This is a genomic window from Acinetobacter sp. AOR34_HL, assembly GCF_027854795.1.
GTDB lineage: Bacteria > Pseudomonadota > Gammaproteobacteria > Pseudomonadales > Moraxellaceae > Acinetobacter > Acinetobacter junii.
This window is the reverse complement of sequence record NZ_JAKTID010000067.1, coordinates 1-41,484: the sequence shown is the minus strand read 5'-3', so window position 1 is coordinate 41,484 and position 41,484 is coordinate 1. Positions and strand designations below refer to the sequence as shown.

Below are 41,484 nucleotides of genomic sequence, written 5' to 3'. Positions count from 1 at the left end.
AATTTTACTATTCGCTATGCCTCGTACCATGCTGACAGATCAACACTGGCAAAAGTTGAAAACTATTTTGCGTAATTTATCTATTCATCACAACTCAAATTTACGTAATTTTATTGAAGCTATTCTCTATAGAATTAGAACAGGCTGTCCGTGGCGAGATATTCCTTCCTATTTCGGTCAATCAAACTCTATTTTCAAACGTTTTAATCGTTGGTCAAGCAGCGGTAAGTTGCTTAGATTATTCAAATTATTAGCATCATGCCCCGATATGGAGTGGATTTTTATTGATGGCTCTCACGTACGTGCTCATCAACATTCTGCCGGTATAGCGAATCAATCCATTTCTAAAAGTGTAGGAGGAAACTCCTCAAAAATACATTTGATTGTTGATTCACATGGCAATCCTATTGATTTCATGATTACCGATGGCACTACACATGACATCAAAGTTGCACCTGATTTAATAGCAACATTAGATTTAAAAGAGACAGAAGTGGTATGCGCAGATAAAGGCTATGATTCAGAACCACTGCGTGAGCAGATCAGAAAAACAGGAACAAAAGCGAATATACCAAAGAAAATAAATAGCCAATCGAACAATGATCATATGGACTGGTATTTATATAAAATCAGGCATTTAGTTGAAAATATGTTTTGTAGATTAAAACAATTTAGAGGGATAGCTACTCGATATGACAAGCTCAAAAGAAATTATCAAAGTGCTGTTGCCTTAGCCTGTATATTTTTATGGCTACCTTTATAGGTTTAATTATGAACAGTAAATGTCAACAGACCCTAGTTAAAAACGCAATTTGAGAAAAAATAAAGTACATCTAAATTTGGTTTAGAATTAACCAAAGATATCAAGCACAGTTGTTTAGTAAATAACAAAATAAATGACCTATTAAATGGCTAAAAATGTCAATTTGATAAAATTTTAGGGGTGGAACTCTGAAAGATGAGCGATTAAAAGATATTCATTTTTAATAAATTTGATTTTCTAATCTCATTGTTAAGATTAATTAAATATTATTTAAAACAATGGTTTGTAATGACTTGGACTCGCTATAAGTTCATGTTCAAAGGCATATTTCAAAAAAAAATACCGAAAATTACCCAAGAATATTGGATTAATCTCTTGGCAAAGACTAAGCTGTGCAACATATTGATGAAGTGCTTGAAATCTAGCCTATAAAAAAGCATGGTTTTCAGCGTGCATTCGATGCCAATCCCTGAAAGGAAAATATCATGACATATCAATCAGCTTTAGAGCACGTTCGTGCCGTTAAAGAAAAATTAGGTGGTACTTGGGGTGCGATTCGCCCAGAAGATGCTGCTCGTATGATGGTTCAAAACCGTTTCCACACTGGTTTAGACATCGCTAAATATACAGCTGCTATCATGCGTAAAGATATGGCTGAATATGACGCTGATTCAAGCAAATACACTCAATCATTAGGTTGCTGGCACGGTTTCATCGCGCAACAAAAAATGATTGCGAACAAAAAATACTTCGGTACTACAAGCAAACGTTACATCTACCTTTCTGGTTGGATGGTTGCTGCTCTTCGTTCAGAATTTGGTCCACTTCCTGACCAATCTATGCACGAAAAAACTGCTGTGCCTAAACTAATCGCTGAAATCTATACATTCTTACGTCAAGCTGACGCTAAAGAATTAAATGATTTGTTCCGCGCTTTACAAAAAGCTGAACAAGCTGGTGATTCTGCTAAAGCTGCTGAAATCATTTCACAAATCGACAACTTTGAATCTCACGTTGTGCCAATTATTGCTGACATCGATGCTGGTTTCGGTAACGAAGAAGCAACTTATTTGTTAACTAAACAAATGATCGAAGCTGGTGCTTGTGCAATACAAATCGAAAACCAAGTTTCTGACGCTAAACAATGTGGTCATCAAGCTGGTAAAGTAACTGTTCCACACGAAGACTTCTTAGCTAAAATCAATGCTGTACGTTATGCATTCCTTGAGCTTGGTGTTGACGAAGGTGTTATCGTTGCACGTACTGACTCTGAAGGTGCTGACTTAACTCAAAAGATCCCTGTATCTAAAGAGAAAGGTGATTTAGCTTCTCAATACATCAGCTACTTAGACACTAAAGAAATCGATATTTCTGAAGCTTCTGATGACGAAATCCTTATCAAGCGTGATGGCAAATTACACCGCCCAACTCGTTTAGCTTCTGGTTTATACCAGTTCCGTGAAGGCACTCAACACGACCGCGTTGTGCTTGACTGTGTAACTAGCTTACAAAACGGCGCTGACATGATCTGGATCGAAACTCCAACTCCAGACGTTGCTGGTATTGCTGGTTTCGTAAACGACATCAAAAAACAAGTTCCAAACGCGAAACTTGTTTATAACAACTCTCCATCGTTCAACTGGACTTTAAACTTCCGTCAACAAGCGTATGACCGTTGGGTTGCTGAAGGTAAAGATGTATCTGGTTACGACCGTGCTAAATTAATGAGCGCTGAGTACGATAACTCTGAATTAGCTGCTGATGCTGATGAAAAGATCCGTACTTTCCAAGCTGATGCTGCACGTGAAGCAGGTGTATTCCACCACTTGATCACTCTTCCTACTTACCACACAGCTGCTCTTTCTACTCATGAGCTTGCTAAAGGTTACTTCGGTGAAGAAGGTATGTTGGCTTATGTTGCTGGCGTACAACGTAAAGAAATCCGCGGTGGTATCGCATGTGTTAAACACCAAGCAATGGCTGGTTCTGACATCGGTGATGATCACAAAGAAATCTTTGCTGGTGAGAACGCACTTAAAGCTGGTGATGCTAGCAAAAACACAATGAACCAATTCGGTGGCTAATCGCTTCTGATTGATTCGAAAAAACCCTGCTTATGCAGGGTTTTTTTTATTATGTTTCTAGAAAAAATAATTAAGCAGAAAATCTATTATTCAGCTTCTTTCTTCAATTGATATTTATCAGCTAACTCGCCTGTAATTTCATTACCTTCTAAATCTAAAGCTTTAAGATAACCTTCAGCGACAAAATATTTACGTCCATCACCTGCTTGGTCTAGTTCAATCACTGAAGGGTTTTTGCTATCGAATTGGAAACTACCTTTACTTTCAAAAGGTTTACCATCCCCTTTACCGAGATATGTTTCTTTAATTTCATACGTTTTATCTGAATTTAACTCTAATTTAGTTTCAATACCTTCACAATCAGCACAGGGTAATACACCCTTATAAGTACCATTCCAATCTAAAGCATTTTCTGCAGTATGTGCGTTATCTGTAACTGTAGTTTCTGCTACTACTTCACTTGTGGCAGAAGTCGGTGCTTGTTCTTCAGTTTTTTTATTCTCTATTTTGCTACAAGCTACAAGAAAAATAGATGCAATCGATAGGGCAATAATAGATTTTTTCATTTTTACTAAAACTAATTTAAAAAAACACAAAGGATTAAATTATGAGAGTTATGAAAAAAAGTGTAGGGGATGAGTGTAAGTGTTCTTGAACTTTTGGTAAATCTGATTAAACCATGGTTATGATTTTTATTTAATTTGTTTAGGAAGCTTAATGATGGATAGATAATAATCTGGATTCGCCAAACAGTTATTTGTAGATTTATGATCGAATGAGAAGAAATAAAAAAAGCCCTAATCAAATGACTAGAGCTTTTTTAAATTTTGGAGCGGGAAACGAGACTCGAACTCGCGACCCCAACCTTGGCAAGGTTATGCTCTACCAACTGAGCTATTCCCGCAATATGGACGCATTATAGAGAATTTCATTAAACTGTCAACTCTCTATAATCCTAAGTGTTGAATTAATCAGCACGTCTCCAAATTGTACCTTGGCGAGTGTCTTCTAAAACCACGCCTTGATCGAGTAAAGACTGTCGAATACTATCAGCCTTGGCAAAGTCTTTAGCCTTTTTCGCATCTACACGTTGCTGAATAAAGTCTTCAATTTCAGCATCAGAAAGTGTTAGAGCTTCTTGTCCGATATCTGATTTAAGGAATTCATCTACATCGTGTTGAACTAGACCAAGAATATTTGTGAGCTGACGTAAAGTTGAGTAGAGAACTGTTGCTTGTTCAGCTTGTTCTTCTTTAACTGCGCGATTTAACTCTTTATTAAGTTCAAATAGAACAGCCATTGCTTCAGCCGTGTTGAAATCATCACACATTGCGTTATTAAAGCGTTCAACAAAACTTTGATCTAATGCATCAACAATTTTCTGACCATATGTTTGTTGATAGGCTTTAAATGAATGATAGAAACGACTCAACGCAGTTTTAGCTTCTTTTAAAGCAACATCAGAAAAATTGACTGGACTACGATAATGTGATGAGACAATAAAGTAACGAATCACTTCTGGATGGAATTTTTCCATCACATCTCTAATCGTAAAGAAATTGCCTAGTGATTTAGACATTTTCTCCCCATCGACATTGATGAATCCAACATGCATCCAATAATTTACATATTGTTCGCCTGTTGAAGCTTCACTTTGTGCAATTTCATTTTCATGATGAGGGAACATTAAGTCTGAACCACCACCGTGAATATCAAAATGATTGCCCAGGCAACAAGTCGACATTGCAGAACATTCAATATGCCAACCTGGGCGACCATTACCCCAAGGAGATGCCCAAGCAGGTTCATTTTCCTTTGCATGTTTCCAAAGTACAAAGTCAAAAGGATGTTTCTTTTCAACTTCAACATCTACGCGTTCTGAAGCACCTGCTTGCATATCATCGAGTTTACGGCCAGAAAGTCGACCGTACTTATCGAATTTTGTGACTTCAAAATAGACATCACCATTGCTTGCAGGATAGGCAGCACCTTTATCTACCAAATTGCTGATCATGTTTTGCATTTGATCAATGTATTCAGTCGCTTTCGGAGCTTCATCTGGCGCAGCACAACCTAAATTAGCAGCATCTTCATTCATCGCTTCGATAAATCGTGCAGTAAGTTGTTGGATGCTTTCTCTATTTTCATTAGCACGCGCAATAATTTTATCGTCAATATCAGTAATATTGCGGATATAGCGTACTTTCCAACCTTGACTACGTAAGAAACGGATGATGTAGTCAAATGCAACCATAACTCGAGCGTGTCCGATATGACAGTAATCGTAAACGGTCATACCACAGACATACATGTCGATTTGACCTTCTTTGCGTGGGACAAATTCAACTTTTTTACGTTGCTCAGAGTTATATAAAACAAAAGGTTGCATAAGGGCTTTTAACACTCAACAAAATTAGCGTTACATCATAACGTATGCATCATTTTTCATAAAGTTATCCGCATAAAAAAACATGTTCTAAAGGAATGAACTGATTAAATTATAGGGGTTCTATATTTGTTCATTTTCTAAGAAATCTTATACATTTAGAAACGTCTCTCACAAACAGTTATGCTAGAATCTCCGCAATTCTTTTGATTAAAATCATCTACGCTTATGTAGATTGAACATTATTTTGAGTCAAACTTGCATGTCACAAACGATAAATTTCCAAAAAAGCGCGCTAGAAACGCTGCGCATCGAACAGCAAGCGATTGAAGTTCTTGCAACACAATTAGATGAACGCTTTGATCGTGCATGTGAGATTTTATTGCAATGTTCAGGTCGTGTTGTTGTTACTGGAATGGGTAAATCTGGTCACATTGGACGGAAAATGGCGGCGACCTTTGCTTCAACAGGTACGCCTTCATTTTTTATGCATCCAGGTGAAGCAGGACATGGCGATCTAGGCATGCTGGTGCGTGGTGATGTGCTGATTGCAATCTCAAACTCTGGTAAAAGTGATGAGATTATGATGCTTATGCCTTTGATTAAGCATCTAGGCGTTCCACTGATTACGATTAGTCGTGATGATAAAGGGCCAATGCCACAAAATGCTGATGTACCTTTAACATTAGGTGCCGCTGATGAAGCTTGTCCATTAGGTTTAGCACCTACATCAAGTACGACAGCAACCTTAGTGCTTGGTGATGCATTGGCTGTGGCTTTGTTGGAGGCGCGTGGGTTTACGGCAGATGATTTTGCTCGTTCGCATCCTGCTGGAGCTTTAGGGAAACGTTTACTTTTACATGTAAAACATTTGATGCATACAGGTTCAGAATTACCCAAAGTTAAACCTGATACACCGATGAATAAGGTGTTATACGAAATTTCTGATAAACGTCTTGGTCTTACGACCATTGTTGATGAACAGGATAGATTGCTCGGTATTTTTACTGATGGTGATTTACGTCGTATGATCGATCATCAGCAAGGTTTTGATGTTAATTTACCTGTTGCAGAAGTCATGACTAAAAATCCACTTACGGTTTCTCAGGAAGCTCGCGCAGTAGAAGCATTAGAAAAAATGCATGAGCGTAAAATCAATCAATTTGTAGTTGTCGATGATGCCAATAAAGTTATTGGTGTTATTAGTATGCATGATCTAATTCAGGCAGGAGTAAATTAAGCCATGGCATCTTATGCTTTACAAGAACAAGCACGTCATTTACAAGCACTCGTGCTAGACGTCGATGGAATCTTAAGCGATGGCTTTGTAACATTAACGAATTCGGGTGATGAAATTAAATCATTTGATATTCGTGATGGTTTAGGAATGAAATTGGTTCAACAGGCTGGTATGAAAGTGATCATTATCACGGGACGAAAAAGCCATATAGTTGAAAAACGGATGTCAGATTTAGGCGTTGATTTAGTATTTCAGGGGCGTGAAGATAAAGGTGCAGCATTACGTGAAGCCTGTGCTCAGTTCAATATTCTCCCTGAAGATTGTCTATACATGGGTGATGATTGGCCTGACTTATCTGCATTTGCAATTGCGGGTATGAGTATTACTGTACCGAATGGGCATGAGGAAGTACGTCGTCGTGCTCATCTTGTCACCCAAGCAATGGGTGGGCGTGGTGCTGTACGAGAAGTTTGTGACATGTTGCTTACTTCAAAAGGTGTTTACCAAGAGCTACTTGCAAAATACTTAGCTGTACCACATTAATATAGAATGAACTACCCAAAGGTTAGGTAACCCTGTTTATGGATACCAGAGTTTTATATGTTGTTGCTGTAGTGGTTGCTTCCATTAGCGGTGGCTACTATTACTATAGCGGCAAAGCGAAAAAGCTTGATGTTGAATCGGCTAAAAATATGACGTATTCAGCTCAGGGTGTTCACCTAACCCAAACGGATGAACAAGGTAACTTGTACGTTCGTGCTGAAATCAAGCAATTAGAACAAAATATGCAGTCAAAAACTTCACAGTTGGGTCAACTCAATGCCGTGATGTTTAAACAAGGTAAGCCTGATGCGACTTTTTATGCAAAGCAAGCCAAAGGTTATGACGACAATACTAAAATTGTTTTAATGGGTGATGTTGTCGCAACAAAATTATCAGATCAAGGCAACAAAATGGAGTTTCGTACTGATGAGTTGACTGGGTATCCAAAAACGAGAGAGTTGGAAACACAACATCAAGTTACAGTGCAATCACCAAATTCAGCTTTCGTCAGCCAAGGTCTGAAAGCAAATTTAAACAATGGTCAATATGAGTTTTTCAAAGTTCGAGGAAAGTATGCGCCTAATTCCTAATTCTAAATATCGTTTAGCTTTCCTAAAACATGTTGCGTGTATAGCAGTTGCATTTAGCTCAGTTTCAGCATTTGCCGTACCCTCAGACCGTAATCAACAATTATCATTGGTTGCTGATCGCGCGACTTATAATGATAAAACAGGTATCACAACGTATACGGGTAATGTTGTCATTGAGCAAGGAACGATGAAGCTACAAGCAGATTCTATTGTTGCAACATTAAATAGTAAGAAAGAAATTCAAACCATTACTGCAAAGGGCCAACCAGCGAAGTTTCAGCAGCAAATGGATGTAAATAAGGGCTTAGCAAGAGGCGAAGCTCAAACTATTATTTATAATGCGAACACTGGGATTATTACTTTGTCAGGAAAAGCTTATCTATATCAAGATGGTTCTAGCATCCGTGGTAATACTTTGAAATATAGTATGAATAAAGGTGATGTTGAGGCTCAAGGTTCATCTACCAATCGAGTTCAAATCATTATTCCACCTTCTAGTTCTAAAAGCTTCCCAGGGGCGCGTGATTAATGGAACAATCAGCACAACAACCACAAACTTTGTGTATCAAACACTTAGCAAAGAATTATAGTAAGCGCTGGGTTGTAAAAGATGTTTCTTTTACAATGCAGAGCGGGCAGATTGTGGGTTTGCTGGGGCCTAATGGTGCTGGAAAGACGACGAGCTTTTATATGGTTGTCGGTCTGGTACGTATGGACAAAGGCGAGATTCATTTAGATGATCTCGATTTATCTGATCTTGCGATGCATGAGCGTGCTCGAAAAGGGATTGGCTATCTTCCACAAGAAGCTTCTATTTTTAGAAAGCTCACGATCTCTGAAAACATTATGGCGATCTTGGAAACAAGAAAAGACTTAAATAAGCAACAGCGCCAGCAACGTCTCAATGAATTATTGAATGATTTTAAAATTAGCCATATCAAAGATTCATTAGGGATGAGCGTATCAGGTGGTGAGCGACGCCGTGCGGAAATCGCTCGCGCATTAGCAGCAGATCCTAAGTTTATGTTGCTAGATGAGCCATTTGCAGGTGTCGATCCAATCTCTGTGGGTGATATCAAAGATATTATTCAAACTTTGAAAGAGCGCGGTATTGGCGTATTGATTACTGATCATAATGTTCGAGAGACATTAGCGATATGTGAAAAAGCCTATATTGTGAGTGAGGGTGCAGTCATTGCAGAAGGTACCCCTCAGGAAATTTTAGATAATGAGCAAGTGCGCAAAGTATATTTAGGTGATGATTTTGTGGTTTAAAAATAGCCATTTGAGCAATATGAAAAAGAGCTAAATAGCTCTTTTTCTTTTTATAAATAATAGAAATAATAAATAGATACGTGACTTTTACTGGAATATTTTTCATTCTTCTTTTTTATGTATTTGATTTTAATTTAATAAATCTACGGTCAAAGCTAATAATAGCTAAGTTATAAGCAAAAAAGTGTGATCTATATTACAAAAAACAAACATTTAAGCGATGTGTAAATTGTAGTTTTCGCATGGTGTTTTTATTTTAAAAATGAGTAGAATGAATGGGCTTTTAAATGATAACAATTTGAAAAGAATATGAGCATTAACAACGATTTAAATGTAGATGATGGAACACACAAAACATGTATAGATTTGAAATGGCTATTATGTGTATTTTCGTTTTCCGTACCTGTAGTACATGCAGAAACACCGAGTGAAAAATATCACAGTTTAAAAAATAATATTGCTCAGCTGCTTGCACCGAAAAGCAACCAAGATTTCAAAGTTGCTAACATGCAAAAGCTAAGTAATTTCACGGTGACACCATCGAATAATAATTTACCCGTAGTCGGTAGCGGGCGACCTATGCAGCCTGCGTCTGTACCGATTATACAAAGTCAGCCTCGCGTACTTAAAGATGCTGTACAGATCGCAGTTCAACGTAATCCTGAAATTTCTCAGACTTTAGCAACTCTTGCTGCACAAAATGCAAATATAGATGTTGCTAAAGCTGGTTACTATCCGCAGATTACGGGTGGTATGAATACAGGTGATTTGACACAAAAGAGTTCAAGAGGTCAGCAAGTTCTTGCCTTGAGTGCATCTCAAATGGTCTATGACTTCGGTAAAGTGAAGTCTGGTGTCAATACAGAACAAGCAAGACTTGCTGTGGAACAAGCCAATGTTTTGGTGAAAATTGATGATATCTCACTCGATGTTGCACAAACGATTATTAATATTCAACGTTATAAAAAACTTATTCAAATCGCGAATCAGCAAATAGCAGGTATTAAACGCATACAAGAGATGGCGAATCTAAGGGCTAATGCTGGTATCAGTAGCCAAGCGGACCCGATACAAGCACAGTCTTATTTGCAGTCTGCTCAATCCGCGTTAATCGCTCAACAATCTTTATTGAGCCAAAATCAACAACACTTATACACTTTGCTTGGTTTTGACGTCAGTAAGATTCAGTGGACTATTCCTGAGGATTTGGTGAAACAATCTGATTTATATGCAGAACCTCAATTCAATACAATTCCACAAATGATTGCAGCTCAAGCAGGTATTGCTGTAGCACGTTCACAAAAACAACAAACACAGTTAAGCAGATTTCCTACTTTGTCCGTAAAAGGAGAGTTGACCCAAGCGATCAATGGCAGAAATCCAAATAATGATAAAGAGGGTGGATTTGATAGTGCAATAATGTTGGAGGCAACGAGCCAATTTTATCAAGGTGGAGCAACTTCTTCACAGATTCGAGCAGCAAGTTTTGCTGAGGAAGCTGCTAAAGCTCAAGTAAATGCAGTCTATCTACAAGTTTTGGATCAAATTCGTAATAGTCGAGAACAGATTGAGAACAAACAAAGACAGATGCAAGTCTTAATGAGTCGACAAGCGACTACGGTGAGAACCAAGGAATTGTATCAAGAACAATATAAGTTAGGGACACGTTCACTTGTGGATTTATTGAATGCTGAGCAGGCAATTCATGGTGCAAATTCAGAATTAGAAACAGCACGTTATGATATTTACAGTAACATTGCTCAGTACATCGCAACGACAGGACGTTCACGTCAAGCCTATGGCTTAAATAATATTTCCATTCAGGGGTTTGAAGTTCAGCCATGATGACAAAAATAAACTATCAGCCGTGGTTACAAGCGGTCTTAACAATTGCTAAGCATTATCGAATAGAGCCATCAGAAGAGCGTGTTCGTTTACAATTAGATTGGAATCAAAATCAAAATTTAGATGAAATTTTATTGTTAATGAGCCGACAGGTTGGTTTGAACCTTTGTAAAGTGTCATTTACAGAGGAAATGATCAACCCTTGGCGTTTGCCGATTTTAGTTGAATTTAAAGATGGGCAAGTTGGTGTTGTCGATAAAGCTGACTCAGAAGGAAATGTCAGTGTTCAACTCAGTGGTGATCAAGGCTTATCACAAAAGTTTTCAATAAGTTCACTTAAGCAAGATATAAAAACAGTCTATATCTTACGCCCTGAAAAATCTGTCCCAGACGCTCGTATTGATGAATACATCAAGCCGTATGAAACGAGCTGGTTTTGGTCAATCGTTCTTCAAGATTGGAAGCGATATATAGATATTATGTTTGCCTCTTTAATGGCAAACATTTTGGCATTAGCTACGATTATTTTCTCTATGCAGGTTTATGACCGTGTTGTGCCATCACAATCGATCCCGACGCTTTGGGTGCTTGCGGGTGGGGTGCTAATCGCAGCCATTTTTGAGTTTGTACTTCGAGTTGCTCGTGTTTACCTATCCGATATTATTGGAAAGCGTGCAGATTTAAGAATATCAGACCGTGTTTTTGGTCATGCACTACGAATTAAAAATAGCGAACGTTCTAAATCGACTGGTACTTTTATTTCACAAATTCGTGAGTTAGAAGGTGTTCGTGATTTAGTTACATCGACAACAATGGGTGCGATAGCTGATTTACCTTTTTTCTTCCTGTTTCTGATTATCTTTGCGATTATCGGTGGGAATCTCTTTTGGGTAATGTTGCTTGTTGTTCCTTTAATGATTTTGCCTGGTATTTTGGTACAAAAGAAATTAGCTGAGTTAGCTCAAGAAGGCATGCGAGAGTCATCTATTCGAAATGCGATCCTTGTCGAAGCGGTACAAGGTATTGAAGATATTAAGTTATTACGAGCAGAATCTAGATTCCAAAACCAATGGAATCATATGAATGAGGTGTCTGCGGATATTAGTATGCAACAACGTAAGATCGTTGGTGTATTAACTGCTTGGACACAAAAAATTCAAGGTTTAACCTATGCCGCTGTTGTATTAGTTGGATGTTTTGCCGTGATGGAAGGCGAGATGACAACGGGTGCTTTGGTTGCGTGTTCGATCCTTTCCTCACGAATGCTTGCCCCTATTTCACAAATCACAGGGATTTTAGGACGTTTACAGCAAGCTAAGGTTGCGAAGAAAAGTCTTGATGAATTAATGCAGAAACCTGTTGATCAACCTGATCAAGCGCATCTGGTTCATAAAGAAGTGTTAAATGGGGACTATGAACTTAAAAATGTTATGTTCCAATACACAGAAGAAGATTCTCGTCCAATTCTTGCACTTCGTCATTTGAAAATTAAAGCTGGTGAAAAAATTGCGATTTTAGGTCGTAACGGTGCAGGTAAATCAACATTATTACAATTATTGGCTGGTATGCAATCACCATCAAATGGTTCTGTGCATTTGGATGGTCTCGATATTAGCTTAATCGATCCTGCTGATGTGCGCCGTGATATGGCATTGTTGAATCAGAATGCACATTTATTCTACGGAACAATTCGTGAGAATTTGACCTTAGGTGCGCCTTTAGCAAAAGATGATGACATTTTAAAAGCTTTAAAAGTGACAGGTGCTTTAGGCTTTGTGCAAGAGAAAAAAGAGGGCTTAGATCATTTAGTTTTAGAAGGTGGTGTAGGCTTCTCAGGCGGGCAAAAGCAAGCATTGCTGTTAGCACGATTACTGATTCGCCAACCTAACATTTTATTACTCGATGAACCGACTGCCGCGATTGATGATATTGCCGAAAAACAATTAATTGATCATTTAAAAGGCTGGTTAGGACACAGAACATTAGTCGTCGCAACACATAGACGAGCTGTGCTTGAGTTGGTTGATCGTATCATTGTGATGAACGAAGGTAAGGTTGTAATGGATGGACCACGAGATCAAGTTCTAAATCAATCAGCAGGCCAACAAAAACAAATTAAACAAGGGGAAGATTCATGAGCGAACAACAAGCTAACAACCGTTCTATGAATGTATCCTACAAAGAGCCAGCTTTACCACGTTCAAGTCTTGTGATTTGGATTGTATGTATTGGTTTAGCGATTTTTTTGACTTGGGCTTGGTTATTTAATCTAGAAGAAGTTTCTACAGGAACGGGTAAGGTTATCCCTTCATCTAAAGAGCAAACTATTCAATCTTTAGAAGGTGGTATTCTTACGAAGTTAAATGTGCAAGAGGGTGATATTGTTCAAAAAGGTGAAATCCTTGCGCAACTTGATCAAACACGCTTCGCATCTAATGTCGGTGAATCAAAATCACTTTTAACTTCTGCTCAAGCGACTGCTGCGCGATTACGTGCTGAAGTGAATGGAACTCCTTTAGCATTTCCTGCAGAAGTGCTCAAAGAACCTAAATTAGTCAAAGAAGAGACCGCTCTTTATTATTCTAGACGTGAAAATTTAGAACAATCATTAGCTGGTTACCAACAAGCTTTACAATTAGTTCAACAAGAATTGATGATGACTGAACCACTTGTTGCGAAAGGTGCTGCAAGTGAAGTAGAAGTACTTAGACTCAAGCGTGAAGCCAATGATCTTAGAAATAAGATGAATGACACACGTAATCAATACTATGTAAAAGCCCGAGAAGAGCTATCGAAGGCAAATACTGATATTGAAACGCAACAACAAGTTGTGATGGGACGCAGTGATAGTTTACAACGTGCAATCTTTAAAGCACCTGTGCGTGGTGTGATTAAAGAAATTGATGTAACAACTCTTGGTGGTGTTATTCCGCAAAACGGTAAATTGATGACGATTGTTCCTTTAGAAGACAAACTGTTAATTGAAGCACGTATTTCTCCAAGAGATATTGCTTTCATTCGACCTGGTCAAGAAGCCTTAGTGAAAATCACTGCATATGACTATTCGATCTACGGTGGTTTGACTGGAAAAGTAACAGTAATTTCTCCTGATACGATTCGAGATGAAGTTAAACAAGACCAATTTTACTATCGTGTTTATATCCGCACTGACTCTGACAAGTTATTCAATAAAGCAGGTCATGCGTTTGGTATCACACCAGGTATGGTAGCGACAGTTGATATCCGCACTGGTGAAAAAACAGTTATGGATTATCTACTTAAACCATTTAATAAGGCCAAAGAAGCTTTGCGTGAAAGATAAGCAAGCTAAACTCAAAAAACCTCGCAATTGCGAGGTTTTTTATTTGAACCTTAAGACGTTATACTTTGTTTTTAAATTTGCATTGATGTTTTTATGCCTTTTACCATTGCTCAAACCGTTACCTTTGAAGAAGAAATTAAAAAAAGTCGCTTTCAGGCGATTGCGAGTGTTGTAGAAAATGAGCAACAAGTAAAAAAGTTTTTAGAAGAGACAAAGGACATCTCGACGACACACCAATGCTGGGCATGGAAAATAGGTCATCATGTACGGTTCAATGATGATGGCGAACCTTCAGGTACAGCAGGTCGCCCGATATTAGCAACGATAGAGGGGAATGACTTAACCAATGTTATTGTATTGGTGAATCGTTGGTATGGCGGAGTAAAACTAGGCACTGGTGGTTTAGTCAGGGCGTATGGTGGGTGTGCAGGTCAGTGTCTGCTACTCGCTGAAAAAATAGAATTAATTGAGAAAAAGAAGATTACTTTTAGTTGTGCATTTAATGAATGGGCTATTATTCAATATGAATTACTACAACAGCAAATAGAGTTTCTAGAAAACTATACTGAAACGGGTGTTAGTATTCAGGCACAAGTGCAAATACACCAGATTGAACCGTTAAAGCTCAAGCTTCAAGATATAACGCGTGGTCGCGAGCAGCTTAAACTTATTGAGGATCAAACAGATGATGCATGATCCACTATTAAAATATCGTGAACAGCATAAACATCGATTGAACTATATGCCATGGTTATATTGGTCTTTAAAACCCAAACATAGAGAATGGGCGGAAGCATGGCAAAAAGAATATCAGAACTATTTAATGGAAATGGAAACAGTTGAAATTGGCAACAATTGTTTTATTTCACCTTTAGCACATATCTTTGCTGAGCGAGGACGTAAAATTACTATCGGCGATAATACTTTTATTGCTGCCGATTGTACTTTACATGGACCGTTAGAAATCGGTTCTGAAGTCGCGATCAACCACCATTGCATTCTTGATGGAGGTCGCGCAGGTATTAAGTTGCATGATCAAGTTAGAATTGCGGCATATAGTCATCTGTATGCTTTTGACCATGGCATGGATTTAGATCGACCCATCTATCAGCAAGCAGTTCGCTCACAAGGCATAGAAGTTGGACGTGATGTTTGGTTAGGAGCTCATGTTGGAATTAAGGATGGGATTAAAGTTGGTGATCATGCGGTTATTGGTATGAATAGTATGATTACTAAAGATGTTGAGCCACATGCAATTATGGCTGGAAACCCTGCAAAATTGATTCGTTATCGGAAATAAGAATTAACTAGAAAACTCTCAAGAGATTCTATACATAAATTTAACCAACCTGCTATCTATCTGTGTTAAGTTAAAAATAAGTAGAAGACCTAAGGTATTGAACCTAAAGAGAGGCGATTATGAACCGCGTTATTGCATGTATCGATTCCTCACCCTGTATCGATGCGGTGGCGGAGGCTGCAGTTTGGGTTGCCAAGCAAACTCAAAGAGAATTAGTCCTTTTACAAATCCTAGATTACTATCCCGCCAGTTACCATTTAGGTGAAATTAGTGGCGTAATCGGTTTTGAAAGTAATGCCATGTTACTTAAAGAATTGGCTGAGTTAGAACAAAAGCAAAGCGAATTAGCCTTGGATTATAGTAATAATTTACTGAAACATATCTCTGAATTAATTGAAAAAAATTACGGTTTGACTAGCACCAAAATTCAAGAAAAAGGTGATTTTCTTGAACAGAGTTTTAATATTCTTAAAGAAAATGATGTGGTAATCATCGGGCGAGTCGGGGAACGCGCTGCTGAAAAAAATAAACCAATTGGAAGTAATGTTGAAAACTTTATTCGTGGGGCGAATTGCACGGTAATTACCGTAGGGGAGCATTTTTCACCACCAAAACGTTTTATTTTTGCTTATGAATACTCTCCGACTTGTCAAAAGATGATGGAGAGAATTGCTCAAAGTGATTTATTGAAAAAACTGCAATGCCATTTACTGTATGTTGGTGATCATCCAGAGATGCTGACTGAACCTGAGAAATATCTTAAAAGTGCTGGTTTAGATGTAATACCAATATATCGTTATGGCGATGTAGCACAAAATATTTTGGAATATCAACGCGAACATGACATTCAGCTGATTGTATTAGGTGCATTTAGTCACAGTAAGATTCATCAGTTTTTCTTGGGTAGCATCACAACCACGATATTTAGAAATGCAAATGTACCGCTGCTTGTTGCTAAGTAGTTCATTTTATTCCATATAGTTATCCGCAATTCCTGTGGATAACTATATGGAAAAGCAACCTTAATATACTTAATTTATTGATATTTATAATTAAAAAGTAAAAGTTTATTTTTTAACCTCTATTTGACGATTGCAATTGCAAAGCCATCATGCCCTTTCGATCCAACAGTTTGTAGAGCAGTACACGATAAAAGTTGAGGATGATTCTGGAGCGCAGTAAAAGCTTGGCGGATACCTTCAATACTTGGTTTTTTATTATTTGAATCTAAGATATCACCAGAGCGAATAACATTGTCTAGCACAATGATAGTGCCTGAGCGTGCCAATTTTAAACTGAGTTCAAAATATTCTGGATAACTTTGTTTATCTGCATCAATAAAAATGAAATCAAAAGGTTCACTATTATCATTAATTAATTGATTCATGATATCAACGCCACGACCTTTTTTAAGCTCAATTTGGGTTGGCATATTGGCATAATCAATATTTTCTTGGGCAAGGATCACGTGTGTATCCCGTCCTTCCACAGTAAGCAAATATCCATCAGCAGGCAGTGCTTTCGCCAACCAGATTGTACTATAAGCAGCAAATGTACCGAGTTCGAGCACACGCTTGCATTGATTCATTTGAATCAACATTTGTAGAAACATGCCTTGGTTAGGTGCAACAGCTAGATGATTAGAAAAACCCTGCTGGTCAGTGTTATCTAATGCATGTTGAAGTCTCTCGTCTGTGGGAATGAGATGTGAATTAATATATTCATCAATGTCTGTCCACAACTGTTGCATGGTTGTATTTACCTATAAATTTGATAGCTGCATTTTAAACATTTATCTTCGAAGTGCAATTTGAATGCTGAAGGAATCATGAGTGCTGAAAGTAAAAAGAGATCAAAAGACCTCATTTTTACTCGAGTTTTACAATTTAGAAGTTACAAAGAGATGTATTACGAGTCAAATCAGGACCCCAAGTGCGATAACCTTGAGTATCCAAATGAATTTGACCTGAACTATATAATCCAATACCGAGATCTAGGCTTTGACCATGCTGAATCCAAAATTGGCATAACTTGAATTTTGTTTGTTCAATATATGCATAATCTTGGGGTTGAGGGTATTCAGGTCCAATACGAAAATCAATTGCGGAATTAAATAAGTGCTTTGATGAACTTGCACCACCTGCGCACTGATTCAGTGGGAGATCACGATAAACTGAGGTAACTTCGAAATCAGTAAGAATTTTTGCAGCGATTAAATACTTGAATACTCGTAATGTTGAAAGTGAGTTATTCCATAATTCACGATTTGGAACCATGTATTCTGAACGTCCGCACTTTTGCCAGTCTCTTGCTGTTTTGAGCAATTCAAAACTAGGAATAATATGTGCGACATTATTACGCATTAAGAAATGTTCATATTCGCGTACACGTGCGTAGTTTTCTCCCTGACCTAACCACTGACGATAAGATGCAGGTTCTGTTTTTGTAGGGATTGGACGATTAAAAGCTACTTGTTCTTCAGGAATATATATTCTTTTGCTTGGACTAACTTTCTTTGGAGACGTGGCACAACCAACCATCATCACAGGGATGACAAATAATGAAAACAGACCCTGTAATTTATTTCGCATCATAAAAAAGCAATTCACATTTAGTATAGTGCCTATTTTAATGCAAAATAGGGGGCTAAAAATGGCACAATTGCAAAGAAATGTGTGATTCAGGTATAAAAAAGACCAGTAAAACTGGCCTTTTTGAAAATTACTTTTCTAAATACTGAAGCTTGTTTGGTTTGCCGTTCCATTCCTCACGATCAGCAGGTTGTTCACCGATTTGAGTAATGTTATTGCCAGCCCATTTTTCAGATAATTCAGCATTTAATTCAATAAACACTTCTTGACCTTCAGGTAACTCATCTTCAGAGAAAATTGCATTTGCAGGGCATTCTGGTTCGCAAAGTGCACAGTCGATACATTCGTCAGGATTGATGACTAAGAAGTTAGGACCTTCATAGAAACAATCTACAGGACAAACTTCAACACAATCTTGATACTTACATTTGATACAATTTTCTGTGACAACAAAGGTCATGGCGGCAGCTACCTAAAAAATATGGTTTTCATTTTCAATAGCGTATTTTAGGCAAAAAATGCAGATAGAAACAATTCCTTTTATTGATATTTATTATTCGTATCAATGAAAAGGGCTGATTTATATGAGTTTTGTTGATAATAACTCTCAATAACCTGAATCTATTTGCACTTCATCCTACGATAAAAGACGCATTTTCAAACTTAATTAGAAATTAAAATTTGCTAGGTTCTAACTTTAATATAGTAGAGAACCTAACATAGGGTTAATTTTCAATAGTATCTGAGCTTTTAGATAAAGCTTTGAGTTGATAAAGATGTTCCAAAGCTTGGCGTGGGGTAAGGTCATCTAAGTCCAGTTGCTTTAAAAGATCTAAAGCAGGTGATTGCATTTTTACTTTAATCACTTTTTCAACAACTTTAGTTTCTATTTCATGTTCAACTGTACTAAACAGATCATTTTGCACAGAGTTTTGTAAATGCTGATGTTGCTGTTTTTCCAGTATTTTCAAACGTTTTTGTGCATCTTTGATCACATTAGCAGGGATACCAGCCAATTTTGCAACTTGTAAACCATGACTTTGACTTGCAGGTCCATGCTGTACTTTATGCAATAGGATTAAATTACCATTTAACTCTTGTGCGGTGACGTGATAGTTGTCAATTCCAGCTTCGCTACCCAATTCTGTTAATTCAAAATAATGTGTTGCAAAAAGACATAAACACTTAATACGTTTGGTTAAATCGAGTACACATGCCCATGCTAGAGATAAGCCATCATATGTACTGGTTCCACGTCCGACTTCATCCATCAATACTAAAGACTGACTTGTTGCATGATGTAGAATTTGAGAAGTTTCAGTCATCTCAACCATGAATGTTGATTTGCCTGTAGAGAGGTCATCAGCTGAGCCGATACGAGTGAATATGCGATCGATAGAACCGAGCTTTGCTGATTTCGCTGGGACAAAACAACCACAATAAGCGAGCAAGCTAATTAAAGCTGTTTGTCTCATAAACGTGGATTTACCACCCATATTGGGACCAGTGATGATCGCCATACGATGTTGATGATCAAGGAATGTATCATTCGGAGTGAATGGAGCTTTGTTTAAAGACTCAACCACTGGATGTCGACCCGCCTGAATCTTGATACAAGTTTCTGGTGTATATTCAGGTCTTGCCCAATTATTTAATCTTGCCTGATGTGCAAAATTCGCTAAAACATCGATATGAGCAATTGCAGCACTCATCATCTGTAATTGAGCAATATTTTGGCGTAATTCATCCAATAAAGATTCAAACAGTAGTTTTTCACGAGCGAGCGCACGAGATTCACTCGAAAGCACTTTATCTTCAAAGCTTTTAAGTTCAGGTGTGATATATCTTTCAGCATTTTTAAGTGTCTGACGACGAATATAATCGGCAGGGGCTTGCTCAGCTTGAGCTCGTGTTAATTCAATATAGTATCCGCTGACACGATTGTAGCCAATTTTCAGCGTATTGATGCCAGTTCGCTGACGCTCTTTGATTTCTAAATCTATTAAAAATTGACCCGCATGATCACGTATTTTGCGTAATTCATCCAATTCATCATCATATCCCTCTGCAATTACATTTCCATCGCGTAAAAGTACAGGAGGGTTTTCAACAATTGCTGCAATAAGATGTTGGTGTAGACTTTTGAAATCACCAAGTTGCTGATCAAGCTCAATTAATAGTTTGGATTTTTGAGTGTTGAGGACAGGCGCTAAAGCATGTCGTAAAAAAGGAATTTGAGCACAGGCTTGGCGAAGTTGAACTAAATCACGTGGTCGAGCACTACCCAAAGCTACTCGACTGAGTACACGCTCAATATCGCCGATTTCTTTCAAAACTAAGCGAACAGGTGATTCGTGATAACCTTTCAATAATTGCTCGATTGCATCCAAACGAGCATCGAGTATTGCTGTATCTCGAATGGGCTGCATGAGTGTGCGACTCAGTAAGCGACCACCCATCGCAGTTTGACAATCATTGATTAATTGGAATAAAGATGTTCCATGCTCAAATAACGGTTCGATGATTTCAAGGTTACGACGTGTAATTGGGTCTAAAGCAATGAAATCTGTACTCTGTTCGATCTGTATAGAACGGATGTGAGGTAGGGCTGTTTTTTGTGTTTCTTTAGCATAATGAATAAGCGCAGCCGCAGCAGCCTTTGCTAGAGGAATTGGATCTAACCCAAAGCCTGATAAGGTGGAAACAGCAAACTGGTCACATAACGTCTTTTGAGCATTATTTTGATTAAAATCTACATTCGGTCTTTTAGTAATTGGACAATCTAGATTTTTCTTAATATGTTCGATGATGTTTTGATCGACTAAATCCTCATCAATCAAAATTTCACTTGGCATCAAGCGAGCAAGTTCTATTGGCAATTGCTCTGGTTTATATGTCTGTTGTTGAACTTTAAAAATACCTGCACTCAAGTCAAGTAATGCAAAACCAATTTGATTTTGTTGTATACACAGAGCAACTAAATTTGAGGATTGATAACTTGATAAAAGCGCATCGTCAGTTAAGGTACCAGGTGTCAAAACTCGGACTACTTTACGTTCGACAGGTCCTTTACCTGTAACTTCACCAACTTGTTCACAAATTGCAACGGTACGACCTGACTTTACTAAACGTGCTAAATATCCTTCAGCGGAATGGTAGGGAACACCTGCCATTGGAATTGGTTCACCATTTGTTTTGCCTCGATGGGTTAGCGTGATACCAAGTAATTTTGCAGCTAAGTGGGCATCCTCAAAAAAGAGTTCGTAAAAGTCACCCATACGATAGAACAAAAGCGCATGTGGATATTCCATCTTGACTTTGAGGTATTGCTGCATCATCGGCGTGTGAGATGAGAGATCAGCCATAACTGAGTCACTGTTCATGCGTTGTAAGTCCTTAAATTGAAAATATATTACTAAATAAAGTTTTACCATTACTGTCTAAAATTGATCGAAATCAAGAAATCTTAACTTTCGATATCAAAATCACTAAATTACAAAATACAGTTTTGGTGTAAACCCTTTTTCGACAGCCATCTTAACAAATTGAGCTTGATTGACAAAAAGGATTCCTAAAATGAATGAGGAAATTAGCAACAAAAGAGTAAGTTAGTTTTTTTATTTTATTTGTTACTCCTAAGCCTTCATTGAGGAAGGTAGGGTTTTATTTAATGATTTAAGTGCTAAGTCTCATGTTTGCACGCAGAATTTACAGAAGAACTAAAAAAGTATCTTAACCCAGTATTAGTCATGCTTGTCGAGTAGATCAGTGTCTTAAATCCTTAATTATTATATATTCGAAAATTATCAGTATTTTTTAATAGATGTAGCACCAGAAGAATTTTGCTTTAGAAACCTGATAGCAACAAAATACCACTCAAATCAAAACATTAACTGATAATTGTTTCTATTTGTATTATAATTGCGCAGTTTTTTAAGGTTATTTTAAGTTTAATCTGAATTTCAATCTGATGATTGATTATAGGGGTCACATGGAAAAGTATTTATTTATTAAAAATCAAATTGTTATGAGTGGTTTGCTGTTTGGTGGTTTTGCACCAATGCTTTATGCTGCTACTGAACAAACTCAACAAGTTGTTGTATTACCTACGATTCAAGTGATTGGCTCACAAGAAGATTCAATTTCAAAAATTCCAGGTGCAGCGGTAATTGTAAGCCAAGAGCAAATTCAACAATTCACTCCAAGCTCTACTGAAGAAATTTTAAAACGTGTATCAGGTGTGTATGTTAAACCTGAAGAGGAGTCTGCAATTGTTGCCAATATTGGTATGCGAGGAATTAGTTCGGCTGATTACAAAACACTTATTTTAGAAGATGGTGTACCTGTAGCGGCTGGCTTATTTGTTGGAAATGGTCGTTATTATAATCCTCGTATTCAACGTATGGATAGCATTGAAGTTCTCAAGGGATCTTCTGCGTTGCGTTATGGACCTATGAATATTGGTGGTGTAGTAAATTATCGTACTAAACAACCTAAAGATGGTGCTCTTGTTGATCTATCAATTGGATCTTGGGATACCTATAAGACAACTGTTGAATTGGGTGGCAGTTCTCCAACGAAAGATAGTAATGTTGGAGCGATTTTAAGTTGGGCGAAAAGTGACGGTTTCATGGATAAAAGCTATGAAATGAAAGATGCCGTTATCAAAGCAGGTACAGCCATTGGTGATAATCAATGGGTTGGCGTTAAATTTACTCATTATGAAAATGATGCCAATATTTCATATCGTGGTCAGTTCTTGGGTGAGTATCATGCCAAGAAACAGAATAATCCTGCTCCTGATGATTGGTTCTTAACAGAGCGAAATTCTTTTGATATCAATCATCGTTGGGATATTAATCCAGATACTGAACTTCAAACATTGCTGTATTGGAGTGAAATGAATCGTGATTACTGGCGTTATGGTGTGAATGCTACAGCTTCACAAGCTGCAGGTCGTTGGATTTATACTGATAATGTAAGTGGTAATAATCGTGCTTTTGAACGTATTGGAGCGGAAACTCGTCTGATTGCAAAAAATACTATTTTTAATCTTCCTGGTGAAGCTGAGATTGGCTTGCGCGTGATGAATGAGAAAATGGATGACGTTACGATTAATGCAACTCGAGCTACACCACGCACAGGTACAACAGCAAAAGATACTAAAGATTCTGCGAAGAGTGTTGCTTTGTATGCTCAAAACCGTTTCGATATTTCAGATCAATTATCCGTAACGCCTGGTGTCCGTGTTGAACGCTATGAACAGCAACGTGATGACAAACAAAAAAATGAAACAGTTAAAACTTCAAATACCGAAGTAATGCCCGGATTAGGTGTTACCTACCAATTCATTCCAGCTGTTCAGCTTTACGCTAGTGTCTACAAGGCATTCTCACCAGCACTAAATGGTGACTCACTCAGTGGTATGAAAGATCAAAAACTGGATGCAGAAACTGCAGTTAGTTGGGAGTTCGGTTTAAGAGGTCAGCAAGATGCAGTTCGTTACGAGTTAACTGCTTTCCGTATGGACTTTGATAATCAAATTATTCCAGCTAACAGTAACTCAGATTTCCAATCGACCAATGGCGGTAAAACGTACAACCAAGGGTTTGAAGGTGCTGTAAGTTTAGAATTTGAGAATGGTTTCGATGTGTTTGCTAATCTTACATGGATTGCAAATGCTGAGTTCAAAGGCGATCGTTACAACAAAAATGGTTCACTAAAATCAAAAGATGGTGACCGTGTACCATATACACCTGAATGGGTGGCAAATCTTGGGGTAGGTTATACCTATGCAGGTTTGCGTAGTCAGTTGAGTGCAAACTATACAGGTTCACAGTTTACTGATGAATTAAATACCAAACCGATTGTTGAGAATACTTCAGGATTCTTTACTGGAAAAATCGATGCTTACACGACTGTCGATTTAACAACTCGCTATACCTTGAATGATCAAGTTGAGTTTTATGGCGCAGTTAAAAACTTAGAGGACAAGCGTTATATCGCGAGTTTACGTCAAGGGATTTATGTTGGTCCTGAGCGTTCATTTGAAGCCGGTGTTCGTTATCGTTTCTAATCGATGATTCGGTAGACATAGAAAAAAGGGTTGTATTGATTAAATACAACCCTTTCTTATTTGGGGACTATATAGCAGAATTCGCTATATCGCTAAAATCTTATTTATTTGTTTAGCACTTTACTCATACGAGCAAGCAGAATGACAGGGATCAAACCCACTAAAACAATTAATAATGCTGCAATTGCTCCATCTTCATATGTTCCTCTTGAGGCTTCTGCATATAACTGAGTTGCGAGGGTTTCCATATTCAAAGGTCGAAGTAACAGGGTGGCTGGCAATTCTTTCATGCAATCTACGAAAATAAGCAATGCCGCAGAGATGATTGCAGGGCGGAGTAGTGGAAGATGAACTTCTTTTAATATTAGAAATTGATTTCGGCCTAAATTTTGAGCCGCATCATCAAATACGCCATGGATACGATTATATCCAGACTCTATTCCACCAATTGCGATTGCAAGAAAGCGTACACTGTAAGCATAAACGAGGGTGAAAGTTGTTCCTAAAAAGAGCAAGCCTGAGTGAATTCCTAATTTAAATTCAAGAAAATCAGCTACCGCATGATCAATTTTTCCAAGTGATAACATAAGACCAATGGCCAACACAGTTCCAGGTATTGCATAACCTAAACTAGCAATTCGGCTAAACCATGTAATTTGGCTAAAGCGTGCCGCACTGACAATAAAGAATCCAATTGCAATTGTGATCACAGTAGCAACTGTAGCTAGAAATAAAGTGTTGATTGATGCTTGTAATAAATAGTCTGAAAAACCTGCATACTTGAAACGCTTATAAGATTCCATCAATAAATGGATGAACGGAATGAGGAAACCAATGCTGATAGGAATCAATCCAAGTATTAAACATAAACCAGCTTTTGTGCCACTGAGTTGTTGTGCTGGCATCAATCGACTACGTTGAGCAGAGTTCATATAGCGTTGTTTGCGTCTACCCAGTCTTTCAATAACAACCAATAAAGTAATAATGATCAACATGAAAATTGCGATTTGTGCAGCACTAGCGAGATCGGATTGATTTGTCCATGTTGAATAGATCGATAAAGTTAGAGTTTTGACGCCTAAAAACTCGGTTGCACCGATGTCATTGATGGTTTCCATCAAAGCTAAACTAGCCCCCACAGCGATTGCTGGGCGAGCTAAAGGAATCGCGACTCGAAAAAAAACTTGGTTCGGGTTGAGCCCTAAACTGCGTGCAACTTCAATCAAGCTAGCTGATTGCATGAGAAACATCGCACGTGTACTTAAATAGACATAGGGATATAAGACAAAACTTAATAGAAAAATACAGCCCCAAACAGAGCGAATATTCGGAAACCAAGCAGGTTGAGATTCCCAACCAAAGTTAGCTGCTAGAAAGCTTTGTACTGGGCCGATAGGATGCAAAATATCGATATAGCTATAAGCGATTATATATGTTGGTATTGCAAGGGGAAGCAGTAGAGCCCAATCTAAAAAAGCTCGACCTCTAAACTGATATGCGGTTACTAACCATGCGCTACCAGTCCCGATTAAAATCGTGAGTAGACCAACACCAAATAATAAAATACTGGTATCAACCAAAGTAGGGGGCAGAACATACTGAATCAGATGCCCAAAAATATCACTATTACCCTGAATTGCTGTTAAAACCAATGCAATAACAGGCAAGCAAGCAAGTAAGGTCAATACCCCACTGAGCGATGTAAATAAATTAAAGTGATGCTTATTTTTGGTCATTAGAGATTAAGAAACTATTGAATAGCAGGTTTAAGAAGTTTGATTGGACAGGTCAAAACAAAATGGATGACCTGTCCATAAAATCACTTAATGATTAAATTGAACTTTATCGACTAACAGATTTGCTGCTTTACGATATTTTGCAATTTCACTCAGACGGACGTTATCAATATTTAACTTTCCGAAACTTGCGATAATTGGATCAATCTTCACACTAGGTTTTACTGGATACTCATAACCACTTTGTGCATAGATTGCTTGTGCATGATCTGAGGATAAGAATTCCAATAATTGAACTGCTTCTTTACGGTTTGGTGCATATTTTGCTACAGCTGCACCTGATACATTGATATGCGTTCCACCATTTTTAAAGCGAGGTAATACAACATTAATTGCATTACCCCAACGTTGTTGCTCAGCATCACCATTACGCATTGTTCCTACGTAGTAGGTATTTGCAACGCCGATATCACAAATTTTACCGAGAATATCGCGTGCAACATCACGATCGCCACCACTCGCTGGGCGTGCTAAATTTGCTTTGATGCCACGTAACCATTGCTCAGTTGCTTTTTCGCCGTGATGAGCAATATAGGATGCAATTAGCCATGTGTTATAAGGATGGCTACCAGAGCGGATACAAATCTTGCCTTTCCATTTTGGATTTGCGAGATCTTCATAACTGATGGCTTTTAGTGGTGTACGTTCTTTAGAAACATATACTGCACGAGCACGCATAGATAGCGCATACCAATGACCATTGGCTGCACGTAAGTTACCTGGAATCGCGGTATTTAAAACTTTAGAGTTCACTCGTTGAGTTAAACCATTTTCAACCAAATCAACCAAATTACCGAAATCAACTGTCAGCATGACGTCTGCAGGTGAGCGGCGACCTTCAGTTTTAACACGTTCCAGCATTCCATCTTTGATAAAAACAGTGTTTACTTTAATACCTGTTTTTTGATTGAACTCTTCTAAGAGTGGTTGAATTAACACAGGTTCGCGAGTGGTATAGAGATTGACCTCAGCGGCATTTACCCAACCACTGCTGAGTGCGATAAGACTAACTGAAAGCGCATGAAGTTTTATTCGTTGGTTCATTTTTGATCCCTAAAAAGAAGAAACTTGAATAATAAATACCAGTTAAGTGGATGATTGATGGATTTCGATTGAATCATTGGATTCATAAAAGAAACACTGAGATAAATCTAACGATAGGTAGACGGTTTCTGCTTGGTCGTAATGTTGAGAATATTCAACATAAGCACTTAACACTTTATCTTCTGCCTCGATTTTTAATTTAAGTAGTTGTGAATAGCCTAAGAAGTTCGACGAAATAATTTTAGCAGCTAGACTATTTTCAGTTTTTATCCGATTAACACGTAATTGGTGGGGTCTAAAATAGCAACGAATCTCGTTATTACTCGTCAAATGTTTTGGAATATCAATATTTCCAAAAATCGTATGCAGTTGTTGATCTTGTATTTGGGTTTTTATTTCATTCAAATCGGAAAAATAACGTGCTGCAAAAAGTGTTTTCGGTTGGAAGTAAAGCTGCTTAGGCGTACCACTTTGAATGATTTTACCCTGATGCATCAAAATAATCTGATCAGCAATTTGAAGTGCTTCTTCAGGATCATGAGTCACAATGATAGTTGTGGTCGAAGTCTGTTTTAAAATATCAATGGTGCTTTGTCGAATTTGATCACGTAAACGATGATCCAAATTCGAAAATGGTTCATCCATAAGCAAAACATGAGGTTTAGGTGCGAGTGCACGAGCTAAAGCGACACGCTGTTGTTCACCACCAGATAAAGTATGTGGATAGCTATGAATATGATGCGACATAGAGACATGCTTTAACGCATTTTCAGCAATAGATTGACGTTCGTGCTTCGGGATTTTTTTCAATCCAAACATCACATTTTCCAACACGCTCAAATGTGGAAAGAGAGCATAGTCTTGAAATACAAAACCGATATTGCGTTCTTCAGCTTGAACTTGTTGATATGGGTCCCATAGAACTTTTCTTTCTAGCTGAATAGAACCCTCAGTAGGAGTCTCTAGACCTGCGATCAGACGTAGCATGGTTGTTTTACCGCAACCTGAATGTCCCAATAGGCAAATAATCTGACCACTTTGAGCAGACCATGATGCTTGATTTACAGCAAAACGCTCACCGAATTTTTTGCTAAGCTTTTGAATCGTTAAGACATTGGCCAACGTTACGGTATGAGCATTCATGGTCAATTCACAGGAATAATTCTTGCCCAAATAATAACTGATAATTCTTCTCAAGTGGAGTTTTTTTGAAGGAATGGAGCATGTTTATTGGCGCTATTTTAATAAATTCAAAGGTAGAGTGATTTAACTTGAATAAGTAATTATTTAATTACATATTAGATATTTAACTGGCTTATAAATAAATTATTTAGGGAGTGATAGATTGAGTGCTAGTATCACTTTAACTTTTAGAAGTGTTTTTTTACAACATGCAAAATCAGACGGTAGAGAAAGCTAGTGTACCCATACTGACTTTAGCTGCACTTGGTGTAGTCTTTGGTGATATTGGAACTAGCCCACTTTATGCACTTAAAGAAAGCTTTCATGCAACACATGGAATGCCAATCAATGAAATTAATATTTTAGGAATCTTGTCGCTTATTTTCTGGACCATCATGTTGATCGTCTCTCTTAAATATGTGATGGTGATAATGAGAGCAGATAACAATGGCGAAGGTGGAATCATGGCATTACTTGCCTTGAATTTACGTCAGCCAGGTCTTTCTAATCGAACAAAAATTCTGATTACAGCTTTAGGATTTATTGGCGCTTCATTATTCTTTGGTGATGGCATTATTACACCCGCAATATCTGTGTTATCGGCTGTGGAAGGACTTTCTGTTGCGGCTCCAGCATTTGATAAATTTATATTACCGATCAGTATTGGCATTCTGACGGCATTGTTTCTTGTACAAAAACATGGAACTGCCGTAATGGGTAAGTTTTTTGGCCCAATTACACTGCTTTGGTTTTTGTCTATTGGTGCGATTGGGTTTGTGAGTATTATTCAAAGCCCAACGATTTTGGCTTTCTTAAGTCCACATTGGGCATTGCAATTTATTATCACCAATCCGTATATTTCATTTTTTGTGATGGGCGCTGTCGTTTTGACCGTCACAGGTGGTGAAGCGCTTTATGCTGATATGGGGCATTTTGGTGTTCTTCCGATACGCCTTGGTTGGTTCCTCGTTGTTTTGCCGTGTCTTATGTTGAATTATGCAGGTCAAGGTGCTTTATTGCTAAGAGATCCTACAGCGATTACCAATCCATTTTATTTACTTGTACCATCCTTCTTCCTCTATCCAATGATTCTTATTGCGACCGCAGCAGCTGTGATCGCATCACAGGCATTGATTAGTGGTGTTTTTTCGATGGCGAAACAAGCGATTCAATTGGGTTATTTACCTCGTCTGAATGTACTACATACCTCAGCGTCTGAAGTGGGTCAAATTTACATTCCTTTACTCAATTGGATTCTATATATTTCAATTTTATTCCTAGTTTTACTCTTTAAAACAAGTAGTAATTTAGCAGGTGCTTATGGTCTTGCCGTAACGATTACCATGTTCTGCGATACGCTTTTGGTTGCATTTCTTGCTTATAGCTACTGGAAATGGAAAACGTGGAAACTGGTTTTATTCGCTGTACCATTCATTTTTATTGATTTAGTGCTGTTAGGCTCGAATCTACTTAAGTTCTTTATTGGGGGATGGGTGCCTGTGCTTATCGCTGTCTTTGTCTTTACATTGATGATGACATGGAAGAAAGGGCGGGTTCAATTGCAGGAAAAACTCCAAAGCGATACGTTGCAGTTAGAAACCTTTATTAAATATCTAGGCACAGATATGAATAAGGTATCTGGTACTGCTGTGTTTCTGACAGGTTCTCCATCTGTAGTACCACATGCGTTGTTGCATAATCTCAAGCACAACAAGATTCTTCATGACAAAAATATGTTGGTAACGGTGCAAGTTTCGGATATCCCATACGTGCAAGATGAACTGAGATATGAGTTCGAAGTTTTAGAGAAAGGCTTTTATCGGATACAAATCAATTATGGTTTTAAAGAGCAGCCGAATGTACCTATGGTCTTAGAGCAAATTTTCAATAAAATTGATTTTGAATATAATCTGATGGAAATCAGTTTCTTTGTGTCACGCGAAAGATTGATCTACAAAGCGAATAATAAGTTAACTACATGGAGAAAACAGTTATTCGCTACGATGCAAAAGAATACAAGTCCTATTAGCGATTTTTATCAAATCCCTACGAATCGTGTTGTCGAAATTGGTAGTCAGATTGAGATATAAAAAAAAGAGCCTTTTTGAAAGGCTCTTTTTTTATGCTTGGATTTACATCGGATAAATAATTTTGACTTTCTTAATGCGAGTGCCATCCATTTCTATAATTTCGAAATAGATTCCCTCATAGGTCAATGTAGAACCGACATCAACTTGACCTTCTAATTTATCTAGTAATAAACCAGCGACACTTACATAGCCTGAACCTTCTTGAACTAGTTCAAGTGTGCCTAATTCAAGTTGAAGTTGATAAAGGTCTAATAAGCCAGATGCTACCCATTCTTGATGAGATACTTTCGTCAAATCCAGTTGTTCATCTGAGTCTGGGAATTCACCAGCAATTGCTTCAAATACATCTAATGGAGTGATTAATCCTTGGATATTTCCAAATTCATTCGTCACCATGACTAAAGAGCCTTTTGAAGAGCGCAAAGTATTAATTGCATCTATCACTTTCATCTTTTCAAAAATAAAAATTGGACGTTGGCGTTTTAAAAGATTTTGCAATTCTTCTTTTTCATCCAAACAATCAATCAGCTCTTTTGCGCGTACAACAGTAATGACTTTATCCAAATTGCCTTTACAGACAGGGAATAAGCTGTGAGGTACTGCAAGTACTTTAGCTCTGATATCTTCAATATCATCATCGATGTTGACCCAAGAAATCTGATCTCTAGGTGTCATAATCGATGAAACAGAGCGTTCAGCCAGAGTTAACACACCACCGATCATGTAGCGTTCTTCGGCACCGAATGAATCATCGTTGTTATCGATAATCGTTGGGTCATTTTGCTCTTTGCCACCCATGAGCTTGAAGATCGTATTTGCAGTACGATGTCTTAAAGGTAGTTTTGATGCATGTTTTTCAGCATTTCGTTGGGTAAATTGGTTGAAACCTTCAATTAGGATTGCAACGGCAATACCTGAATAGATATATCCTTTCGGGATATGGAAACCAAAACCTTCAGCAATCAAGCTAATACCGATCAGTAGTAAGAAGCTTAAGCACAAAATAACAACAGTAGGATGCTTATTTACAAAGTTTGTTAATGGTTTTGATGCAATTAACATCACTACAACAGCGATCACCACGGCTGCCATCATGACATAAATATTGTCAACCATTCCGATTGCTGTAATCACAGAATCTAAAGAAAACACTGCATCTAGAATAACAATCTGAGTGACCACCATACCAAAGCTTGCATAAGCAACACTTGATTGGGTTTTATGTACAGGTTTGCCTTCTATTTTTTCATGTAATTCTGTAACGGCTTTATAGAGTAAGAAAAGACCACCAAAGAGTAGGATTAGGTCTCGACCTGAGAAACTCAGAGTCCATATATGGAGAATAGGTTTTGTTAAAGTAACTAGCCAAGAGATAATGGAAAGCAGGGCTAAACGCATGATAAGGGCTAATGAAAGACCTATGATTCTTGCTTTATCTCTTTGTTCTGGAGGAAGTTTATCTGCAAGAATTGCAATGAAAACTAAGTTATCAATGCCAAGTACGATTTCGAGTACGATTAAAGTTAATAACGCGATCCAGATGCTAGGGTCTAAAAGAAATTCTATCATCCTAGTTCTCCAAGTTGTCTACAGAGAGAGCCAAAGATACGCCTTAAAGGTGAGGGGTCCATATGTATAAAACCTTTGATTTAAATGGTATCTGCAAATTTATCAAAGATTCACAAAAATAAAAGTAATAATCTGAGCACAGAAACAAATTAAATATATACTCCATCGCCTTAGTTCAGATTTATCTGCTCGTTTTTCTTATTTTTAAGATCACCATGAAGCCTGTTCCGCAATCCCGATTTTTACGTTATTCCATTCGAGATGGTTTGCATCTCAAAAATAATTCTTCGTATTGGCATAAATTACATCTCGACCCTTGGTTATTGAGCCTTCTCATTTTAAATGCGATCTTAGGTTTAATCGTCGTATATAGTGCATCGGCTCAAGATATGGGGTTGGTATTCAAACAAGGATTTAGTTTCCTTTTAGGATTCGTAGCGCTTTTTGTTTGTGCTCAAGTTCCTCCAAAAGTTTATCAAGCATTTAGCCCTTATCTATATGCTGTGAGTTTGGTACTGCTTATCGCTGTATTTTTTATCGGTGAAGTGAGAATGGGTGCACGTCGGTGGATCGCTATTCCATTGTTAGGAAGTATGCAGCCAAGTGAACTGATGAAGTTTGCAATGCCACTGATGATCACGTGGTTTTTATCTAGAAATGCCTTGCCACCTAGAATATTTCATATTCTGATTTCATTGGTTTTAATTGTCATTCCTTTACTTTTAGTCGCATTACAACCTGATTTGGGGGCAGGCATTCTGATCCTCACCAGTGGTCTGTTTGTATTGTTTTTGGCAGGTATTTCTTGGAAATTAATTCTAGGCTCTATGGGTTTAGTGATGTTATTTCTTCCAATTGCTTGGACTTTTTTATTGGAAAGCTATCAAAAAAAGCGTATCACAACTTTGATTGATCCTGAGGCTGATGTCCTTGGTTCAGGTTGGAATATTATTCAGTCTAAAATTGCGATTGGTTCGGGTGGGTTTTCAGGAAAAGGTTATTTACAAGGCACTCAATCACATTTTGGATTTTTACCTGAACGGCATACAGACTTTATTATGTCAACTTATGCAGAAGAGTTTGGTTTTATTGGTGTGGTAATTCTATTTAGCTTATATGCAGCAATCATCATCCGCTGTTTTATGATCGGATTGAACTCATTTAATAATTTCGGACGATTGATTGTCGGTTCATTAGCATTGTCTTTTTTTCTATATGTCGTTGTTAACTCAGGTATGGTCAGTGGAATTTTTCCTGTGACAGGAGATCCATTACCATTTATGAGCTATGGTGGTACAGCTATTATCACCTTATTGGCAGGTTTTGGGATTGTGATGTCAGTTCATACGCATCGCTAGTTGATTCATCATCTTTGATTGAAACATGTATTTCGGAGTCGCTCATTAAATTTTATGAGTTGACTGAATCATGGCGAGCAGATGACCTGTTTTTAGATAAAGTGTTGCGCCTTGTTGACCTGATTGAAGTTGGTAATCTACTTGTGGGGGAATACGTAACCAAGAACCTTTTGGATAAGTTTCTTCACTATGGCTGATTTCACCTTCAATCACTAAAATTTCAGCACCACCTTTTACATCATATTCGATGGGATGTAGGGGCATGATTTTTTCTAGATAAGTATGCTCTAGCTGAGATTGGTAAAGTTCACAGATGTCTCGATGTCCCATTTTTTTCCAGTTATTCGGGTTATGGGTATCGATACGAACAGCTTCAGTTTCAGTCTCGGACATTTGTCTGAGTTTGACAAAGATCAAGGTGCCTATCTCACTAGATGGAATATGACTAGAGTTATGCGGATTCCGCAAATACCATCCTTTTTGATAGTGTTGGCTACCATCTTCAGTGAACATTCCAGACAATACCAAAATCTCTTCGCCATGAGGATGTTGGTGTTTTGGAAATAAGCTTAGAGGCGCGTATTTGACTAAACTTGTTGCTCTAGCTGCTTCATTGCCAATTCGGTCTAACATGACACGTTCTACTTCGCCGCCAGGTGATTTTACCCATTGATAGTCTCTAGGTTTGACGACTGCGAACTTTGAAAAATCAGCATTTAGCAAAAACATCAGAATTATCCTCAGTTCAGTAATATTGTCTAAGATAACTATCGGCATTTAGATGATTAGTCAATCTTGAAAAAATAATTGGGATGATTCTTTGATCATTTATTTAATTTTCAATGTGCTGAATATTATTTCAAATGAAAAGAATAACTCGAAAAATCACACTTTCTTCATCCTGAGTTTTTTATGCTCTGTTGGGCAATTTAACACGTTGATATTGAACGACAGCGAAGTGATTTCATTTTATGTTGAATACTAAAAATTATGATGATGGTGACCTTTCAAGAATTATTGAAATGGCATGGGAAGATCGAACACCTTTTGAAGCGCTAGAGCGCGAATATGGTCTGAATGAATCTGCTGTAATCAAACTGATGAGGCAAAATTTGCAAGCCAGTAGTTTTAAACTCTGGCGTAAACGGGTGACGGGTCGAAAAACCAAGCATTTGCAACTACGTTCACCAGAGATCAATCGTGGCTACTGCTCACGTCAATATAAGCACCATTAATTTTGCGTTTGCTATCCTCAATTGTCCTTTTGGGGATTGCTAGCATTTCTATTGATATATCTCATGTTATTGAATTTAAGGTAATGTAATGTCAAATCTATCGATTGCTTATATTTTTCAGCAACAACAACTTTTAGTTGATGAACAGTTTCAATTACCACGAGTTGAAAAATTGCACAGTGATTTAGTACTGTCAGATGATGAGCAGGTCGTTGCGCGAGATCTATTACCCAACGAAAGCATACCCGTTGGCTATCAGTTGGTGCCGATACGTCAGCTTTTACAATATTGGAATCACCAACAGTTTGAACAAGCCAGTCGAGCTGTACAACTTTTAGAATGGCGACGTAATCATCAGTTTTGTGGGCGATGTGGTGACAAGACACAACAAAGCATTGATCAGTTTGCGATGATGTGTCCAAGTTGTGGTTATAACCAATATCCACGTGTTAACCCTTGTGTGATTACGATTATCACAAGAGGGGATGATGAGATACTGCTTGCAAGAACAACGCGCAATAAGACCATGTATAGTCTGATTGCAGGCTTTGTGGAGGTAGGTGAAACCTTAGAAGAAGCAGCGCGTCGAGAGACTTTGGAAGAGGTTGGTTTGAATATCAAAAATATTCAGTATCTCGCCAGCCAGCCATGGCCATTTCCAAGTAATTTAATGGTTGCATTTAAAGCTGAATATCACTCAGGCGAAATTAAAATACAGGAAAAAGAAATTAGTGATGCACAGTTCTTCAAATTTGATCAACTGCCTGAAATTCCATTTAAAGGAAGTATTGCCTATGCAATGATTATGCACGTTATGCATGGTACGCCAGTCGCGGATGATACAAGTGAATGGTTATGAGCCTATATCTTTAAAGCTTATTGATCGCAATCATTCGGAAAAATGAGTTCAAAGCAAATACCATCTGGAGTGTTGTAAGCCAAATATTTACCTTGATGAAGGGTCATAATTGAGGCAACGATGGATAAACCAAGACCTCCAGTTTGGCTGCTTTGATGGCGGCTAGAAATACATTGATAAAAGCGTTCAAACAGAGAATCAAGATGCTCGTTTGCAATGCTCGTATCACTGGTGATCACATATAAACTAGTCGTAGAGCTTGATCCATTTTGTTGGTTGTTTCGACTGCCAATATAGATCTGACGTTGCAAACCACCATGTGTCAGTGCATTCGAAATTAAATTATAAAGTGCTCGTTGCAGTAATTCTGGATCAGCCAATATTTGGGTTTGTTCTAACTGCAAAATAAACTGGCAAGCTTGTTCTTCGGCTTGATGCTCAAAAATGTCACAAATCGTCTCAACCAAGTTGGGTAAATCGACCCATTGTTTATTTAACATCACCATCTGACGATCCGCACGTGCAAGAAACAGCATACTATCAATCATACGTTTTAGGCGTTGGTAATCTTCTAAATTTGAATACAGCAGTTCTTTGTATTGCTCATCTGTACGCTCACCCATGAGCATAATTTCCGTTTGTCCAATCAGGTTGTTGAGTGGGGTACGAAATTCATGTGCAATGTCTTCTGAGAATCGGTTGAGTTGCTGGTATCCGATTTCAATTCGGTTCAGCATGGTATTGATGTCTGCTGTCAGTTGTTCAATTTCTGATGGAGCTTGATCAAGCTGAATTCTTTGCTGCAATTGATGGACATTGATTGCCTGAGTTTGTTGTTGCAGTTTTCTTAAAGTACTGAGTCCAAAATGGCTAGCCAGAGCAGATAATATAAAAATCAGTACAACCCCGATGCTCACTGAAACCAATAAACCGTTACGGAATGGCTCAAGAATATTGAGACGTTCAGACCATTGCTTGCCCGCAATGAGCACATAAGGCTTTTGATGAATGTTGATCGTTTTCCATGACAAGCGTGTTGGGTGTTCGGTCTGAGTTAAATCTGTAAATTGGATGCTGCTTGAGGTTGCCAATTTAGGAAGGGGAATATTTAAGGGATTAATATCAATTAGACGTTGATTATGATCCATTAAAATAAACAAGTTATCTTGGTTGCCTAACATATTTTGATAGAGCTTAGGACGAGCAACAATTTGATTTATATTTTCACTATCTTGTAGAAGTATTTCGAGTCGTTCAATTCGGTCCGTCAGAGCATGATCTTGTTGGATAATTAAAATTTGATTAATCCCAACATAACTAATCATTGCCACTACGCATAAAACGAGAGCGCTGCAAAAAGTCACCAGTAGGGTGAGTCTCAATTCTAATGAGCGAAAGATATGATTCATCATGCTTGAACCGATAGCTTATATCCTAAGCCCCGAATCGTATGAATTAACTTTAAATCATGTCCATCATCAATTTTGCTGCGTAAGCGGCGTACAGCAACATCGATAAAGTTAGTATCTGTATCAAAGTTAATATTCCAAACTTCTGATGCAATTTGGCGGCGCGTAATAATCTCATCTTGATGCAAAAGCATAAATCGAAGTAGGTTAAATTCCTTCTTACTGAGGTCGATTAATGCATCTTCTCGCCAAACTTTGTGTTGTGTTAAATCCATCTTTAATGATGCAATCGAGAGCTCATTTTCTTGATTATATTGTTGGCGTCTTAAAAGACTTTTGATCCGAGCAAGTAATTCAATATAGGAAAATGGTTTTGCTAAATAATCATCTGCACCCAGTTCTAAGCCTTTGACACGATCTAAAATCTGATCCTTTGCAGTTAAAAAGATCACGGGAACCTTAGAAAATTGGCGAAGTATTTTCAATACATCCCAGCCATCAAGATCAGGCAACATGACATCTAAAATCACCAAAGAATAGGATTTCATTTTTAATCTTTCCAAACCTTCTAGTCCTGAATGGACGCACTCCGCTGTATAGCCTGACTCAATCAAGCCTTTTACTAAATAAGATGCGATCTTCGTTTCATCTTCGATAATCAGAATACACATTTTTGTTCAGACTCTTTGTGAACATGACAATTTTGTAATGTGATTGTCATGCTGTGGTGGAATGGATTTGTTTAAGATTTTCAAAGCATATCAGGCAGGAATCAATATGAATAAGCTTAAAATTCTTGGTTTAACGTCACTATTCAGTAGCACTGTTGCACACTCTGTGGAGTTGAAGCAAGTTTATTCATTAGATCTTCAAACAGCCAAAGTAATAGCCAGTGAAGCTGAGCGTGTATGCAAAAACATTCAGCAAAATATTGCAGTCGCAGTCGTTGATCAAGGTGGTAATACGCTTTATGCACACCGCCATGAGTCGGTGGGTCCACACAATTTAGATGCTGCAGAGCAAAAAGCATTTACAGCATTATCAACGAAAACAGCGACCTTGGCTTTGAGTCAAACAGCAAATAGCAATCCTGATGCAAAAAATTTGACCACCGTTTCTAAGCTGCTGTTATTGGGTGGTGGATTACCTATTCGATACCAAAATCAAGTGGTCGGAGCGCTTGGTGTTGCTGGAGCAGGCGGTGCTAAAAACGATGATTACTGTGCTACATCAGCCATCCAAATATTGAAAAATCTGTGAGGAGTTTGTGATGTTAAAGAAAATCTTACCTTATTCGCTTATCTTATTCAGTTCAGCGGCATTTGCTGAACAGAACCCATTGAGTGTCCATGTTCTAAATTTGGAAAATGGTTTACCTTCAGCAAATGTTGAAGTTGTTCTTGAAAAAAGCTCTGGTGATCAGTGGATTAAGTTGAATCAGAAACTTACGGGTGAAAATGGGCGAATTACTGCGCTATATCCTGAGAACAAAGCCTTGGAAAAAGGGATTTACAAAGTGACCTTTAAAACTGAGGCTTGGTTCAATCAACAAAAGCAACAGACCTTTTTTCCAGAAGTTCCTGTGATTTTTAAAGTGGATGGAACCGTGAAACATTATCATATTCCTTTATTACTCAGCCCTTATGGTTATTCAACTTATCGTGGAAATTAGTACAAATATTGGCTGCTTCGGCAGCCTTTTGTTTAATCAGTTTTCTTGCACTACGTTTTCTGTGTTACACATAATTGTAAACCTATATTTTTTATTTCAATAACTTAGATGAAAAATTAACAGTCTGTTAATACTTATAATATTTCTTACAACCCGTTGTTAGACAGACTTTGATCTATAGGGCATAGTCTAATCAGGAATTATTATTAAATGAGGAATACTATGAATAAGGTGACAGTGGTCGTAAAAGACCAAGAAGAAAATGAATCAATTGTAATTGCTCAGCTTAATGACCTTGAAGATAAAGACATTCCTTTTTTTAAGCGAGTGGAACATATTGAGGTAGATGGTGAAATTATTCATCCAAATATCGATTTGCTCTTTGAAAATGAGGCAGATGGAAAAATTTATAAACTTGTTGCTCCAGTAAATGATAAACGCTTTATATAAATCTTGATGAAATAAAAGAAACCACTTAAATCAATGTTTAAGTGGTTTTTTATTTAAATATCTTTTATTGATCATGAGTCTTTTATATGAATTATTTGCTTAATATCTGAATGTGTTGCTTGTACTGTATAAATTTACACGAACAGAAACTTGTTTCGTATTTGAGCTAATTTGCATGAATGATTTTACTGAATCGGATTTAGTCCTTGAATAATATCTTGAAATTCAGAACCATTGAGCCAAAAAGATTTCTTTAAAAATAAAGTTGTCATAATACTTTCAGCCGCCTCACTATTGGGGCTGTCACAGAATAATCCATAACAACTACCCAAAACGGTATTGTTCTCAATGAGACGAATAAAATAAGCGTGTTTTTCGTCAGCATAGCCAAGAATAGCATCACGTTGATTGTTCATTTTTCATGTCTCCACATCAAAAAATCTTGAATAAAACCTAACTGCTGAAAAGATCAAAATAATCAATCTGTTAAATCAAATACTATCAAAGCATAAGTTGCCTAAATATATGGTTTAATTATCGAAATTTGGTTTGTTTGACATCCTTGTTAACTTAAACAAGCCAAAATCTGATCTATGAAATTTATTCTTATGCAAAATTAATTTTTCGTCAACTTGAATTTGTAACTTTTTCAAGTTAGATTAAATAGAGGCGATGAAAACAAGGGAGGGGTGAGTTATGTCCAAAAAAACTGAGTTTGAACATGGTGGGGCTCGAACCAACGCTGGTCGTAAAGCTCAATTTAGCGAACCCACCAAAGTAATACGTGTTCCTGAATCACAAGTTGATTTCATTAAAAACTGGTTATTGAATAATGCCAAGACAGGTATTAATACCGATCTCAGTACTTCTTTGAACGTTCAGAGTGTTCAAGCAAAGAATGATCGAATTTACCATATTCCTTTGGCGACGGAACGTGTTGCAGCAGGTTTTCCATCGCCTGCACAAGACCATGTTGAGCAAGCTTTGGATTTAAATGAGTTTTTAATTAGAAATGAAAACTCGACATTTATCGTAAAAGCAAATTCCTTGTCCATGTTGGATGCTGGCATTGATATTGATGACCCCTTGGTAGTAGATCGAAGTATCCCTGCAAAGTCTGGCGATATCGTCATTGCACTGATTGATAATGACTTTACGGTAAAGCGTTTGATGATTGATCATCATTTCAGTCCACCCAAAGTTTGGTTAAAAGCTGAAAATCCTGATTATCAAAATATTTATATACAAGAAGGACAGGAGTTGGTGATTTGGGGCGTCGTGACCTATAACTTAAAGCCGATGAGGTGATCCAATGCCATTGCCACAACGTATTTTTGCCTTGATTGATGTGAATAATTGTTATGTGAGTTGCGAGCGGGTATTCAATCCGAAGCTAGAAAAGCATCCCGTTGTGGTACTTTCAAATAATGATGGCTGTGTAGTATCGCGTTCGCATGAAGCAAAACAATTGGGTATCAAGATGGCGGTTCCCTTTTTCCAGATCGAAGATATTATTCGAAAGCATCAGGTTGCCGTTTTCTCAAGTAATTATGCGTTGTATGCAGAAATGTCACGGCGATTTATGAATATTTTGGGCAGTTTCGTTGCTCCATGTGAACAAGAAATTTACTCGATTGATGAGTGTTTCCTTGAGTTAACAGCATATCAGCATCATTTTGAATTAACAGAATATGCTCAAACTATCCTAACAACCATAAAAAACTGGTTAGGATTACCTTGTTGTATAGGCATTGGATATTCCAAAACACAGGCAAAAATTGCAAATCATTTAGCAAAAACCCATCGATGCTTTAACAGTATCTGTAATATGGTTGATGAAGATCCTTGTGTGATCGAGGATTTATTGAGTCATACCGCAGTAGGTGAGGTGTGGGGCGTAGGTCGTAAGATTCGCCAACGTTTAGAAGTGATAGGTATTCATTCAGTTATGGATTTGGTTGAAGCAGATCCGAAAATGATTGGAAAACATTTCTCTGTTGTTTTGGAAAATACAGTTAAAGAGTTGCGTGGCATCGCCTGTTTAAAAATTGAAGACGTGTTGGCTGATCGACGACAGGTATTAAGTAGTCGTTCTTTTGGGCAATTAATTCAAGATAAAAATAGCCTAAGCGAAGCATTGACTGAATTTACCTTAAGAGCAGTTGAACGGTTACGGAAGCAAAAACTTCTATGTAAGGCGATCGGTGTTAGTATCCGTACAAATCGTTTTAATAAAGCAGAGAATTATCGTCCATTTACAGTGGTGTATTTGGCTGATTATAGTGATGATCGTTTAGAGATTTTGAAGGCTGTGCAAATAGGATTAGACCGAATTTATCAAAAAGGTTACCGTTATAAAAAAGCAGAAGTCATTTTGTTAGATATCATTCCACAACATAGTCATGCTGTTGATTTATTTCATGATACAGATGAGATGCTGGCACGGAAAAGTCTATCGATAACATTTGATCATATTAATGAAAAATTTGGTAAAGATAAAATGACCCTTGGGCGTTTGATTACGCCAAATGGACGAGCATGGGCGATGTCTCAGAGCTTCAAATCTCCTAGCTATTTAACAAAATGGAATGAAGTGCTCAGAGTTAGCTAGATTTTTTGAGCAATATATAAATGTTAATATATAAAAAAGACAGGCTAAACCTCACTACTGTCCCATAGTTTGCTTTAAATAAAAAAAAACCTGAGTCTGAATAGTTAAAATATGAGTGCAAACAAACACTTTAACTATAAAGGACTCAGGTTTTGTCACATCAGAATACCGTATTTCATCAATTACTCAAACCC

The 41,484-nt window shown here is 37.7% G+C and carries 37 protein-coding genes and 1 tRNA gene; 23 read left to right on the top strand and 15 right to left on the bottom strand.

Annotated elements, in window-relative coordinates; all coding sequences use genetic code 11:
- Positions 1-16: 16 nt before the first annotated feature.
- On the top strand, positions 17-763 hold the full coding sequence (locus MKL32_RS11520) for an IS5 family transposase (RefSeq protein ID WP_004912080.1): 747 nt from the start codon (positions 17-19) through the stop codon (positions 761-763).
- A 482-nt stretch (positions 764-1,245) separates the two neighbouring features.
- Positions 1,246-2,847 (top strand): isocitrate lyase, encoded by a 1,602-nt coding sequence (locus MKL32_RS11515; RefSeq protein WP_026057438.1) that lies wholly within the window; start codon positions 1,246-1,248, stop codon positions 2,845-2,847.
- An 86-nt stretch (positions 2,848-2,933) separates the two neighbouring features.
- On the opposite strand, the gene MKL32_RS11510 is transcribed toward MKL32_RS11515, so the two are convergent.
- The 3 genes from MKL32_RS11510 to cysS form a co-directional block, all read right to left on the bottom strand.
- On the bottom strand, positions 2,934-3,413 hold the full coding sequence (locus MKL32_RS11510; protein ID WP_204378795.1) for a copper resistance protein NlpE: 480 nt from the start codon (positions 3,411-3,413) through the stop codon (positions 2,934-2,936).
- A gap of 262 nt (positions 3,414-3,675) precedes the next feature.
- A tRNA-Gly gene (locus MKL32_RS11505) sits at positions 3,676-3,751 on the bottom strand.
- Positions 3,752-3,814: 63 nt separating this feature from the next.
- Positions 3,815-5,236 carry a cysteine--tRNA ligase gene (gene cysS, locus MKL32_RS11500; RefSeq protein WP_270900554.1) on the bottom strand — a complete coding sequence of 474 codons (1,422 nt, stop codon included), beginning with the start codon at positions 5,234-5,236 and terminating at the stop codon, positions 3,815-3,817.
- Between the two features lie 259 nt (positions 5,237-5,495).
- Between cysS and MKL32_RS11495 the strand changes: the two genes are divergently transcribed.
- The 11 genes from MKL32_RS11495 (at position 5,496) to MKL32_RS11445 (ending at position 16,310) form a co-directional block, all read left to right on the top strand.
- The gene (locus MKL32_RS11495) at positions 5,496-6,473 is read left to right on the top strand and encodes a KpsF/GutQ family sugar-phosphate isomerase (RefSeq protein ID WP_004959668.1); all 978 of its coding nucleotides are present in this window, start codon (positions 5,496-5,498) and stop codon (positions 6,471-6,473) included.
- Positions 6,474-6,476: 3 nt separating this feature from the next.
- On the top strand, positions 6,477-7,016 hold the full coding sequence (locus tag MKL32_RS11490) for a KdsC family phosphatase (RefSeq protein WP_004913359.1): 540 nt from the start codon (positions 6,477-6,479) through the stop codon (positions 7,014-7,016).
- A 38-nt stretch (positions 7,017-7,054) separates the two neighbouring features.
- Positions 7,055-7,606, top strand: coding sequence for an LPS export ABC transporter periplasmic protein LptC (gene lptC, locus MKL32_RS11485; protein ID WP_004959665.1), 552 nt, complete (start codon positions 7,055-7,057; stop codon positions 7,604-7,606).
- Positions 7,590-8,135 carry a lipopolysaccharide transport periplasmic protein LptA gene (gene lptA / locus MKL32_RS11480; RefSeq protein WP_004959662.1) on the top strand — a complete coding sequence of 182 codons (546 nt, stop codon included), beginning with the start codon at positions 7,590-7,592 and terminating at the stop codon, positions 8,133-8,135. Before lptC ends, lptA begins: the two co-directional genes overlap by 17 nt.
- Positions 8,135-8,881 carry an LPS export ABC transporter ATP-binding protein gene (gene lptB, locus MKL32_RS11475; protein ID WP_004913352.1) on the top strand — a complete coding sequence of 249 codons (747 nt, stop codon included), beginning with the start codon at positions 8,135-8,137 and terminating at the stop codon, positions 8,879-8,881. The genes lptA and lptB overlap by 1 nt, the downstream gene beginning before the upstream one ends.
- A 309-nt stretch (positions 8,882-9,190) precedes the next feature.
- The gene (locus MKL32_RS11470; RefSeq protein ID WP_125272024.1) at positions 9,191-10,726 is read left to right on the top strand and encodes a TolC family protein; all 1,536 of its coding nucleotides are present in this window, start codon (positions 9,191-9,193) and stop codon (positions 10,724-10,726) included.
- A complete protein-coding gene (locus MKL32_RS11465; RefSeq protein ID WP_005402946.1) occupies positions 10,723-12,864 on the top strand; it encodes a type I secretion system permease/ATPase in 2,142 nt (713 codons plus the stop codon). The genes MKL32_RS11470 and MKL32_RS11465 overlap by 4 nt, the downstream gene beginning before the upstream one ends.
- Entirely contained in the window at positions 12,861-14,048 is a 1,188-nt protein-coding gene (locus tag MKL32_RS11460) for an HlyD family type I secretion periplasmic adaptor subunit (protein ID WP_004959644.1), read from the top strand. The genes MKL32_RS11465 and MKL32_RS11460 overlap by 4 nt, the downstream gene beginning before the upstream one ends.
- A 93-nt stretch (positions 14,049-14,141) precedes the next feature.
- On the top strand, positions 14,142-14,744 hold the full coding sequence (locus tag MKL32_RS11455) for an IMPACT family protein (protein WP_004953163.1): 603 nt from the start codon (positions 14,142-14,144) through the stop codon (positions 14,742-14,744).
- Positions 14,737-15,348 carry an acyltransferase gene (locus MKL32_RS11450; protein WP_080630816.1) on the top strand — a complete coding sequence of 204 codons (612 nt, stop codon included), beginning with the start codon at positions 14,737-14,739 and terminating at the stop codon, positions 15,346-15,348. Before MKL32_RS11455 ends, MKL32_RS11450 begins: the two co-directional genes overlap by 8 nt.
- 119 nt (positions 15,349-15,467) lie before the next feature.
- Complete coding sequence (locus tag MKL32_RS11445; RefSeq protein WP_004913328.1) at positions 15,468-16,310, top strand: universal stress protein; 843 nt, start codon at positions 15,468-15,470, stop codon at positions 16,308-16,310.
- A 119-nt stretch (positions 16,311-16,429) separates the two neighbouring features.
- Here the strand turns inward: MKL32_RS11445 and MKL32_RS11440 are convergent, their stop codons facing one another.
- From MKL32_RS11440 to mutS, 4 genes are all read right to left on the bottom strand, one after another.
- Positions 16,430-17,098: an O-methyltransferase gene (locus MKL32_RS11440; protein ID WP_004913324.1), complete on the bottom strand. Its 669-nt coding sequence runs from the start codon at positions 17,096-17,098 to the stop codon at positions 16,430-16,432.
- A 136-nt stretch (positions 17,099-17,234) separates the two neighbouring features.
- Positions 17,235-17,942: a D-Ala-D-Ala carboxypeptidase family metallohydrolase gene (locus MKL32_RS11435; protein WP_004913321.1), complete on the bottom strand. Its 708-nt coding sequence runs from the start codon at positions 17,940-17,942 to the stop codon at positions 17,235-17,237.
- Positions 17,943-18,069: 127 nt separating this feature from the next.
- Positions 18,070-18,399 (bottom strand): ferredoxin FdxA, encoded by a 330-nt coding sequence (gene fdxA, locus MKL32_RS11430; protein WP_004639922.1) that lies wholly within the window; start codon positions 18,397-18,399, stop codon positions 18,070-18,072.
- Between the two features lie 265 nt (positions 18,400-18,664).
- Complete coding sequence (mutS, locus tag MKL32_RS11425; protein ID WP_270900553.1) at positions 18,665-21,322, bottom strand: DNA mismatch repair protein MutS; 2,658 nt, start codon at positions 21,320-21,322, stop codon at positions 18,665-18,667.
- 608 nt (positions 21,323-21,930) lie between these two features.
- On the opposite strand from mutS, the gene MKL32_RS11420 reads away from it, so the two are divergent.
- The gene (locus MKL32_RS11420; protein ID WP_126131805.1) at positions 21,931-24,015 is read left to right on the top strand and encodes a TonB-dependent receptor family protein; all 2,085 of its coding nucleotides are present in this window, start codon (positions 21,931-21,933) and stop codon (positions 24,013-24,015) included.
- 104 nt (positions 24,016-24,119) lie between these two features.
- Here the strand turns inward: MKL32_RS11420 and MKL32_RS11415 are convergent, their stop codons facing one another.
- From MKL32_RS11415 to MKL32_RS11405, 3 genes are all read right to left on the bottom strand, one after another.
- On the bottom strand, positions 24,120-25,751 hold the full coding sequence (locus MKL32_RS11415; RefSeq protein ID WP_270900552.1) for an ABC transporter permease: 1,632 nt from the start codon (positions 25,749-25,751) through the stop codon (positions 24,120-24,122).
- Between the two features lie 87 nt (positions 25,752-25,838).
- Positions 25,839-26,855: an extracellular solute-binding protein gene (locus MKL32_RS11410; protein WP_270900551.1), complete on the bottom strand. Its 1,017-nt coding sequence runs from the start codon at positions 26,853-26,855 to the stop codon at positions 25,839-25,841.
- Between the two features lie 42 nt (positions 26,856-26,897).
- On the bottom strand, positions 26,898-27,998 hold the full coding sequence (locus tag MKL32_RS11405) for an ABC transporter ATP-binding protein (RefSeq protein WP_039046857.1): 1,101 nt from the start codon (positions 27,996-27,998) through the stop codon (positions 26,898-26,900).
- Positions 27,999-28,246: 248 nt separating this feature from the next.
- Here MKL32_RS11405 and MKL32_RS11400 point away from each other — a divergent pair, with 248 nt between their 5' ends.
- The gene (locus MKL32_RS11400) at positions 28,247-30,127 is read left to right on the top strand and encodes a potassium transporter Kup (protein ID WP_125272031.1); all 1,881 of its coding nucleotides are present in this window, start codon (positions 28,247-28,249) and stop codon (positions 30,125-30,127) included.
- 42 nt (positions 30,128-30,169) lie between these two features.
- Here MKL32_RS11400 and MKL32_RS11395 read toward each other — a convergent pair whose 3' ends face one another.
- Entirely contained in the window at positions 30,170-31,696 is a 1,527-nt protein-coding gene (locus tag MKL32_RS11395; RefSeq protein ID WP_112986778.1) for a TerC family protein, read from the bottom strand.
- Between the two features lie 215 nt (positions 31,697-31,911).
- Between MKL32_RS11395 and rodA the strand changes: the two genes are divergently transcribed.
- Entirely contained in the window at positions 31,912-33,054 is a 1,143-nt protein-coding gene (gene rodA, locus MKL32_RS11390) for a rod shape-determining protein RodA (RefSeq protein ID WP_004913244.1), read from the top strand.
- 45 nt (positions 33,055-33,099) lie between these two features.
- Here the strand turns inward: rodA and MKL32_RS11385 are convergent, their stop codons facing one another.
- Entirely contained in the window at positions 33,100-33,783 is a 684-nt protein-coding gene (locus tag MKL32_RS11385) for a cupin domain-containing protein (RefSeq protein WP_125272032.1), read from the bottom strand.
- A gap of 242 nt (positions 33,784-34,025) precedes the next feature.
- Between MKL32_RS11385 and MKL32_RS11380 the strand changes: the two genes are divergently transcribed.
- Together MKL32_RS11380 and nudC are read left to right on the top strand one after the other, a co-directional pair.
- Entirely contained in the window at positions 34,026-34,289 is a 264-nt protein-coding gene (locus MKL32_RS11380) for a TIGR03643 family protein (RefSeq protein ID WP_004913242.1), read from the top strand.
- 88 nt (positions 34,290-34,377) lie between these two features.
- Positions 34,378-35,148, top strand: coding sequence for an NAD(+) diphosphatase (nudC, locus tag MKL32_RS11375; protein ID WP_005402933.1), 771 nt, complete (start codon positions 34,378-34,380; stop codon positions 35,146-35,148).
- A 17-nt stretch (positions 35,149-35,165) separates the two neighbouring features.
- Here the strand turns inward: nudC and MKL32_RS11370 are convergent, their stop codons facing one another.
- Together MKL32_RS11370 and MKL32_RS11365 are read right to left on the bottom strand one after the other, a co-directional pair.
- The gene (locus MKL32_RS11370; RefSeq protein WP_270900550.1) at positions 35,166-36,560 is read right to left on the bottom strand and encodes a heavy metal sensor histidine kinase; all 1,395 of its coding nucleotides are present in this window, start codon (positions 36,558-36,560) and stop codon (positions 35,166-35,168) included.
- Entirely contained in the window at positions 36,557-37,228 is a 672-nt protein-coding gene (locus MKL32_RS11365; RefSeq protein WP_005053282.1) for a heavy metal response regulator transcription factor, read from the bottom strand. Before MKL32_RS11365 ends, MKL32_RS11370 begins: the two co-directional genes overlap by 4 nt.
- Before the next feature lie 106 nt (positions 37,229-37,334).
- Here MKL32_RS11365 and MKL32_RS11360 point away from each other — a divergent pair, with 106 nt between their 5' ends.
- The 3 genes from MKL32_RS11360 (at position 37,335) to MKL32_RS11350 (ending at position 38,679) form a co-directional block, all read left to right on the top strand.
- Positions 37,335-37,817 carry a GlcG/HbpS family heme-binding protein gene (locus tag MKL32_RS11360; protein WP_270900549.1) on the top strand — a complete coding sequence of 161 codons (483 nt, stop codon included), beginning with the start codon at positions 37,335-37,337 and terminating at the stop codon, positions 37,815-37,817.
- 10 nt (positions 37,818-37,827) lie between these two features.
- Entirely contained in the window at positions 37,828-38,229 is a 402-nt protein-coding gene (gene uraH, locus MKL32_RS11355; protein WP_004959593.1) for a hydroxyisourate hydrolase, read from the top strand.
- Between the two features lie 222 nt (positions 38,230-38,451).
- Positions 38,452-38,679: a hypothetical protein gene (locus MKL32_RS11350; RefSeq protein ID WP_004913223.1), complete on the top strand. Its 228-nt coding sequence runs from the start codon at positions 38,452-38,454 to the stop codon at positions 38,677-38,679.
- Between the two features lie 185 nt (positions 38,680-38,864).
- Here MKL32_RS11350 and MKL32_RS11345 read toward each other — a convergent pair whose 3' ends face one another.
- A complete protein-coding gene (locus MKL32_RS11345) occupies positions 38,865-39,095 on the bottom strand; it encodes a hypothetical protein (protein WP_004913221.1) in 231 nt (76 codons plus the stop codon).
- Between the two features lie 280 nt (positions 39,096-39,375).
- Here MKL32_RS11345 and MKL32_RS11340 point away from each other — a divergent pair, with 280 nt between their 5' ends.
- Positions 39,376-39,987 carry a LexA family protein gene (locus MKL32_RS11340; RefSeq protein WP_270900548.1) on the top strand — a complete coding sequence of 204 codons (612 nt, stop codon included), beginning with the start codon at positions 39,376-39,378 and terminating at the stop codon, positions 39,985-39,987.
- Positions 39,988-39,991: 4 nt separating this feature from the next.
- A complete protein-coding gene (locus tag MKL32_RS11335; protein WP_270900547.1) occupies positions 39,992-41,290 on the top strand; it encodes a Y-family DNA polymerase in 1,299 nt (432 codons plus the stop codon).
- Positions 41,291-41,484: the final 194 nt, after the last annotated feature.

Excerpts from the sequence above, each read along its gene's own strand:
- MKL32_RS11520 (WP_004912080.1), top strand. The coding sequence starts at position 17 with ATGCCTCGTACCATGCTGACAGATCAACACTGGCAAAAGTTGAAAACT.
- MKL32_RS11510 (WP_204378795.1), bottom strand. The coding sequence starts at position 3,413 with ATGAAAAAATCTATTATTGCCCTATCGATTGCATCTATTTTTCTTGTA.
- cysS (WP_270900554.1), bottom strand. The coding sequence starts at position 5,236 with ATGCAACCTTTTGTTTTATATAACTCTGAGCAACGTAAAAAAGTTGAA.
- MKL32_RS11495 (WP_004959668.1), top strand. The coding sequence starts at position 5,496 with ATGTCACAAACGATAAATTTCCAAAAAAGCGCGCTAGAAACGCTGCGC.
- MKL32_RS11490 (WP_004913359.1), top strand. The coding sequence starts at position 6,477 with ATGGCATCTTATGCTTTACAAGAACAAGCACGTCATTTACAAGCACTC.
- lptC (WP_004959665.1), top strand. The coding sequence starts at position 7,055 with ATGGATACCAGAGTTTTATATGTTGTTGCTGTAGTGGTTGCTTCCATT.
- lptA (WP_004959662.1), top strand. The coding sequence starts at position 7,590 with ATGCGCCTAATTCCTAATTCTAAATATCGTTTAGCTTTCCTAAAACAT.
- lptB (WP_004913352.1), top strand. The coding sequence starts at position 8,135 with ATGGAACAATCAGCACAACAACCACAAACTTTGTGTATCAAACACTTA.
- MKL32_RS11470 (WP_125272024.1), top strand. The coding sequence starts at position 9,191 with ATGAGCATTAACAACGATTTAAATGTAGATGATGGAACACACAAAACA.
- MKL32_RS11465 (WP_005402946.1), top strand. The coding sequence starts at position 10,723 with ATGATGACAAAAATAAACTATCAGCCGTGGTTACAAGCGGTCTTAACA.
- MKL32_RS11460 (WP_004959644.1), top strand. The coding sequence starts at position 12,861 with ATGAGCGAACAACAAGCTAACAACCGTTCTATGAATGTATCCTACAAA.
- MKL32_RS11455 (WP_004953163.1), top strand. The coding sequence starts at position 14,142 with ATGCCTTTTACCATTGCTCAAACCGTTACCTTTGAAGAAGAAATTAAA.
- MKL32_RS11450 (WP_080630816.1), top strand. The coding sequence starts at position 14,737 with ATGCATGATCCACTATTAAAATATCGTGAACAGCATAAACATCGATTG.
- MKL32_RS11445 (WP_004913328.1), top strand. The coding sequence starts at position 15,468 with ATGAACCGCGTTATTGCATGTATCGATTCCTCACCCTGTATCGATGCG.
- MKL32_RS11440 (WP_004913324.1), bottom strand. The coding sequence starts at position 17,098 with ATGCAACAGTTGTGGACAGACATTGATGAATATATTAATTCACATCTC.
- MKL32_RS11435 (WP_004913321.1), bottom strand. The coding sequence starts at position 17,942 with ATGATGCGAAATAAATTACAGGGTCTGTTTTCATTATTTGTCATCCCT.
- fdxA (WP_004639922.1), bottom strand. The coding sequence starts at position 18,399 with ATGACCTTTGTTGTCACAGAAAATTGTATCAAATGTAAGTATCAAGAT.
- mutS (WP_270900553.1), bottom strand. The coding sequence starts at position 21,322 with ATGAACAGTGACTCAGTTATGGCTGATCTCTCATCTCACACGCCGATG.
- MKL32_RS11420 (WP_126131805.1), top strand. The coding sequence starts at position 21,931 with ATGGAAAAGTATTTATTTATTAAAAATCAAATTGTTATGAGTGGTTTG.
- MKL32_RS11415 (WP_270900552.1), bottom strand. The coding sequence starts at position 25,751 with ATGACCAAAAATAAGCATCACTTTAATTTATTTACATCGCTCAGTGGG.
- MKL32_RS11410 (WP_270900551.1), bottom strand. The coding sequence starts at position 26,855 with ATGAACCAACGAATAAAACTTCATGCGCTTTCAGTTAGTCTTATCGCA.
- MKL32_RS11405 (WP_039046857.1), bottom strand. The coding sequence starts at position 27,998 with ATGAATGCTCATACCGTAACGTTGGCCAATGTCTTAACGATTCAAAAG.
- MKL32_RS11400 (WP_125272031.1), top strand. The coding sequence starts at position 28,247 with ATGCAAAATCAGACGGTAGAGAAAGCTAGTGTACCCATACTGACTTTA.
- MKL32_RS11395 (WP_112986778.1), bottom strand. The coding sequence starts at position 31,696 with ATGATAGAATTTCTTTTAGACCCTAGCATCTGGATCGCGTTATTAACT.
- rodA (WP_004913244.1), top strand. The coding sequence starts at position 31,912 with ATGAAGCCTGTTCCGCAATCCCGATTTTTACGTTATTCCATTCGAGAT.
- MKL32_RS11385 (WP_125272032.1), bottom strand. The coding sequence starts at position 33,783 with ATGTTTTTGCTAAATGCTGATTTTTCAAAGTTCGCAGTCGTCAAACCT.
- MKL32_RS11380 (WP_004913242.1), top strand. The coding sequence starts at position 34,026 with ATGTTGAATACTAAAAATTATGATGATGGTGACCTTTCAAGAATTATT.
- nudC (WP_005402933.1), top strand. The coding sequence starts at position 34,378 with ATGTCAAATCTATCGATTGCTTATATTTTTCAGCAACAACAACTTTTA.
- MKL32_RS11370 (WP_270900550.1), bottom strand. The coding sequence starts at position 36,560 with ATGATGAATCATATCTTTCGCTCATTAGAATTGAGACTCACCCTACTG.
- MKL32_RS11365 (WP_005053282.1), bottom strand. The coding sequence starts at position 37,228 with ATGTGTATTCTGATTATCGAAGATGAAACGAAGATCGCATCTTATTTA.
- MKL32_RS11360 (WP_270900549.1), top strand. The coding sequence starts at position 37,335 with ATGAATAAGCTTAAAATTCTTGGTTTAACGTCACTATTCAGTAGCACT.
- uraH (WP_004959593.1), top strand. The coding sequence starts at position 37,828 with ATGTTAAAGAAAATCTTACCTTATTCGCTTATCTTATTCAGTTCAGCG.
- MKL32_RS11350 (WP_004913223.1), top strand. The coding sequence starts at position 38,452 with ATGAATAAGGTGACAGTGGTCGTAAAAGACCAAGAAGAAAATGAATCA.
- MKL32_RS11345 (WP_004913221.1), bottom strand. The coding sequence starts at position 39,095 with ATGAACAATCAACGTGATGCTATTCTTGGCTATGCTGACGAAAAACAC.
- MKL32_RS11340 (WP_270900548.1), top strand. The coding sequence starts at position 39,376 with ATGTCCAAAAAAACTGAGTTTGAACATGGTGGGGCTCGAACCAACGCT.
- MKL32_RS11335 (WP_270900547.1), top strand. The coding sequence starts at position 39,992 with ATGCCATTGCCACAACGTATTTTTGCCTTGATTGATGTGAATAATTGT.